The sequence below is a fragment of the Micromonospora sp. URMC 105 genome (assembly GCF_051386295.1).
Taxonomy (GTDB): domain Bacteria; phylum Actinomycetota; class Actinomycetes; order Mycobacteriales; family Micromonosporaceae; genus Micromonospora.
On record NZ_JBPQTL010000042.1, the window covers coordinates 1 to 46,722 of the forward strand.

General features: G+C 71.5%; 45 protein-coding genes. 24 read left to right on the top strand and 21 right to left on the bottom strand.

The features are described 5' to 3' along the window. Positions 1–165 precede the first annotated feature (165 nt). A complete protein-coding gene (locus ACSNN7_RS15655; protein WP_436681522.1) occupies positions 166–1,680 on the bottom strand; it encodes an SLC13 family permease in 1,515 nt (504 codons plus the stop codon). 48 nt (positions 1,681–1,728) lie between these two features. Next, positions 1,729–3,267: a gluconokinase gene (locus ACSNN7_RS15660; RefSeq protein ID WP_436681523.1), complete on the bottom strand. Its 1,539-nt coding sequence runs from the start codon at positions 3,265–3,267 to the stop codon at positions 1,729–1,731. A gap of 322 nt (positions 3,268–3,589) precedes the next feature. Here ACSNN7_RS15660 and ACSNN7_RS15665 point away from each other — a divergent pair, with 322 nt between their 5' ends. Then, positions 3,590–4,723, top strand: coding sequence for a hypothetical protein (locus ACSNN7_RS15665; RefSeq protein WP_436681524.1), 1,134 nt, complete (start codon positions 3,590–3,592; stop codon positions 4,721–4,723). Here the strand turns inward: ACSNN7_RS15665 and ACSNN7_RS15670 are convergent. After that, positions 4,716–5,135, bottom strand: coding sequence for a VOC family protein (locus tag ACSNN7_RS15670; RefSeq protein WP_436681526.1), 420 nt, complete (start codon positions 5,133–5,135; stop codon positions 4,716–4,718). The genes ACSNN7_RS15665 and ACSNN7_RS15670 overlap by 8 nt on opposite strands. 59 nt (positions 5,136–5,194) lie before the next feature. Between ACSNN7_RS15670 and ACSNN7_RS15675 the strand changes: the two genes are divergently transcribed. From ACSNN7_RS15675 to ACSNN7_RS15695, 5 genes are all read left to right on the top strand, one after another. Then, on the top strand, positions 5,195–5,962 hold the full coding sequence (locus tag ACSNN7_RS15675) for a PPOX class F420-dependent oxidoreductase (RefSeq protein WP_436681527.1): 768 nt from the start codon (positions 5,195–5,197) through the stop codon (positions 5,960–5,962). Between the two features lie 39 nt (positions 5,963–6,001). Next, positions 6,002–6,394 (top strand): membrane protein insertion efficiency factor YidD, encoded by a 393-nt coding sequence (gene yidD, locus ACSNN7_RS15680; protein WP_436681528.1) that lies wholly within the window; start codon positions 6,002–6,004, stop codon positions 6,392–6,394. Positions 6,395–6,548: 154 nt separating this feature from the next. Beyond that, positions 6,549–7,589, top strand: a complete 1,041-nt coding sequence (locus tag ACSNN7_RS15685) for an alpha/beta fold hydrolase (RefSeq protein WP_436681529.1) — start codon at positions 6,549–6,551, stop codon at positions 7,587–7,589. Between the two features lie 149 nt (positions 7,590–7,738). Next, positions 7,739–8,899: a phosphotransferase family protein gene (locus tag ACSNN7_RS15690; protein ID WP_436681530.1), complete on the top strand. Its 1,161-nt coding sequence runs from the start codon at positions 7,739–7,741 to the stop codon at positions 8,897–8,899. A 3-nt stretch (positions 8,900–8,902) separates the two neighbouring features. Beyond that, positions 8,903–9,364: a WapI family immunity protein gene (locus ACSNN7_RS15695; protein ID WP_436681531.1), complete on the top strand. Its 462-nt coding sequence runs from the start codon at positions 8,903–8,905 to the stop codon at positions 9,362–9,364. Here ACSNN7_RS15695 and ACSNN7_RS15700 read toward each other — a convergent pair. After that, entirely contained in the window at positions 9,361–9,735 is a 375-nt protein-coding gene (locus tag ACSNN7_RS15700; protein WP_436681532.1) for a VOC family protein, read from the bottom strand. The two genes, ACSNN7_RS15695 and ACSNN7_RS15700, sit on opposite strands and share 4 nt — an antisense overlap. Before the next feature lie 358 nt (positions 9,736–10,093). On the opposite strand from ACSNN7_RS15700, the gene ACSNN7_RS15705 reads away from it, so the two are divergent. Next, positions 10,094–10,978 (top strand): SCO6745 family protein, encoded by an 885-nt coding sequence (locus tag ACSNN7_RS15705; protein ID WP_436681533.1) that lies wholly within the window; start codon positions 10,094–10,096, stop codon positions 10,976–10,978. A gap of 1,251 nt (positions 10,979–12,229) precedes the next feature. On the opposite strand, the gene ACSNN7_RS15710 is transcribed toward ACSNN7_RS15705, so the two are convergent. Beyond that, a complete protein-coding gene (locus tag ACSNN7_RS15710) occupies positions 12,230–15,298 on the bottom strand; it encodes a DUF3427 domain-containing protein (RefSeq protein ID WP_436681534.1) in 3,069 nt (1,022 codons plus the stop codon). A 351-nt stretch (positions 15,299–15,649) separates the two neighbouring features. Here ACSNN7_RS15710 and ACSNN7_RS15715 point away from each other — a divergent pair, with 351 nt between their 5' ends. From ACSNN7_RS15715 to ACSNN7_RS15725, 3 genes are read left to right on the top strand one after another with little or no spacing between them, the layout of a single operon-like run. Further along, complete coding sequence (locus ACSNN7_RS15715) at positions 15,650–16,168, top strand: hypothetical protein (protein ID WP_436681535.1); 519 nt, start codon at positions 15,650–15,652, stop codon at positions 16,166–16,168. Then, on the top strand, positions 16,149–16,601 hold the full coding sequence (locus ACSNN7_RS15720) for a hypothetical protein (protein WP_436681536.1): 453 nt from the start codon (positions 16,149–16,151) through the stop codon (positions 16,599–16,601). Before ACSNN7_RS15715 ends, ACSNN7_RS15720 begins: the two co-directional genes overlap by 20 nt. After that, the gene (locus ACSNN7_RS15725; protein ID WP_436681537.1) at positions 16,598–18,388 is read left to right on the top strand and encodes a hypothetical protein; all 1,791 of its coding nucleotides are present in this window, start codon (positions 16,598–16,600) and stop codon (positions 18,386–18,388) included. The genes ACSNN7_RS15720 and ACSNN7_RS15725 overlap by 4 nt, the downstream gene beginning before the upstream one ends. 375 nt (positions 18,389–18,763) lie before the next feature. Here ACSNN7_RS15725 and ACSNN7_RS15730 read toward each other — a convergent pair whose 3' ends face one another. Both ACSNN7_RS15730 and ACSNN7_RS15735 read right to left on the bottom strand, forming a co-directional pair. Further along, positions 18,764–19,570 (bottom strand): inositol monophosphatase family protein, encoded by an 807-nt coding sequence (locus ACSNN7_RS15730; protein WP_436681539.1) that lies wholly within the window; start codon positions 19,568–19,570, stop codon positions 18,764–18,766. Next, positions 19,567–20,619: a DUF5919 domain-containing protein gene (locus ACSNN7_RS15735; RefSeq protein ID WP_436681540.1), complete on the bottom strand. Its 1,053-nt coding sequence runs from the start codon at positions 20,617–20,619 to the stop codon at positions 19,567–19,569. Before ACSNN7_RS15735 ends, ACSNN7_RS15730 begins: the two co-directional genes overlap by 4 nt. Before the next feature lie 202 nt (positions 20,620–20,821). Between ACSNN7_RS15735 and ACSNN7_RS15740 the strand changes: the two genes are divergently transcribed. From ACSNN7_RS15740 to ACSNN7_RS15760, 5 genes are all read left to right on the top strand, one after another. After that, entirely contained in the window at positions 20,822–21,037 is a 216-nt protein-coding gene (locus tag ACSNN7_RS15740) for a hypothetical protein (protein ID WP_436681541.1), read from the top strand. Beyond that, a complete protein-coding gene (locus ACSNN7_RS15745) occupies positions 21,034–22,275 on the top strand; it encodes an FAD-binding oxidoreductase (RefSeq protein WP_436681543.1) in 1,242 nt (413 codons plus the stop codon). The genes ACSNN7_RS15740 and ACSNN7_RS15745 overlap by 4 nt, the downstream gene beginning before the upstream one ends. Then, on the top strand, positions 22,272–22,526 hold the full coding sequence (locus ACSNN7_RS15750) for a DivIVA domain-containing protein (RefSeq protein WP_436681572.1): 255 nt from the start codon (positions 22,272–22,274) through the stop codon (positions 22,524–22,526). The genes ACSNN7_RS15745 and ACSNN7_RS15750 overlap by 4 nt, the downstream gene beginning before the upstream one ends. 50 nt (positions 22,527–22,576) lie before the next feature. After that, a complete protein-coding gene (locus ACSNN7_RS15755; RefSeq protein WP_436681544.1) occupies positions 22,577–23,902 on the top strand; it encodes an AAA domain-containing protein in 1,326 nt (441 codons plus the stop codon). A gap of 125 nt (positions 23,903–24,027) precedes the next feature. Continuing rightward, complete coding sequence (locus tag ACSNN7_RS15760) at positions 24,028–24,423, top strand: GIY-YIG nuclease family protein (RefSeq protein ID WP_436681545.1); 396 nt, start codon at positions 24,028–24,030, stop codon at positions 24,421–24,423. 78 nt (positions 24,424–24,501) lie between these two features. On the opposite strand, the gene ACSNN7_RS15765 is transcribed toward ACSNN7_RS15760, so the two are convergent. From ACSNN7_RS15765 to ACSNN7_RS15775, 3 genes are all read right to left on the bottom strand, one after another. Further along, positions 24,502–25,164: a hypothetical protein gene (locus ACSNN7_RS15765; RefSeq protein WP_436681546.1), complete on the bottom strand. Its 663-nt coding sequence runs from the start codon at positions 25,162–25,164 to the stop codon at positions 24,502–24,504. Positions 25,165–25,173: 9 nt separating this feature from the next. Then, on the bottom strand, positions 25,174–25,530 hold the full coding sequence (locus tag ACSNN7_RS15770) for an SMI1/KNR4 family protein (RefSeq protein WP_436681547.1): 357 nt from the start codon (positions 25,528–25,530) through the stop codon (positions 25,174–25,176). A 131-nt stretch (positions 25,531–25,661) separates the two neighbouring features. Further along, a complete protein-coding gene (locus tag ACSNN7_RS15775; RefSeq protein WP_436681548.1) occupies positions 25,662–25,982 on the bottom strand; it encodes a GYD domain-containing protein in 321 nt (106 codons plus the stop codon). Positions 25,983–26,168: 186 nt separating this feature from the next. Here ACSNN7_RS15775 and ACSNN7_RS15780 point away from each other — a divergent pair, with 186 nt between their 5' ends. After that, on the top strand, positions 26,169–26,669 hold the full coding sequence (locus ACSNN7_RS15780) for a GNAT family N-acetyltransferase (RefSeq protein ID WP_436681549.1): 501 nt from the start codon (positions 26,169–26,171) through the stop codon (positions 26,667–26,669). A gap of 10 nt (positions 26,670–26,679) precedes the next feature. Here the strand turns inward: ACSNN7_RS15780 and ACSNN7_RS15785 are convergent, their stop codons facing one another. Both ACSNN7_RS15785 and ACSNN7_RS15790 read right to left on the bottom strand, forming a co-directional pair. Next, positions 26,680–27,666: an aldo/keto reductase gene (locus ACSNN7_RS15785; protein ID WP_436681551.1), complete on the bottom strand. Its 987-nt coding sequence runs from the start codon at positions 27,664–27,666 to the stop codon at positions 26,680–26,682. A 78-nt stretch (positions 27,667–27,744) separates the two neighbouring features. Continuing rightward, a complete protein-coding gene (locus ACSNN7_RS15790) occupies positions 27,745–29,277 on the bottom strand; it encodes an NAD(P)/FAD-dependent oxidoreductase (protein ID WP_436681552.1) in 1,533 nt (510 codons plus the stop codon). Between the two features lie 254 nt (positions 29,278–29,531). Between ACSNN7_RS15790 and ACSNN7_RS15795 the strand changes: the two genes are divergently transcribed. After that, positions 29,532–30,785 carry a hypothetical protein gene (locus ACSNN7_RS15795; protein ID WP_436681553.1) on the top strand — a complete coding sequence of 418 codons (1,254 nt, stop codon included), beginning with the start codon at positions 29,532–29,534 and terminating at the stop codon, positions 30,783–30,785. Between the two features lie 48 nt (positions 30,786–30,833). On the opposite strand, the gene ACSNN7_RS15800 is transcribed toward ACSNN7_RS15795, so the two are convergent. From ACSNN7_RS15800 to ACSNN7_RS15810, 3 genes are all read right to left on the bottom strand, one after another. Then, complete coding sequence (locus ACSNN7_RS15800) at positions 30,834–31,685, bottom strand: aldo/keto reductase (protein ID WP_436681554.1); 852 nt, start codon at positions 31,683–31,685, stop codon at positions 30,834–30,836. 244 nt (positions 31,686–31,929) lie between these two features. After that, positions 31,930–32,157 carry a TM2 domain-containing protein gene (locus ACSNN7_RS15805; protein ID WP_436681555.1) on the bottom strand — a complete coding sequence of 76 codons (228 nt, stop codon included), beginning with the start codon at positions 32,155–32,157 and terminating at the stop codon, positions 31,930–31,932. Between the two features lie 131 nt (positions 32,158–32,288). After that, positions 32,289–32,828, bottom strand: a complete 540-nt coding sequence (locus tag ACSNN7_RS15810) for a DUF1697 domain-containing protein (protein ID WP_436681556.1) — start codon at positions 32,826–32,828, stop codon at positions 32,289–32,291. 243 nt (positions 32,829–33,071) lie between these two features. Here ACSNN7_RS15810 and ACSNN7_RS15815 point away from each other — a divergent pair, with 243 nt between their 5' ends. Together ACSNN7_RS15815 and ACSNN7_RS15820 are read left to right on the top strand one after the other, a co-directional pair. Then, a complete protein-coding gene (locus ACSNN7_RS15815) occupies positions 33,072–33,581 on the top strand; it encodes an ArsR/SmtB family transcription factor (protein WP_436681558.1) in 510 nt (169 codons plus the stop codon). Between the two features lie 52 nt (positions 33,582–33,633). Next, positions 33,634–35,106: a serine hydrolase domain-containing protein gene (locus tag ACSNN7_RS15820; RefSeq protein ID WP_436681560.1), complete on the top strand. Its 1,473-nt coding sequence runs from the start codon at positions 33,634–33,636 to the stop codon at positions 35,104–35,106. A gap of 1,035 nt (positions 35,107–36,141) precedes the next feature. Here the strand turns inward: ACSNN7_RS15820 and ACSNN7_RS15825 are convergent. The 5 genes from ACSNN7_RS15825 to ACSNN7_RS15845 form a co-directional block, all read right to left on the bottom strand. Next, positions 36,142–37,635 carry an amino acid permease gene (locus tag ACSNN7_RS15825; RefSeq protein ID WP_436681561.1) on the bottom strand — a complete coding sequence of 498 codons (1,494 nt, stop codon included), beginning with the start codon at positions 37,633–37,635 and terminating at the stop codon, positions 36,142–36,144. Positions 37,636–37,708: 73 nt separating this feature from the next. Then, complete coding sequence (locus tag ACSNN7_RS15830; protein ID WP_436681563.1) at positions 37,709–38,272, bottom strand: SOUL family heme-binding protein; 564 nt, start codon at positions 38,270–38,272, stop codon at positions 37,709–37,711. A 40-nt stretch (positions 38,273–38,312) separates the two neighbouring features. Next, positions 38,313–39,038: a YqeB family protein gene (locus ACSNN7_RS15835; protein ID WP_436681564.1), complete on the bottom strand. Its 726-nt coding sequence runs from the start codon at positions 39,036–39,038 to the stop codon at positions 38,313–38,315. Beyond that, positions 39,035–39,829: an ABC transporter permease gene (locus ACSNN7_RS15840; RefSeq protein WP_436681565.1), complete on the bottom strand. Its 795-nt coding sequence runs from the start codon at positions 39,827–39,829 to the stop codon at positions 39,035–39,037. Before ACSNN7_RS15840 ends, ACSNN7_RS15835 begins: the two co-directional genes overlap by 4 nt. Further along, on the bottom strand, positions 39,826–40,725 hold the full coding sequence (locus ACSNN7_RS15845) for an ABC transporter ATP-binding protein (protein WP_436681566.1): 900 nt from the start codon (positions 40,723–40,725) through the stop codon (positions 39,826–39,828). The genes ACSNN7_RS15840 and ACSNN7_RS15845 overlap by 4 nt, the downstream gene beginning before the upstream one ends. Before the next feature lie 132 nt (positions 40,726–40,857). Here ACSNN7_RS15845 and ACSNN7_RS15850 point away from each other — a divergent pair, with 132 nt between their 5' ends. From ACSNN7_RS15850 to ACSNN7_RS15865, 4 genes are all read left to right on the top strand, one after another. Next, the gene (locus ACSNN7_RS15850; protein WP_436681567.1) at positions 40,858–42,102 is read left to right on the top strand and encodes a sensor histidine kinase; all 1,245 of its coding nucleotides are present in this window, start codon (positions 40,858–40,860) and stop codon (positions 42,100–42,102) included. After that, entirely contained in the window at positions 42,081–42,779 is a 699-nt protein-coding gene (locus tag ACSNN7_RS15855) for a response regulator (protein ID WP_436681573.1), read from the top strand. Before ACSNN7_RS15850 ends, ACSNN7_RS15855 begins: the two co-directional genes overlap by 22 nt. Before the next feature lie 70 nt (positions 42,780–42,849). Continuing rightward, positions 42,850–44,274: an ATP-binding protein gene (locus tag ACSNN7_RS15860; protein ID WP_436681568.1), complete on the top strand. Its 1,425-nt coding sequence runs from the start codon at positions 42,850–42,852 to the stop codon at positions 44,272–44,274. A gap of 88 nt (positions 44,275–44,362) precedes the next feature. Next, on the top strand, positions 44,363–44,863 hold the full coding sequence (locus tag ACSNN7_RS15865; protein WP_436681569.1) for a hypothetical protein: 501 nt from the start codon (positions 44,363–44,365) through the stop codon (positions 44,861–44,863). A gap of 101 nt (positions 44,864–44,964) precedes the next feature. On the opposite strand, the gene ACSNN7_RS15870 is transcribed toward ACSNN7_RS15865, so the two are convergent. Further along, positions 44,965–45,750, bottom strand: a complete 786-nt coding sequence (locus ACSNN7_RS15870) for a D-Ala-D-Ala carboxypeptidase family metallohydrolase (protein WP_436681570.1) — start codon at positions 45,748–45,750, stop codon at positions 44,965–44,967. Between the two features lie 323 nt (positions 45,751–46,073). Between ACSNN7_RS15870 and ACSNN7_RS15875 the strand changes: the two genes are divergently transcribed. Beyond that, positions 46,074–46,722: DUF6642 family protein (locus ACSNN7_RS15875; protein WP_436681571.1), on the top strand; the 649-nt coding region annotated here is incomplete at its 3' end.

A 46,722-nucleotide genomic window follows, 5' to 3' on the forward strand; every position in this document is an offset into this window, starting at 1 on the left:
ATCTCCCAGACGTGACCGTCGGGGTCGGTGAAGAAGCCGGCGTAGCCGCCGTAGAAGGTCTCCGGCCTCTTTCTCGGAAAGAGTGGCCATTCCGCGCCGGATGGGCCCTCATTCTCTGAAAGTGCCGCCGCAGCCCAGCCCGCGGGGCGCAGGGCGGGCGGGGTGCTACAGGACCAGGTCTAGGGCGAGGACGCCGAGGAAGCCGACGATCGAGATGATCGTCTCCATCACCGACCAGCTCTTGATGGTCTGCCCGACGGTCAGGCCGAAGTACTCCTTGACCAGCCAGAAGCCCGCGTCGTTGACGTGCGAGAAGAACAGCGAGCCACAGCCGATGGCCAGCGCCAGCAGCGCCACCTCCGGTCCCTGGAGGGTGCCGGCCAGCGGGGCCACGATGCCGGCGGCGGTGATGGTGGCGACGGTGGCGGAGCCGGTCGCGACCCGGATGCCCACGGCGACCAGCCAACCCAGCAGCAGCGGCGAGAGGTTCGCGCCCTCGGCCGCGTTCGCGACCAGGTTCCCCACGCCGGCGTCGACCAGCACCTGCTTGAAGCCGCCGCCGGCCGCGACGATCAGCAGGATGCCGGCGATCGGCGGCAGCGACCCGCCGAGGAAGCCGGAGACCTGCGAGCGGCTGAAGCCGGTCCGGTAGCCGAGGAAGATCATCGCGAAGATGACGCCGGCCAGCAGGGCGATGATCGGGGTGCCGGCGATGTCCAGCGCCTTGCGTCCCGCGGTGCCCTCGGCCAGGGCCAGCTCACCGATCGCCCGCAGGAGCATCAGCACCACCGGCAGCAGGACCGTGATGACCGCCGCCCACAACGCGGGTGCGCGGCGCGCCCGCACCTGCTCGGTGGCGGCCTCGTCGATCGGCGCGCCTGGGCGGCCGGTGCCGGGGTTGGCCAGGTCGTCCTCGGTCACCAGGTCACCGTCGGCGTCGAGAGGGCCGCGACCGGTTCCCCGCCCGCCGGGGACCGCGAGCGGTTGCCGGGTGGGCAGCAGCGCCTCCGGGGCGGTGGCGGGGACGTAGCGGGCGATGAGGTTGCCGAAGACCGGACCGGCGATGATCACCGTCGGGATGGCGACCAGGAGACCCAGCGCGAGGGTCTGGCCGAGGTTGGCGCCGAGCGCGTCGATCGCGACCAGCGGGCCCGGGTGCGGCGGCACCAGGCCGTGCAGCACCGACAGGCCGGCCAGCGCCGGGATGCCGATCTTCATCAGCGGTACGTCGGTGCGCAGCGAGACCAGCAGCACGATCGGCACCAGCAGCACGACGCCGACCTCGAAGAAGAGCGGCAACCCGATCAGGGCGGCCACCCCGGCCATCGCCCAGGGCAGCGCCGGGCCGGAGACCCGGCCGACCACCCGTTCGACGATGCTGTCCGCGCCGCCGGATTCCGCGAGCAGGCCGCCGATCATGGCGCCGAGCGCGATCAGCAGGCCGACCCCGCCCACCGTGGAACCGACGCCGCCGCTGAACGAGGTGACGATCTTGTCGGCCGACACGCCGGCGACCACGCCGAGCACCGCCGCGCCGAGGATCAGCGACAGGAACGGGTGGACCTTGCCCCAGGCGATGAGGAGCACCACCGCGGCGATACCCAGCAGGGCCGCGACGATCAGTTGGGCGTCACCGGCGTCGGTGAGCGGCTCGGCGGGTGCGGCGAGGAGAGTGACCACGGTTATCACGACCTTCGGACGGCGTCCGGCCCGTGAAGGGACGGGCGATCACATGGGGGCGGCGGTGGGTGACGGCTCCGGCGGCAGGCTGGGAGCCAGCCGTCGCAGCGACGCGAAGGTCGGCACCAGCGCGTCGTACAGCTCGGAGAAGAGCGGGAGCAGCGCGGCGTAGGTCGCGGCGGCGGCCGGGTCGGGGTGCACGGTCTCGTCGATGTCCACCAGGTCGGCGGCCACCTCGATCGACGGGATCAGCCCGAGCGCCTGCATGCCGAGCAGCGCCGCGCCGAAGCTGGAGCCCTCGTGCCCGGCGGGGAAGCGCACCGGCATGCCGAGCGCGTCGGCGAGGATCTGCCGCCACAGCGGACTGCGTGCGAAGCCGCCGCTGGCCCGGATCTCGCGCACCTCGTTGCCCGCCGCGCGTACCGAGGCCAGCACCAGGGCGAGCTGCTGGCACACCCCTTCCAGCGCCGCCCGGACCAGGTGCTCGCGGCGGTGGCCGTGGGTCAGCCCGACGTACGCACCGCGCGGCAGCGCGCTCCAGTGCGGCGCCCGCTCGCTGAGCAGGTACGGCAGCATGATCAGCCCACCGGAGCCGACCGGCGCCCGCTCGGCCAGCGCCAGCAGCTTCTCCTCGGAGTCCTCGCCGAGCTCGGGCGCGAGCGCGTCACCGGTCCACTGGAGCACGATGCCGCCGTTGTTGATGGCACCGCCGACCACCCAGCGGTCCGCGGTCAGCGCGTAGCAGAACACCCCGCCGAGCGGGTCGACGGCCGGCCGCTCGACGGCCACCCGCATCGCCCCGGAGGTGCCGATCGAGCAGGCCACCACGCCCGGCTTGACGGCGCCGAGGCCGAGGTTGGCCAGCGGCCCGTCGCCCGCGCCGACCACCACCGGGGTGTCGGCGGGCAGGCCCGTCGCGGCGGCCGCCCCGGCGGTGAGCCCGGGCAGCACCGTGGTGGTCGATACCAGCTCGGGCAGCTGCTCGTCGACGATGCCGGCGATGCCCAGCGCCTCCGCGTCCCAGGCCAGCTGGTGGATGTCCATCAGCCCGGTGGCCGAGGCCACCGAGTGGTCGGTGACCAGTGCGCCGGTCAGCCGCAGCAGCACGTAGTCCTTGATGCCCACCCAGTGGGTGACCTGCGCGAAGAGCTGCGGCTCCTGCTCGGAGTACCAGACCAGCTTCGGCAGCGGGGCCATCGGGTGCACCGGGGTGCCGGTGCGCCGGTGCAGCGCCAGCCCCGACGGCGCGGCCCGCAGCCGTTCCGCCTGGGCGCTGGACCGCGAATCCGCCCAGATGACCGACGGGGTGAGCGGAACGCCGTCGGCGTCCAGCCCGATCAGGCTGTGCATGGCGGTGCTGAAGGACAGGCCCGCCACCGGCCCGGGCAGCTCACCGGCGACGGTACGGAGACACTCGACGACGGCGTCGAAGATGGTCGGCGGGTCCTGTTCCGCCCAACCCGGGTGCGGCTCGTCCAGCGGATAGCCCACCGCATGATGGGCGAGCTGCTCACCCTCGGTGTCGTAGGCGACCACCTTGGTGCTGGTGGTGCCGATGTCGACGCCCAGCACGACGCTGCCGCTCACCGAGCCCACCTCCGCACCACGGTGCCGGGTGGCCCCGTCGCCGTCCGGCTGCGGCTGACGTTACCGAGGCTTCCGCCGGCCCGCACGGCGCACGCGGTGATCTCGCACCGGCGCCCGGCGCGCTCCGCCGCCCCGGCGGCGTCGGTCTCTTCCGTCGGCCGGGTCGCCAGGTAGGACGTGAATCGACGCGGCCGCCTCCACCTATCGTGCTAATTGGTCCCCCGATCGGGTGATTCGCCCGCTTCGGCGTGTCCGCCTGACTCGCCGACGCCGTTGATCCGGGTGACACCCGGTTGGTGGCTCGCGCGGCGAAGGAGTCGGCGTGGCAGATACTGATTCGACGGGTTCCACCTGGCGCTACACCTGGGCGCGCAAGCAGAACGAACGCCGGCAGCGGACATACCGCGAGGCCGAGCGGGCGTGGCGGCAGCGCGACGACGAGCTGCGGCGGCTGCGTACCCTCGCGGTCGACCTGCAGGGCTCGGTCGCGGCGGGCCACGGCCTGCCCCTGGAACTCGCCCCCGGCGAGGTGGTCTTCTGGGCGCTACCCGCCGCGCAACTGGTCGAGCTCCGGCACACCGCGGTGCTGCCCGCCCCCGACCTGACCGTCGAGCCGCTGCCGGCGCCGCTGCGCCACCGGCTCCCCGACGGGGTCAAGGTCACCGACGCCGGCTTCGCCGTGATCACCAACCGTCGCCTGGTGCTACTCGGCGGACGCGGCCGGCGCGACTGGGTGTACGGGAAGATGACCGGCCTGTCCCACGACCCGGCGGCCCCGGTCTCGCTGATCCAGGTCCTCGACCGGCGGCAGACCTGCGGGCTGCTGGTGCCGCCCACGGCGGCGGCCGAGTTCCGGTTCACCCTCACCCTGGCCTTCGCCGACGCCATCGAGCAGCGCGGGGCGGTGATCGCGCAGCTCGACGAGCTGATCGCCGAACACGAACAGAGCAAACCGTTCCGGCCGGCGATCGCCACCCCCGGGCAGGCCCGGCTGATCGGGCGCCTTCCCGGCGGCCGGCGCACAGTCGCCGTCGCCGCCGCGCTCGCCCTGGTCGTACCCGCGGTGCTCCTCGAATCCGACCCGCCCGCCACCACGGCCGCCGACGTCGCGGTCGCCGCGACGCCGGTACCCGCCCGGGTCGCCGCGCCGCGCGCCGCCGCGCCGCCGTCTGCCGCCGCCCCCAAGGCACGCCGCCCGTCCCCCACGCCCACCCCGACGCCGTCGGCTCAGCGGCGCTGCGGCGCCCCGGCAAACCCCATCGGGTACGACTTCTGCGCCGGCAAACGTGTGCGCCAGCCCGACCACCGGATCTGCGACTGGTTCGACTGCGCGCAGGACTTCTGGTCCGGCCGGGGCTACCTGGTGCAGTGCCGGGACGGCGCGGTCAGCCTCACCGGCGGGCGGCGCGACGCCTGCGCCGGTCACCGGGGTGTGCGGCGCACCGTGTTCAGGTGAAGTCGGGCAGGGTGAGCGTGCCGTCGTCGGCGAGCGGGAACCCCGGGTTCCAGGCGATCTCCCAGACGTGACCGTCGGGGTCGGTGAAGAAGCCGGCGTAGCCGCCGTAGAAGGTCTCCGCCGCCGGGCGGGTGATCCGCGCGCCCGCCCGCGCCGCCGTGGCCAGCACGTCGTCGACCTCGGCGCGGGAACGGACGTTCTGCGCCAGCGTCACGGCGCCCGGGCCGGCGTCCGGCACGCCCGCGTCGGCGGCCAGCTTGTCGCGCCCCCACAGCACCAAGGCCAGGCCGCCGGCCTGGAAGAAGACGGTCTCCTCGACCTCCTGGCCGCGCCAGCCGAGCCGCTCGTAGAACGCCCGGGCGCGTGGCAGGTCGGCGACGCCGAGAGTGACCAGACTGATCCGCTGCTCCATGCCCCGGACCGTACCGCCGGGCACCGTCACGTTCGCCCTTCGCGTCACGTCGAGGCGGCATGAGAAGCATCGTGCGCGCCGCCTGTGTCCTGCTCGGGGTGGCCGCCCTGATCGTCGGCGGGTGGGGGCTGGGCCGACCGGAGGGCTTCGCCGACGCCGTCGACTTTCCCGGCAGCCACCACTTCGTCCACGACGTCGGCGCGTTCCAGCTGGGCATCGGGGTGACCCTGCTGCTCGCCGCGATCTGGGCCGACGCGTCCGCGGTCGCCCTGGCCGGGTACCTGGCCGGGGCGCTCGCGCACACCGGGACCCACGTCGTCGACCGGCACCTCGGCGGCAGCGCCGCCCAGACCTGGCTGATCGGGTTCACCGCCGTGCTGGCCGCGGTGGCGCTGGCGGCGCGCCGTCGCGAACTCGGGGGAGTGCTCGGCGCGGTCGAGACCGCCGCAACACCGGTGTGGGCACCCTTCACCCGGCAGAAGACCGTGCTGCTGACCAGCTTCCGCCGCGACGGCACGCCGGTGAGCATCGCCGTCGACGGCGAGCAGGCGTACGTGCGCAGCTTCGAACGGGCCGGCGAGACCGGGCGCATCCACACCGATCCGCACGTCACCGTCGCCCCGTGCACCGGTCGCGGCCGACCGACCGGCTCCGCCGTCGAGGCCACCGCGCGACGGGTCACCGGCGACGAGGAGCGGCGCGCGGCCCGGTTGCTGGCTCGCAAGTATCCGGTGCTGCACGGGGTGCTGGTGCCGCTCGCGCAGCGGGTCGGGCGGCGGCCCACCGTCCACTTCGCCCTGACGGTGCCGTCCGACCGACCGGCCTGACCAGCATCCGGGTGGCGGGGATGTCGCACCATGTTCGGCGTGATCAACAGACTGTGGGGTCGGCGCACCGCCAAGAACAAGAAGAACAAGAAGCGCGACTGGGGCTACGCCGGCTGCGACAACTGCGAGTGCGACGGCCCGAACTGCTGCGACCTCGGGCTCTTCTCCTTTCTGCTCACCCTCGGTGCCACCACCGCCCAGGTCAGCCGGGCGCCGGTCGTGGACCGGGCCGGCCGGGCGGCGATCCTCGGCTACCGGCGCTGGCTGTCGCACCGCTGGCCCGGCCAGTGCCGGTTCACCCCGACGTGCAGCGCGTACGGCCTCACCGCCGTGGAGCGGTACGGCCTGGCGGTCGGCGGGCGGATGGCGGCGGACCGGCTCCGCCGCTGCAAGCCGGGAGTACCGCGCGGCACCCACGACCCGGTGCGATAACGGCTCACACCGCCTGCGGCTGCTGCGCGGGCTCGGACAGCCCCGGACACGAGCGGCGGCACCTCATGACTCTGACCAGGAACGCGTACTCTGCTGGTCGCTGCCGACGTTCACCACCACCTCGCCGCACGACTTGCCGAGAAGAGGCTCAACTATGGCCAACCCGGTCATCGGCATGGTTGTCCGGCCGTTCATGCAGCGGCGCAATGCGCGAAAGCTGGTCATCACGAGCCCCAACGGCATCCGTGAAGAGAAGTTCGTGACCATCGGCGGGATAGCGCAGTGGGTGACGATCCGCGGACACGATCGGTCCAACCCGGTGCTGGTGATCCTGCACGGCGGGCCCGCATCGCCCTATGTGCCCTTCAATCCGTGGCTCAGCGAGTGGGAGCACCGTTTCACCGTCGTCCAGTGGAATCAACGTGGGGCCGGCAACACGTACGAGAAGAACGGCGAATCGGGTAGCGCTCCACTGTCGTTGCAACGACTCGCCGATGACGGCCTCGAACTCGTGCGGTACGTGCAGGAGCGTCTTGGCAAAGAGCAGGTGGTGTTGCTCGGCAGCTCGGTCGGCAGCCTCACCGGTCTGCTCATGATCCGCGCGCAGCCGGAGTCCTTCGCCGCCTACGTCGGCACCGATCAGAGCAGCCCGGGCGGCATCGAGGCCTCCTACGCACTGACCCTGGCTGCCGCCGAGAGCGTAGGCGACAGGAAAGGCGCCGCCGCACTGCGGGCGATGGGCGCGGACAAGACTGCGTGGAGCCATCAGCAGTATCTGACGTTGAACAAGTTGAGCATCAAGGTGACCAGAGGCGTGCCGAACGCGGTCAACGACCTCATGCTGCCTGCCTTGTTGTACGCGCCGGACTGCACGATGAAGGACATCAGGGCGGTGCAGAAAGGCATGGCCTACTCGGCCCGACAGCTCTACGAGCCGATCCGGGATTTCGACTTCGACGCGGTCGGCTACCGTTTCGACGTGCCCTTCTTCGTGTTCCAGGGCGCAGCGGACATCGTCACCCCGGTCTCGACCGCCAGAGCGTACGTGGAGCGCGTACACGCACCGAAGAAGGCGTTCGTGACCATCCCGGATGCGGGTCACCTGGCCGAGTTCGCCAACCCTCGTCAGTTCCTGCGGGAACTGGTGAACCACGTTCTGCCCTGCACGGAAAGAGGAGCTGGCGCACGGGGATGAACAGGCCCGGCCTGCCGCGCTCCGGCCCTGCGATCGGCGGGCGACCGATGACCGACCTGCTGGCCGCTGCCAGCTTGCCGTGCCGAACGGCACCCCCGGTGCGATAACCAGTCGCCCCGCGTCCCACCCCGGCGCTACGGTCGGCGACCGTGAGCCGCACCGTGACCCTCGTCCTGGTCGACCCCGCCGGTCGGCCGCTCGGGGCGCTGCCGCCGTATGAGGTGCCGACTCCCTGGTGGCAGGAGGTCGACGAGGTCGTCCAGGGCGCGCTCGTCGAGGTAGCGGTGCTGCGGCTGCTGCGCGGACAGAGCGATCAACCGGGGGTCGGCGGCGCGGTGACGTACCTGGCCGAAGTGGCCGAACCACCCGCCCCGCCCCTGCGTCCGGTGGACGCGGACCTGACACCGCACCCGCTGCGCGCCCCCTACGCCGAGCCCGGTGGGCCGGCCGCCACCGTCGCCTGGGCCACGGCCGCCCTCGACGAACTCGGCCGGCCGGCGAAGGAGGTGGCGCAGCGCCGCACCTGGAACCTGTCGGCGATCTGGCGACTCGACGGTCCGCACGGCCCGGTCTGGCTCAAGCAGGTACCCGGCTTCTTCCGGCACGAGGCGACGGTGCTGCGCCGACTCGGCGCGATCACGCCCGGTCTGGTGCCGACCCTGCTCGCCGCCGACGACCACGGGCGGATGCTGCTCGACCACGTACCGGGGGAGGACCGCTACGGGGCCGAGGCCGCCGAACGCGACGCCATCGCCGCCGACCAGCACGCCCTTCAGGTAGGCGCGCTGCCGCTCGCCGACGACCTGGTGGCGGCCGGGGTGCCGGACCTGCGCGGCGTCGCCCTGGCCCGGTGGATCCGCGCCGCGCTCGCCCAGCACGACGCCGAAGCCGTGCTGAGCGGGCTGGAGGCGCGGCTGGCGCGGGCCCGCGAATGCGGTGTGCCGGACACGCTGGTGCACGGCGACCTGCACCCCGGCAACGTCCGCAGCGACGGGAAGCGGCGGGTGATCATCGACTGGGGGGACTCGTTCGTCGGCCACCCGGCCTTCGACATCCTGACGCTGACCAGCGGGCTCCCGCCGGACGCCTCGGACGCCCTGACTGCCGCGTGGTGCGCCCGGTGGCGGGCCGCCGTATCCGGCTGCGACCCGGAACGGGTCGTGGAGCTCCTGCGGCCGGTGGCGGCGGTGCGGTCGGCCGCCGTGTACGCGGCGTTTCTCGCCGGGATCGAGCCGAGCGAGCGGGTGTACCACGAGGCCGACGTGCCGCGCTGGCTGGCGCGGGCCGCGATCCTGCTCGGGCGCGGCTGAGCCGTGGAGATCCGGTCGGACGACGGCGCGCGGCTGCACCTTCGGCCGACCGGCTACCAGGGGCCGCCGCCGGAGACTCCCGACGATGACGACTGGCTGTTCATAACCGCCGACGTCCGTACCGCCGACGGGCGGGCCTGGTCGTGGCGTGACCCGTGCCTGACCACGCAGGAGGCCGTGGACCTGGCGCGGTGGCTGCACCGCCAGGGCGGGGCGGACGTCGGTGACCGCGCCACCTGGCACGTGGTGGAGCCGAACCTGAGCTTCCGGTCGCTGGTCACCGGCGGGGGACGGATCGAGCTGACCGCCGTCTTCTCCTACGAGTCGCTGCCGCCGTGGATCGAGCGGCCGCCGCAGACCCAGGTGCATCCGGTGCCGCTGCGGGTCTCCGTCGCGCAGCTGCTGACCGCCGCCGAGCAGTGGGAGCGTGCGGTGCTCGCGTACCCGAGACGGGATCCCGGCTAGCTCGCCTCGGGTGCGTGGCAGACGGCCTCGACGTTGTTGCCGTCCGGGTCCCGGACGAACGCCCCGAAGTAGGTCGGGTGGTACTCCGGCCAGAGTCGGGGCGCGTGCAGCACCTCGGCGCCGGCGGCGACCGCAGCGTCGTGGAACGCCTGCACGGCGGCGCGGTCGGGGGCGGTGAAGGCGATGTGCGCCTCCCGGGCCTCACCGCCGGTGCCCACCGGCCCGAGCCAGAAGTCGGGGCGGTCGGTGCCGTAGGCGATGACCGGGCCGAACTCCATCAACCGGCGGCCGCCGAGCGGGGCCAGGGCGGCGTCGTAGAAGGCGGCGCTGGCCGCCACGTCGTTGGCCTGGATGGACAGGTGGTCGAGCATGGGTACGGCCTCCTCGGGCGTCGGGTCCGGATCAGGCTAGAAGTCGCCTACGACAATCCCCGCCCGCCGACACGGGCGGGCGGTCGTCGTCCATCGGGAACGAAGGTCCGCCGCGCGGTGACCTGACCTGTCGCAACGTCGCGAGCAGTTGATGGCAGCCGCGGTGGTCCGCCCTTGACTCGTCCGGAGACCGGCGGCCGGCGGTGCGCTACGGTCGGGGCCCCTGTCAGCGGCGTCGGTTGCCCGGCAGCCGACGGCGCGACCCACAGCCGTGTCCGACGCCCCGCCGAAGCAGGCGGCCCCGCGTCGACGACCACGCCGGCGTGGCCATGGCACGGCAGTGACGGAAGGAGTTGCAGTGGCCCGATCCCCCCTCGCCCCCGCGGTCGCCCGCACCGCATGGCGCCGCGCCGAGCCGATCCACGCGATGATCTACTTCGCGCCAGAGGCGCGGCAACGGTACGGCGCGCTCGGCCTGGACGGCCTGACCGGCTACTTCGCGTCCCGGTCGGCCGCGTTCGGAGCGGTACCGGCCGAGCCGGTCGTCGCGACCTTCTTCAACTTCAAGCCTGCGCTGGTGCACGCGGCGCTGCCCGCCGCCTGGGAACGCGCCGCCCCGACGGCCGTGCTCCGCGCCCGCCTGGACGCCGCGGACGCCGCACTGCGCCGGGCCTTCGCCGACCTGGAGGACGGGGCAGGCACCCCGGCCGTCGCCGAGGCGGCCGGCTTGGCGCGCCGAGCCGCCGAGTCGGCCTGCGAGCAACTGCCCGGGCGCCCGCTCTTCGCCGCCCACGCGGCGCTCCCGTGGCCGGACGAGCCGCACCTCGTGCTCTGGCACGCGCAGACGCTGCTGCGCGAGTTCCGCGGCGACGGGCACGTCAGCGCCCTGCTCCTGGCCGGCCTGAACGGGCTCGAGGCGCTCGTGCTGCACGCCGCGACCGGCGACGTACCGGTGCGGTTCCTGCGCCGCAGTCGTGGCTGGACCAGCGACGAGTGGGCCGAGGCGGTGGACGAGCTGCGGTCTCGCGGCCTGCTGGCCGACGGCGACGACCTGGCCCTCACCGAGGCCGGCCGGGAGCTGCGTCAGTCTGTGGAGGATCGGACCGATGCTCTCGCGGAGCCGGCCTACCGGGTGCTCGGCGAGGACGGGTGTGCGCGGCTGGCGGAACTGGCGCGGCCGCTCAGCCGCGCGGTGGTCGATGCCGGGCTGCTGGACCTGAAGGCCACGCCCACCGCGGGATGACCGCGCCCGCCGGCGACGGTCCGCCGGCGGAGAGCCGGTTCCACGCGTCGCCGCGATGGTTCACGTGGTGGGGCCGGAGAGCCGCTCCTCCACCCTCCTTCCACGGTGCTTCCACGCCCGGCCGGGACAGTCGACGTCATCGATGCACACCGTCACCCCGGTCAGGGGTGACCGGTCACGGCGGGAGGCCCGGGGGCGTTTCGATGCGTGCGCGGTGCGGTCTGCCTCTTAATTCGTGAGTGGGCCAGCCGCCTTTCGGCCAGGACTGTTGCCTAATCGACGGTTCTGTCGGCTCGCAGTGTGGTCGAAGAATCTAGCCAACCAATCTCGTTGCTCAGAGACGTGGGCTGGCTGATCTCGGGGGTGGCTGTGGTGGCAAGAAGGGGCATCGGTGATTTCTACGCCGATGCTGAGGGCCGCGACTGGGATAGGCCCGGGTACGACTGGGAGAACGACGACCGCCCCGACCGCACTCCAGACAACTGGCTCGATAGGTCGGTGTCATCGCCCTCAGCGCGGCTGAGAGGAACGACCAGGAGGTCTTCGGGCCAGCCGCAGTCGGTACGCGGCGCCATCACCGGAGGACGTGGCACCGTCAGCCCGCGCCGCCCCAGCGACAGGGAGATCGCAGACGCGGCACATAAGATCCGATCGACGATTCCCAACATCGGCCTCAAGGGCATCGCGAAGCGGCTCCGCGAACACGGCTGGACCCATGTGGATTACCTGGTGGTCGGTACGGCGCTGCAACGCCATCCGACTCCCACGGCACCCGCCCAGATGCCTGCGACGCCGCCACCGAAGTCTCGTCCTCAAGGCCAACCAGCGAACGGTAGAAAGAAGGAAACAGCCCAGAGGGGTGGGGGCGGCGGAACCGGACCACTCAGCAAGTTCGAGCAAGCCGTCCGCACAGCACGTACGCATATGCCGAGCATGGACGTGCCAGGGATAGTCCGTCACCTGCGCAGATACGGATGGCCTACCTGCACGGAAGCAGATGTGCGAGAAGCACTGAAAGCGCCGGCTCCTGCCTCCCCGCGTAAGTCGAGGAACACGCAACCCTCGAAAAGCGGCCGCGCCGCTGGGAGGAGTGCGCGTCCTTCGCTGCGGGCATCCCCACGTCCTCCTGTCGACATCTGCCCCTCGTGCTCGGTACGCATCTCAATTCTCGGCACGTGCCGCTGTTCCTAGCCGCTCGGGTTGACGTCTCGCAGTAGTGGCGAGCGAGCTGGTGGCCGTGCAAGCCGTCACTTAGGCAGCGATCGCTCGGGCAGCGGCGTACATGTCCGCCGGCAGCGGATGCGTCAATTCCCACACAATCCGCATCGGCCGGTCCCCACTGTGCCGGCGGTATGTCATCGGTCCGGCGTACAGGTAGGCCGGCGCTCCCAGGTCTCGGTCCGGAATCCGCGTCTCCCGCACGAAGAGGTGCACCGTCGACCCCAGCGACTCATGGTTGATGTACCGCTGCCCGGTCGCCGAGGCCGCAGACGTGGTGCTCTGCGACTCCCACTGGAACAATGACTCCGTGATGGCCCGGTCGGCGTACATCGTCGTGGGGGAGTAGTGCTGCTCCGACTTGACCAGCGTGACGAAGAAGAGGTCAGCCCGGGCGTCCGGCAGCCACTTCACTCCCTCGCGCAGCGACCCCGGGTTGGCCATGCCGAACGCCGCGCACGCCTCGTTGCGGCTGTACCGGGCGTGCACGTGCAGCGCCCCTACTGGCGCAGTGAGCCGGTGAATCCGGTCTCGCAGCACCTCCGCTAACTGGCGCAATTCAGCGCAGCGCGCCGGCTCCGCCCAGAGCCGGGCCAGCCGCTCGTCTCGCGATGACAGCGCCGCGTTCGGCCCCCACAGGTCGAAGTGCAGCATGTCCCACAGCCGATCCGCCGGCGGCTGCTCACCGGCCGCGACCCGGGCCAGCAGGTCCAGCCGGTCGACGTCGTCGATGTGCAGCATCCGACCGATGGCTCGCCCCAGCTCCTGGTCGTCCGCCCCAGGCGGCGGCGCATCCAGGCCGGCGAGCCGCCGTAGCCCGGTCCACCCACCGAACGACTTGTTCCGGTAGATGTCCTCGACCTCAAGGCCGGTCTCCCGCAGGAACTCGGCCAGGCGGACATCCCCGAGCTGCCGTAGCTCCGAGACCAGGCCCTTCTTGGACGTCGGCATCGCCGACTTCAAATTGTCGAGCACGATGTCCTTGGCGACGCGGTCCAGTTGGACGTGGCACCCGCTCGGCAGCGTCGGAAAGTCCTGCTCGACAGCCTCCTTGATTGCCCTCCGGCTCACCCCGGTCAGCGCCCGCCACCGCAAATCGAAGCGGAAATTGGCGTTCTGCCCGCCGATGAAGTCCAGCACCGTCAGGCACGGCTTGTCGTCGTCCAGGCGCAGGCCACGACCGAGCTGCTGAAGGAAGATCGTCGCGCTTTCGGTGGGGCGCAGCATCAGGATCGTGTCGACCATCGGTAGGTCGACACCCTCGTTGAACAGGTCGACCGTGAACAGCACGCGGAGCTTGCCGGCCTTGAAATCCCGCAGGAGCCCGTCACGCGTCCGGCCCGCGCGGTCCGCCCGTGAGGTCACCGCCGCCGAAGGTACGCCGTGCTTGGTGAACCAGTCCGCCATGAACTCGGCGTGCCCGATGCTTACGCAGAACCCGAGCGCCCGCATCCGATCCACGTCGACCGTGTCCTGTACCGCCTTCAGCACCATCCGTGCTCGCGCGTGGTTGCCGGTGTAGAGGCCGTCCAGCTCCGCCGGGTCGTACCCCTGCCCGCGCTTCCACCGCAGGTGCGACAGGTCCACGTCGTCGTGCACCCCGAAGTACTGGAACGGCGCCAGCAACTGCCGCTCCAGGGCGTCCCACAGGTGCAGCTCCACCGCGGTGCGGCCGTCGAACCACCGGCGCACATCGCCGCCGTCGGCCCGGTCGGGGGTCGCCGTCAGCCCCAGCAGTACGCGCGGCTGCAGCCGCTCCAATAACCGGGCGTACGTCGGCGCCTCCGCGTGGTGGAACTCGTCAACGATCACCATGTCGTACGCGTCGGGGTTGATCTCCCGCCGGTGCAGCGACTGGATCGAGGCGAAGACGTGCGTCCAGTGGGTCGGCTCCTTTCCCCCAACCAGCATCTCGCCGAAGCTGCCGTCGCCCATGACCTGGCGGAACGTCGACATGCTTTGCTTGAGGATCTGCTCCTGGTGCGCGACGAAGAGCAGAGAGTCAACTCGGCCTGCCCGGTGTAGCCGCCGGTAGTCCAGCGCTGCCACCACCGTCTTGCCGGTGCCCGTCGCCATCACCACCAGGTTGCGGTGCCGGCCGTGCACGTGCCGCTCGGCGTCGAGGTCGGCCAGGATTTCCGCCTGATACGGGTATGGCCGCACATCGAGGTTCGCGATCTGCGTCGGTGCATCATCAGCGCGCTCACCACTGAGCGCCTGCCGGAGCCGATCGGCGTCCTTGGCGGCGTCGTAGTCCTCGAACGCCGGGTCGTTCCAGTAGTCCTCGAACGTCGCGGTGAAGGTGTCGATGACGTGTGGCTGCTCGATGTTCGAGACCCGGACGTTCCACTCCACCCCGTCCACCAGCGCCGACTTCGAGAGGTTCGAGGAGCCGACGTACGCGGTGGTCGTGCCGTTGCCCCGGCGGAACAGCCACGCCTTGGCATGCAGCCGAGTCGTCCGGGTCTCGTAGGAAACCTTGATGTCGGCGCCTAGCTCGGCGAGTCGCTCGAGGGCTCGTTGGTCGGTGGCGCCCATATAGGTCGTGGTGATGACACGGAGTCGACCGCCGCGCCGGATCAGGTCGCGGATGGCGGGCTCGACGATGCGCAGGCCGTGCCACTTGATGAAGGCGCAGAGCAAGTCGACATGCTCTGCGGAGGCCATCTCGTGGGTGACCTCGTGGCCGATACGCGGCTGGTGGCGGCCGTTGACCAGCAGGGCGCCGGCGGAGAGCGGGGTGGTGGGGCGTACCGGGAAGGTGGGTGCGGCGGGCGGCGTCGGCGGGGCCGCGATGGCGTGCAGCAGGCGCTGGGCGTCGGTGACTTGGTCGTGGGCGCCGATCGCGCGCGGCTCGCCCCGCGCGATGCCCTCGGCGATGCGGTTGGCCAGCTCAACCTGGCGGGCGAGCTTGTCGTCGCCACCGCCGACGGCGAGCAGGGCGCGGCGGGCGAGGGCCGCGATGTGCCGGGCGAGTACGTCGTGGGCGTCGGCGGGGTCGAGCTTGGCCTGCTGGATTAGGGCGGGGTCGACATTCCGGAGCCGCTCGGCCAGCTCCCGGGTGATTAGGTGTTCGTAGATGCCCTGCTCAAGGTCCGTCACCGGGGCAACGTAACTGCCGTCGCGGTGCGCCGCCGCCCCCGGCCGCGCCGCTTTGGGTTCGCTGTCGGGTCCATGACAGTTTTGGCGTTAGACCATCGTGGAGCCTGCTCGGCCCGTTGCTATCGCCGGCGGCCTAGCGGTCTCGTCCGACGCGGGGCAATCTCTGGCTTGACCTGCGAGGACGGCTGCCCGACAGGCAAGTAGTTGCCTAAGGCGATATCAACTCCAGAGGCTATTGACAGTGCAAAGGGGTCAGGTCTGCCCGGCCGAACAGATGAATCCGCAGGGTCCTGCTGACGAGACTCCGCCGGTAATCTCCTCGACACGCCTTGTGTGGGGAGGTGAGAGGCGGTGCTTGCTGGGCTGGAACTGCCGCCCGCGGTCGAAGCGGAGCGGGCCGTCACTGCGGGGCTTGCCTCACTGCGCTCCGGCGCCCACCGAGGCGTCGTGGGCGACTCGCCGCCCGGGGCAGGCAAGTCGGCCCTGGTGGTGCGGGCTGCCGTCGACCTAGCCGCCGCCGATGAGCCGCTGATCATCACCGCGCAGATCAACAAGCAGGTTGACGAACTGATCGAGCGCCTGGCGCAGAAGGCGCTTGAGCTAAGCATCGGGATTCCATCCGGAACCGGGGCGGCTCTGGGGCTGACATCACGACATCGACACGCCTGTGTCGTGGTGGCCCTGGCAGGAATCACCGAGCTGCTGGACGGTCGCCCGTCGGTCGAACCGGTGCATCTCAATCCTCCTGTCACGTTTCCAGATGGCTGGGAAGCCCATTGCCAATTACTGGGCATGCTCGCTGCTGGGTGGCAGTCGTACATTCCGCGCTACGGGAACTTGGGGGAGTTGAATGGCCACCATCAACACTGAGCTAGTGAAGATTGCGTTGGACCGGGTGGAGGGATCGACCTTCGAGCGGTTTGTGAACGACTTCTATCCCAGTCTCGCTGGCGGGAACTTTTTCCCGCTTGGTGGTGTCAAGGATGGCGGAGCGGATGCGTTTGGCGGCGACACCCTATATGAAAAGGGCGGTTCGTCTGGCACCTTCTATCAAGCAAGTGTGCAAGAGGATTTCCGTGCGAAAATTAGGCACACCATCAAGCGTCTTCGGGAGTTTGGCCGAGAGCCGAAGATGCTTGCTTATGTCACCCTCGGACTATCAGACATATCGATACCGAAGAGGATCGCTTGGGTGAAGAGCTCGGAGTGGCTATCCGAATCCGAGATGGCGCTTACATCGCGAGTCAAATTAATACTGACAAGAACACGCGGGCTTCGTTCGAACAACACCTCCGTTACTTGACCGACTTTCTCAAGAGCGTCGGCTCCAGTACGATCGTTGGCCCCACCGCGAACGTTAAATCTCCAGCCGTTTATGTATTTCTACGTCAAGAGCTCGACCGGCGCAGCGGCGATCCATCGCTTGTCAACTCGGTTATAGACAGTCTAGTTCTATGGGCTTTGGAAGGCACCGATCCGGAGCGTGAGATCTTCATGACGGCGGATGAGGTACAGCAGAAGATTTTGGCCGAGGTTCCGGTTGCGTCCTTGGTGGAGGGCCGGGTTCAGGGTCGTCTTGAATCTCTCGCGAGCAAGAGTCGCCTTCAAGGGCGACAAGTGAAGTGGTACAAGAAGGAGAAGAAATTCTGCCTCCCCTTCGAAACACGGCAAGTTCTCTCTGCCGAGAATCTGGAAGACGAAGCGCTAAAGCTTGAGGTTCTCAACAGCTTCTACAATCGGGCAAGCCGGAGCTACCCACAGTTTCCCGAAGTGGACCTGCGCAAAGTTGCTCATGTAGTATTGCGGTCTTTTCAATTTGCCTTCGAGAGTGAGGGACTTGAGTTTTCTAGGTTTATCTCTCAGGATACTCAAGGTGAGTATCCGACAATGGCCGACTCCGTTCGTCAAGCATTGGCGGAAGCGGGTATATCTGGTGCAGGTTCCATCGAGTTTGGGTCCGCCTGTCTATCAACCATCCGAGGTGTCTTCTATGATTCATCCCCGCAAGAGCGTGCCTACCTCGGTAAGTTGGCACGTACTTATGCTCTACTCTTTACGCTGAACACGGACCCTCGCCTTGTTCAATACTTCCAAGACATGGCTGCCGACTTCAATCTCTTTGTCGGCAGTGACTTGCTTGTCAGGGCATTGAGTGAGAGATATCTGCCAGAGAAAGATCAGATCACGAAGAATGTTCTACTATTTGCCGCCAAGGCCGGCACCAAGTTGGTTCTAACTCAGCCAGTATTCGAGGAGGTTCTCGGTAATCTTAGGGCCAGTGATTACGAGTTTAAGAACCACGTCCAGCCTGTCGAGCACCGAGTTACGCTCGACATAGCGGCTAACGTGCCGAAGATTCTGGTCAGGTCATACTTGTATGCGCGCCTTGATCCGCTTTTGGATCGTTCACCCGCTAGCTGGCGTGATTTTGTTGAACAGTTCTGCGACTACGACACATTGCATCGCGCGGAGGCTGATGCGCAATTACAGCATTATCTGCTGCGGGCTTTCAACATGACTTTCCAAAGCACCAGCAGCCTAAAGTCAGTGGTCGAGAGCGAAGAAGTTGAACAAATTACTGAATCTTTGGTGGCACTTAAGTCTAGTCTCCGTTTGGCGCAGAATGACGCGCTCCTTGCATGTGCCGTATACGGGCAGCGCAGAGCTCGAGGCGAGTCTTCAAAGATTATGGAGTTTGGATTCCAGACTTGGTGGCTCACGACCGAAACCGCAATGCTGAGGCACACGCATGAGCTTGAGCGGTCGAACGGTGGTGCCCGTTACATGATGCGCCCAGACTTCCTATTGAACTTTCTCACCTTCGCCCCTAGCGTGGATCAGGCGCGCAAGACGTTCTCCAACGTCTTCCCAAGCCTGCTAGGTATTCATCTCTCGCGTCGCCTCGATGAGGCTGCCTTCCATAGGCTGATGGAAGACGTCCAAAAGGCGGAGTTGATGGATGAAGCTAGGCGCAGTGCAGCTATGGCAGGTTTGGCTGACAAGTTAAAAAGCGATCTCAACAAGAAGTATGCCGTAGAATTAAAGGAGCAGGCGGCCCGCCTTCCTTCCCCCCGTAAGCCGTCTCATTAGAATCAAGCTTGCGAAAGAACATCCAGAGGGTCATGATCTTGTTTTGGTCGTGTAGGGCGGTCGGGCGATGCCCGACAGATGACCAAGGCTGGTAGGTAGGCCAGTGGCGGTTAGGCGAGGGCAGGGGAAGCGCCCGGCCATCGGGATGGCGCTTGCGGTGCCGGCGGCGCCCTTCCGCTACGAAGGCGACTCGACCTGCCAGCCGACGAATCAGGAGTGCCTGTTTGTTTAGTCCGAGTATCGAGATGGTGCAATCGACGCGCCACGACGGCATTGGCTTATGGGCGTGTCGACGACATCCGGAGCGGTCGGGTTCGGGTTTCGGTGACAACTTGCCTTCGAAAACTCCAGCCGGTGTCTCGGTCGTTGGGCGCATCACTGAATGACCTTGACAGCTGAGGTGGCCTTGCGGTAGGCAGCGAGCACGGCCCCGACGAGCGCAGGAGCTGCCGCGAGCGTCACGGCGGAGTTGACGTCGTGGTCGGCGCCGTCTTGATCGATAACAGCGGCTCCTGCCTCCCGCGCGATGACTCCCCCGGCCGCCATGTCCCACGCATGGTTGGACAACGTCAGCGCTGCGTCGAATCTGCCCTCGGCGAGCCATGCCAGATCGAGTGCCGCGCTCCCAGTCATGCGCACGCGTTGCGCCTCAGCGGCGAGCTGGGCAGTCAGAGCGAGGCGTAACCGGTTCCTTGCCTCGGCGCCCGGGCCCACGGCGTAGTCGCCGATGGCGACCATCGCCTCCCTCAGGTCGCTGGTGCTGCTGACTCTGATCTCCTGTCCGTTCGCGTAGGCGCCGTCGCCCCTGGCGGCCGTGTATCGCGAAGCCAGGAAGGGCAGCTCGATGACTGCGAGCACCCCCTCGTTCCGATAGACGAGCGCGAGCGAGACGGCGCACAAGGGCAGGCCCCGCACGAAGTTCGCTGTGCCGTCGATCGGATCGAGTACCCACTGCATCTCGGCGGAGCCGGTGTGCCCTTCCTCCTCGCCGAGGAATCCGATCTCAGGCGTTTCAGTGCTCAGGAACGCCCGCATATCGCGTTCGATTGCGTAGTCCAGCTCAGAGGCGAAGTCTCGGTCGCCCTTCAGCGTCAACGCGCCTGGGGACCGGTGCCGCATCGCCTCCCCGGCGCGCTTCACGGCCTCGACTGCGATGGGTAGCAGCTCCCGGTATTCGCTCACAGCTGCCGCCCGCGCTGCCACTGCGACTCGAAGACCTGCTCGAACACCGGGTAAAGCCCAGAGGCTTGGGGGTCCCGGCGGATGACGAAGGCGGGGGAGTCCACTCCACGGCTCTCCGTCAGGTAGGGCTGCGCCACACAGAGGTCGTCCACGAGCACGATATTGAAGCGAAGTGTCTCGTCGTACGTCGCCAGCCCCATGCTGTCCCGCAGGTCGGTGGGAAGCCGGTCGCGGACCCGAAGCAGCGTCTCGACGTTGAGCTTGGTCAGCGCCGACAGTTGCCCGGGGGCGAACCCTTCCTCCACCTCCCGAGTCTGGATAGCCGAGCCGGCGGGGTCGAGAAACAGGCAGCGAACGTGAGCGCCGTTCTCCAGGAGGTCGTTCCAGCGCCGGTCGGCGTAGCCCTGGCAGAGCATGTTGAGGGACAGGCCGACCGCCCGAATATCCTGGGCACCGTCGAGGAGCTGGTCAGCCGGAAGGCGCGCGGAGAGCTGAGACCGGCTGGGGTAGACCGCTGTCAGGCCGGCGAGGCCATCGGAGGTTGGCGGGACTGAGCCTTGGCCCAGTGCCTCGAGCGCAAGCATCACATCCCCCGGTGGCGTCTCGCTGGTCTCCCAACGCAGCACCGCCTCGGCGCTGGGTCGCCAGCCGAGGGGCAAGGCCAGCACATCGGCGAAGCTGTCAGGGGACACCCCGGCAGCGGCCCGGACCGCAGCCACCCGCTGACGCGCCACCACCCCCAAGTCCGATCGAGTCCCGCCGGCCGGTGGCGGTGCCTCGCCGACGTGGAGAGCCGCGACGAACCGCTCGCGGACGTCGCTACCCGCCTTGTCTAGCGCCGTGTCGAGTGCGGCCTGCATCTCGGGACGCGGGCGAACGCCATCCTGCCCGGCCTCCCACTTTGACACGGTCCGCTCAGCGACGCCCAGGTGTGCCGAGAAGTCCCGAATGCTCATCCGCAGGGCTTGGCGCAGCGCTCGTGTTTCCCGGCCGGTCCACCGGTGCACGGTCGTCATCGTGCCGCCTTCGATCACGTCGAGATCGGTCATCGGGCAGCCTAGCGCCAGTGGGTGCAGCGTAGTTACCGCGAAGGTGCACTCCGTAGTCATATTGCCTCGCCGGCGGCCTGACCAGGGTGGATGCATGGCCCGGGGCGTGTGCCGGGCTCCGGCCGCGTCGACTCGAACGACGACGACGTCCCCGCCCGCCCCGGCGCCACTCCACGCACCACGACGCCGGAGGCGCCCATCCATGTCCGCGGTACTCGCCGACTTCTCCGTCCTCACCCCGGTCACTGACGAGGACCGGGTCCTCCTCGCCGCACGGGCGGTCCGGGTCCACGGCCCGGAGATTTCGCCACACGGCCTGCTCTGCGGCAGCAAACGCGTCCCGTACCCGTGCCGCCTGGCCCGCTGGGGACGCGCCACGCTCGCCCGCCGCCGGCCTCACCGAGGGGAGATGGCGTGACCGAGCCGGAGGTAAGCGCGGGTGTCGCCCATTGGCTGAACCTGCTGGCGGCGGACACGGAGCTCTCGCCGTACCTGATCGGGGTGGATCGGGACCGGCTGACGGCTCACCTGGCGCGGTCGCTCACCACCGCGCCCGGCGGCGGAGCTCTGCTTGACGGGTGGAGCGGCTTGGGCTGGTCCGAGGCGCAGCACCGGCGGGCAGTCAACTACCTGGCCCGAGTGTTGGAAACGCGTGGTGAGCCGACGGCCGCAACCCCGGCCGCGAGCGCCGACCAGTTCTGGGCGGCGGTGGAGGACCATTGTCCGGGCCTGCTGCCGGAGCGGGAGGCACCCCTGGTCCACGCCGCGCTGGACCGTCTCATGACCAGTGGCGACGACCGGGCTGGGCGGTTGGCGTTGCTGGCGGTGCTCGGCCGCGCGTACCGTCGTTACGGTCTGCGTCCGACGCACGCCGCCACCCTCCAGGAGGCGTTGGGCATCAGCAAAGGGTGGAAGAGGGCGTGGCGGCTGGTCGGGTGGGCCGCCGGGCGGGTGGGCGATGGCCCGGCCTGGTGGCCGGCCGAGGTGCTCGACCACGACCGGGCGGGCGACGGAATCGCCATCCTCACCGTACGGCCGTGGCGGCGGCTGCCGCACTGGCCCGGCCAGGCGGTGCCAGTGTGCACGCCGCGCCGGCCCGGCCGGTGGCGCTGGTACTGCCCGGCGAACGCGCCGCGTCCGGACGGCACCGTCGAGCTGCACGTCCGCGCGGTTCCCGGCGGGTCCGTTTCCACCAGCCTGGTCCAGGAGGTGCGCCCCGGCGAGCTGCTCCACCTCGGCCCGCCCGTCGACACCGGGCTGCGGCTGCGGGACGGTGACCTGCTGTTGGTGGCCGGCGGCACCGGCTTGGCACCGCTGCGTGCCCTGGTCGAGCAGGTGGTCGCCGCTCCGGACGGCCGCCGGCTGACCCTCGTCGTCGGGGCTCGCACCGTCGCTGACCTGTACGACGCGATCGCCCTCGACAAGCTTCAGCGCGCCCACGACTGGCTGGCCGTCGTACCGGCCTTCTCCCACGACCCGCTCGCCGAGCCGGGGGAGCGGGGCGACGCGCTCACGGTTGCCCTGGACCATCTGGGGCAGCAGGAGGTGTACCTGTGCGGGCCGCCGGCGATGCTGGCCGGGTCGCGGCTGCGGCTGCTCGCCGCCGGGGTGCCCGCCGCGCGCATCCATCTGCCGGAGCGGATCCCGTGGCGATGACCGTCTACCGCAGCCGTAACGCCCTCACCGGTCGGCTCACGCCCGAGCGAATCGCGGGCCTGTCGTTGCCGCTGACCGGGCGCGGCCGGCGCGGCTACCGGGTGGACGACGTCGACCTGCTACTGCACCGGCTCGCCTACGAGTTGGGGGAGCGGAACCGCCAGCTCAAGGCCGCCCGGGAGGAGAACCGGCGAATCAAGAACGCGCTGCGCAGCTGGCAGTCCGACCGGGCAGCGCGGCGCGGGGAGTGACGGTGGCCGGAGGTAGGGTCCCGGGGACGCCGTTTCGGAAGGTGACGTCAATGCTCGCCGCTTTGGAGCTGCCGCCCGCCGTCGAGGCGGAACGGGTGATCACGGCCGTGCTGGCCGACCTGCGTTCCGCCACCCACCGCGGCGTCGTCGTCGACTCCCCGCCCGGCGCCGGCAAGTCGACCCTCGTCGTCCGCGCCGCCGTCGACCTGGCGACCACCGGCGAGCCCCTGATCATCATCGCGCAGACCAACGAGCAGGTCGACGACCTCATCGACCGCCTCGCCCGCAAGGCCCCCGAGCTGCGCATCGGCCGCCTCTCCGCCGCCGACTACCAGCCGTCGGACCGGGTGAAGGGCCGCGAGACGGTCAAGGTCGCCGCCAAAGTCGCCGACCTCGGTGGTCCGGCCGTCATCATCGGTACGGCCGCCAAGTGGGCGACGGTCACCGAGGGCTCCTGGCCGTGGGCGATCGTCGACGAGGCGTACCAGATGCGGTCGGACGCCCTGCTGCGCGTGGCCGGGCGGTTCGAGCGGGCGCTGTTCGTGGGTGACCCCGGCCAGCTCGACCCGTTCTCCACCGTCGAGACCGCGCGCTGGACGGGCCTGACCTGGGACCCGATGCAGTCGGCGGTGGCGGTGCTGCTGCGGCACAACCCCGAGCTGCCGCTCCACCGCCTGCCCGTGTCGTGGCGGCTGCCCGCCTCCGCGGCGCCGGTGGTCGCGGCGGCGTTCTACCCGTTCACCGGCTTCCGCGCCGGCACCGGCCCTGACGACCGTGCGCTGGCGTTCACCGAACCTGGAACGGGGGACGCGTTCGACGCGGCGGTGGAGCTGGCCGCGACGACGGGTTGGGCGCTGCACGAACTGCCGGCCCGGCACACCCTGCGCACCGATGCGGAGGCGGCGTCGGCGTGCGCCGCGCTGGCGCTGCGGGTGTTGCGGCGGGGAGCGGTCGCGGTCTCCGAGCACGCACCGGCCGGCACGCCGGTCACCGCCGACCGGATCGCCGTCGGCGCCGCGCACCGCGACCAGGTCGCGGCCATCCGCGCGCACCTCGGCGAGGCCGGAGCGGGCATCACCGTCGACACCGCCAACCGGCTCCAGGGCCGCGAGTACGACGTGACGATCGTGCTGCACCCGCTCTCCGGGCGGCGGGACGCCACCAAGTTCCACCTGGAGTCGGGGCGGCTTTGCGTGCTGACGTCCCGGCACCGCCACGCCTGCATCGTGGTGGCCCGGGCGGGCATCGGCGAGCTGCTGGACGCCCACCCGTCGACCGAGTCGGTGCACCTCGACGTACCGGTGAAGTTCCCGGACGGCTGGAGCGCCCACCAGGCGGTGTTGTCGTTTCTCGCAGAACGACGCACGAGGACCTGAGGCCCACGCGGATCCGCTCCTGCCGCCATCCTCGCCGCGTCGCACTCCGCCTCGACGGAACGCGGTGGAGGCGGGGGACGATTCACGGGCTGCCGAGCAGGCCATTGCCTCGGTAACGTCCGGGGATGACCGAGACCACGCATGAGGACCTGCTGTCGGGCTTCACTGTCTCCCGCCCGTACACGATGGATGTCGTCGCGGACGCGCCGCGCGCCGCAGGCGTGCACGTGGTGGTCGCCGGCGACACGGTCATCTACGTGGGGCAGACCTCGAACCTGAAGGACCGGCTCCGTCAGCACCTGACGGGCAACCGTGCCTCCTCCGTCCTGCACGACCAGGTCGGCCAGTTGCTCGACCGGTCCGGGCCGGTGGCGTCGGCCGCCGACATCGCGGGCTGGCTCGGCCGCTGCATCGTCCGCTGGCGGGTGAGCGACAACCCGGCGGCCGACAAGGAGGCGCTGGTGACGGCCCTGAAGCCGCGCTTCAACCGGCAGGTCCCCCGACCGCGCCCGACGCCGTGAACCGGTCGTCGCGCTGAATCATTCACGACATCAGTTCCACAGCGGCCGGACCGCGCACTGCGGACCGGTCGCCGCCCGTCAGACGAAGCCTTCCTCGATTAGGGTGACTCCGTCCGCAGTGATCTGGTGGCGCTGCCCCGACCCGCCGACCACCCGGGACCAGCTCTCCGTCGTAAGGCGGGCCCGACCATCTTCGACCACGAGGGCGAAGGTGAAGCCGCCGTGCATGCCGGGGACGGAGAAGCCCGAGGCGCCGCCGGGCGTCTCCAGCAGCACCTCCAGCTCGGGCAGCCGCAGCCGGTGCTCGTCGACCAGTTTGCCGGCGCGGGCGCGGATCAGGCCGTGGAACAACTCCTGGATCGGGCGCAGCTCGTGGTCGGGCACGTCGATCAGCCGGGGCGGTTCCAGCGTCTCCTGCAGGTGCTGGTGGCCCCGGCGGTGGGCGATGTCCAGCGGTCGTTCCCCGTCGGTGGTGCGCAGCGCCCGCCATGCGCCCAGCTCGATCAGCCGCGCCGCGATGTCGACGGGCGCGCCGGCGTACGCGGCCTGGTGCAGTGGGGCGTACCAGGAGCGGCCGCCGGGACGGGTGGCGTTGGCCCAGTCCGCGTAGCGCGGGTTGCCGAGCAGGTCGAACACGCCCGCCCAGTCGTACGACCGGGCCCGGTCTGCCAGCTCGTGCCGCGCCTTCACCGCCCACTCCGACAGCGACTCGGCGCGGGTGATCGCGTCCCATCGAGGCATGTCTCGCACCTACCCGGCCTGGGCGGTGGCCTCGTCCAGCCAGCGCCGGTACCAGCCGGCGAAGCCGAGCCGCCTGCCGTCGTCGTCGTGCACGCCCTCCCGCTCCCAGCGGCCGTCGACCCGGCGCAGCGGGAACAGCCCGTACGCCGGCCCCGCCCCGCCGCGGCCGGCGTGGAGCAGGAACGACCGGTACTCCTCGGGTAGCTCGATCCCCAGCTGTGCCTCCAGTTCGGCCAGCTCCGCCGGGCTGAGCGGCGACTCCAGGGTCCACCGGTGAGCCTTCGCGCCGAAGACCTCATCCGCCTTCGGCCTGACGGCCGGCAGAGCGAGGCGTTCCCGTACGTCCGACCAGTCGGTGCCCGTCACAGCCGGCACCCTACCGACCGCCGGGCAAGGGCGGCGCCCCCTCGTCCTCCACGGCCTGGTTCGCCTACCTCATCCGGTGCCACTCGGTCCGCGGCCGGGCCGGGTGTGGCGACTCCGTTCGGATCAGGGGATCACGCGCCCGGCGGCTGGTAGTCGGCCTTCACCCGGGTCGCCTCGTCGACCTCCGCGGCGGTCAGCACCGGAGTCACCCGCACGTGCAACCCACCCGCCGCCCGAATCGCGATGGCCAGTGCGGCCGCCGTCTTGTGATCCGGCAGCTCGCACAACACGTAGGTGTCGTCGTCGTCGAACGAGAAGTGCATCGACTCCATCCGGCCGCCGCTGGCCTCGATCGTGCTTCGGACGGCCTCCGCGCGCTTGGTGCCGCCGTCGTTGACCAGCCCCTCGAGCCCCTCGACGGTGTAGGTCGACTTCAACAGGAATCTGGGCATGTCGGACCACCTCCGGCTCGGGCAGACAGGTTCACGCCGCCGCTGGCGCTGGACCGACGCGCTGAAGAGCCGGCCAGGCCGGGGTGCGCGTACCCGCCAGGTGGGCGGCTAGTCATCCGTCGTCCGGCCCTGGCGCGTCGGTGGGAACTGCTTGAATGGGCGCGCACGAGCGGACGGGGGAGACGGATGACCGAGGTGCGCATCGCGCGGTGGGACGAGGGCGACCTGGACCTGCTGCAACGCCTCAACTCGCCGGAGGTCCGGCACCACACCGGCGGTCCGGAGACCGACGAGCAGGTGCTCGCCCGGCACGAGCGCTACCTGCGCGGGCCCGGCCCCCGCAGCGGCTGGATGTTCACGGTGGCGCTGCCCGACGGGGTGAAGGTGGGCAGCGTCGGCTACTGGGAGCGGGTCTGGCACGACGAGCCGGTCTACGAGATGGGCTGGGCGATCCTCCCCGAGCACCAGGGGCGGGGCCTGGCCACCGCGGCGGTCCGCGCCGTGGTGACCGAGGCCCGCGCCGAGCGCCACCACCGGTACGCCCACGCCTATCCGTCGGTGGACCACCCGGCCTCGAACGCGGTCTGCCGCAAGGCCGGGTTCACCCTGCTCGGCGAGACCGAGTTCGAGTACCCGCCGGGCCACCTGATGCGCTCCAACGACTGGCGGCTCGACCTGCGGGCCTGACGGAGACCGGTCAGCGCGCGGTGTCCAGCCGTTCCCGCTGCGCGGCGGTCAGCTCCAGCTCCACCGCTTCGAGGCTCTCGTCGAGCTGAGCCACCGAGGAGGCGCCGACCAGCGGAATCGACGGCGTCTCGCCGCCCATCAGCCAGGCCAGCACCACCTGGTTGGCCGTCGCGCCCGTCTCGGCGGCCACCTCGCGCAGCGCGGCCAGCCGGCCGGGCGCGCTGGGCAGGTCGTACGCCGGGCCCAGCGGCTTGTCCGACCGGGTGTAGCCGCCCTTCACCAGCGGCGAGTACGCGACCAGCGTCAGCGCCGGCTCCGCCCGCAGGTAGCTGGCCAGGTCTCCGCCGACCGAGCCGGGGTCGCCGTCCGGGTCCAGCTCGCTGGGCAGGTCGGTACGGCGCTGCAGGTAGGTGTGGTGGTACTGGAGCACCTCGTACCCGGGCAGGCCGGCGGCGGCGGCCAGCGCGCGGGCCCGCTCCACCCGCCACGCCCGGTGGTTGCTCGCCCCCAGCAGGCCCACGGTGCCCTCGGCGACCAGCTCGCCGAAGGCCGTCACCGTCTCCTCCAGCGGCACGGTGCGGTCCTCGATGTGCGCGTACAGCAGGTCCAGCTTCGCCATGCCGAGGCGTTCGCGGCTGCGCTCCGCCGACTCCCGGATCACCTTCGCCGACAGCCCTTCGGCGTTGTCGGTGTAGCTGGTGCCGGGGGCGAGGGGACGCGCCCCCAGCTTGGTGGCGACGACGATCTCGTCGCCGACGCCTCGGCTGCGCCGCCACCGGCCGAGCAGTTCCTCGCTCTCCCCGCCCTGCCCACCGTTCATCCAGAACGCGTAGTTGTCGGAGGTGTCGACGAAGGTGCCGCCGGCCTCGACGTACCGGTCGAGGATGGCGTACGAGGTGGCCTCGTCGGTGGCGGTGCCGAAGAGCATCGCACCGAGGCTGAGCACGCTCACCTCGCGCCGGGTCGACGGGCTGGTGCCGATCGTGCGGTACCGCATGGGGTCTCCCATCTGACGACGTGGAGCCCTCACCCTGAACCTTCGAGCGCGCTCGAAGTCAAGGCGCCGGTACGCCGCTCAGTTGACCCCGGTGGGCCGGCGCTCCGCCGGCTGCGCGGTGGTCGTCGCGGCGACGTTGCGGGCCGGCACGGTCGGCGCGTCCCGCCCGGTGCCCTTCCGGCCGTCGCCCTTGTTGCTGCTCTGCTCGTGGTAGTCCTGCTCGACGTTGACCGTCCAGACGTCGTGGCCGGAGCCGTGGGCGATGTTCTCGGCGGTCAGCATCGCGGTCAGCATCGAGTGGTCCTGGTTGTTGTAGCGGTGCATCCCGTTACGCCCGACGGGGTGCACGTTCGGCAGCTCCCGGGCCAGCCAGTCCCGGATGGTGTCGACGTTGTGCTGGTAGCGCTCGTCGTACACCGGGTAGGCCTTCGGCATCCGCACCACGTACCCGCTCTCCACCGCGCCGGGCCGGACCAGGCCGAGCTGCTCCAGCTCGGCGGTGGCCCGCGCGACGAGCTCGGCGTCGGAGGTCCGCCAGGTCTCGTCGTCCTCGAAGACGAAGTACTCCAGCCCCAGGCAGGTACGCCCGTCCTTGACCAGGTACGGCGACCAGGAGCCGAAGTTCTGGATCCGGCCCACGTTCACGGCCGGGTCGTGCACGTAGATCCAGTTGTCCGGGAAGGAGAATTCCTCCGGCACCACCAGCGCCACGGTCAGGAAGTCGCGGTAGCGCAGGTCGGCGGCGCAGGCGAGCACCTCGGGCGGGGCGGCCGGGCGCACCGCGGCCACCAGTTCCGAGATCGGCATGGACGAGATGACGTGGTCGGCGGGGACCCGGCGCTCGCCGCCCGGCCCGTCGACGGTGACCGCCACGGCCCGCCCGCCCTCCCGGTGCACCGCCCGCACCCAGGTGCCGAGGCTGACCTCGCCGCCGCGCTTGCGCACCTCCTCCGTGCAGCGCTCCCACATCATGCCGGGGCCGAACTTCGGGTACTGGAACTCCTCGATCAGGCTGGTTACGTCCTTGCGGTTGCGGCGCGGCAGCACCGCGTTGAGCACCGCCCGGGCCAGCGACAGGTTCTTGATCCGCTGGGCGGCCCAGTCGGCCTGCAACTGGTCGGCCGGCATCCCCCAGACCTTCTCCGTGTAGGTCTTGAAGAAGATCGAGTAGAGCCGCCAGCCGAAGCGCGCCGACACCCAGCCCTCGAAGTGCGACTGGTCCTTCGGGGGACGCAGCCGGGCCCGCGCGTACGAGCCCATGCAGCGGGCCGCCTCCCGTACGCCGAGGTTGCGCAGGGCGTTGCCGGCGTTGAGCGGGTAGTCGTAGAGCGCCCCCCGGTAGAAGATCCGGCTCATCCGGGGCCGGAGCAGGAACTCCTCGTCGGGCAGGATCTCGTGCCAGAAGTCCTCGACCCGGCTCACCTTGGTGAAGAACCGGTGCCCGCCGATGTCGAAGCGCCAGCCGTCCCGCTCGACGGTGCGGCTGATCCCGCCGACCACCTCGTCGGCCTCGAAGACCCGCACGGCCTCACCGTGCCTGAGCAGCTCGTACGCGGCGGTCAGCCCCGCCGGGCCCGCGCCGATGACCACCGTGCCGTGACGCTCGTTCATCCTCACGCCGCTCCCTGCCCTCGGTTCCCGTCGGACAGGCGCGGTTACCCGTTCCCTGCGCTGTCTCACGTCCGCTGGCCGCAAGCTCCGATCATGCCGGGTTCGGCGGGCCGTGGGAACCGTAGACGGCCCCCGGCAGGACCCCGGCCCGACCGGCAGGTGTCATCGGCCGCAGGCCGGGGATGACCGGCCGGCAGGTCCCGCGACCGCCGTGGGTGGGCGCGGGTCGGATCGGACCGGTGAGGAAGCGCCACATGAGCGACGGGCCGCGGGACGCCCCAGCGGACGCCCGCGCGCCCACGACCGGCCTCCGAGCACGCGGGGACCGCCTGCTCGGTCACGCGGGTGACCTCCTGGCTCGGGTGCCGCAGCGCTGGCGGTACGTGCTCGCCCTGTTCCTCGCCGCGAAGATCGTCCTCAGCCTGGTCGGGGTGATCGCCCTGACCGCCTGGGAGGGGGCGCCCGCCGCACCCCCGCTGGACGAGCTCAACACGCGTCTCGACCAGGCGGCGATCTCACCGCACCGGTGGATCTCCATGTGGTTCGCCTGGGACGCGCTGATCTACGACCACATAAGCGGGCAGTCGTTCACCGGCGAGTGGAAGGGGGGCTTCGGCTTCCCACTGCTCTACCCGCTGCTGGGCCGGATGGTGGCGGTACCGCTGGGTGGCAACACGGCCATGGCGCTGCTGCTGATCAGCAACGTCGCGTACCTGCTGCTGCTCTACTACGCCCTGCGGCTGGGCGAGACACTGCTCGGCGACGACGCCGCGGCGCGCCGGTTCACCCGCTATCTGGTGCTGCTGCCGACCGCGTTCCTGTTCCAGGCGGCGCTGACCGAGTCGCTGTTCCTGTGCCTGGCGCTCGCCACCTTCCACTACGCCGAGCGGGGGCGGTGGCTGACGGTGGGCGTGCTGGGCTACTTCCTCGGGCTCAGCCGCTCGGTGGGGTTCCTGGTGGCCGTCCCGCTCGCCCTGGTCCTGCTCCGCAAGCACCGCTACCGGCTCGACCGGCGCAGCCTCTGGACGTACGTCCGGACCGGCTGGCCGCTGCTGCTCATCCCGGCCGGCTGGCTCACCTTCATGGCGTTCTGCCGGTGGAAGGGCGGGGACTGGTTCGCCTACAAGCACGCCCAGGAGAAGGGCTGGGCCATCCGGGTGCAGAATCCGCTGCCGGTGATCTGGAACGGGCTCACCGGCGACACCCGGGACGCCGTACGGGTCTGGTTCGCCGTCGCCGTGCTGGTGATCGTGATCGCCGGCATCCGCCGGATCGGGCTGCCCTACGTCGTCTACGCCGTGCTGATGGTGCTGGCGCCGCTGTCGATGGGGCCGCCGGTGTACAAGAGCCTGCTGCGCTACCTGCTCGCTGTGTTCCCGGTCGGCCTGGTGCTGGCCCGCTGGGCCCGCAGCGCCACGGCCGACGCCTGGTTGAGCGCCGCGCTGGGCCTGGTGCAGGGCGCGCTCTTCGTGGTCTGGCTCGCCTACTGGACGCACTTCATCATCTGAGGCGGAGAAGGACCCCGAACCGGGGTCCTTCTCCGGTGCCTACGCCGGTCAGCTCGGGACGTAGTCGAACTCGTTCGGGTTCGGGCCCTGCCGGCCGGCCTCGCCCTGGTCGAGCCCGCTGATCCGCTCCATCGCCGTGTCGTCCAGCTCGAAGTCGAAGATCCGGAAGTTCTCCTCGATCCGCTGCGGCGTGATCGACTTCGGGAAGACGATGTCGCCGCGCTGCACGTGCCAGCGCAGCACCACCTGGGCGGGGGTGCGCCCGACCTGCTCGGCGACGTCGACCACAGTCGGGTCGTCGAGGACCTTGCCCTGCGCGATCGGCGACCACGCCTGGGTCAGGATGTTGTGCTGCCGGTCGTAGGAGCGGACCTCTTCGTTGCCGAAGTACGGGTGCACCTCGATCTGGTTGACCGCGGGCACCACCTCCGCCTCTGCGGCGAGCCGCTCCAGGTGCGCCACCTGGAAGTTCGACACGCCGATCGACGTGGCCCGGCCCTCGCGCCGGAACTCCTCCAGCACCTTCCAGGTGGAGACGAAGTCGCCGTCGTAGAGGGTGGGCAGCGGCCAGTGGATCAGGAACAGGTCGATGCGCTCCATCTTCAGCGCGGACAGCGTCGACTCGAACGCCGCGCGGGCGTCGTCCGGCCGGTGGAAGCCGTTGTTGAGCTTGCTGGTCACGAAGACCTCGTCGCGGTCCAGGCCGGAGGTGCGGACAGCCTCGCCGACCTCGGCCTCGTTGCCATACATCTCGGCGGTGTCGATGTGCCGGTAGCCGATCTCCAGCGCCCGGCGCACGGCCTCGACGGTGTCCTTCGGCTCGATCTGGAAGACCCCGAAGCCGAGCTGCGGGATGGTGTTGCCGTCGTTGAGGGGGATGTCGGGAATCGTGTTCGCCATCCGGCTGTCTCTCCCATCGTCAGGGGCACCCGGACCGGGCGCCGGAAGCGCTTCCACGGCGTCCGCCGCAGGGGTGTCTCCCGCCACTCCTACCCGGTCGGGCCGTTCCCTCACTCCGCCCGACCGGGTGATCTGCGACAACCACACCAGCGATCCGGCCCGCGCCGTGGCGGAGCCTGCCGACGACGGATGCGCGGCGGGGCCGGGATCACCAGGATCCCGGCCCCGCCGGCGCACGCCCGGGTCACTTGGCGAGCGGCTGGCCCTGCTTGTCCTTGAAGGAGCCGACCAGGATCATGATGAAGTCGACGAGGACCCAAATGCCCAGGCCACCGAAGGTGACCAGCTGGAGGACGCCGGTGCCGACCTTGCCGACGTAGAAGCGGTGCACGCCGAGGAAACCGACGAAGAAGCAGAGCAGCAGGGCGACGACCCAGGACTTCTGGGTGCCGACGGTAACGGGAGCGGTCACTGCGGTCCTTTCTCAGGTGAATCAGCCGCGGGAGCGTATCGAGGCGCGCTGACCTGAGGCAAGATCGTAAATCCGTCGATCAGCCGCACGGACGAGCAGGTTCCGGCCGTTGCGCGGCCGGGACCCTCCGATCAGGAGGCGGTCAGCTCCCGCAGGGCCCGCACCGACTTCCAGTTGCGGGTCGTGGCCACCACCCCGAGCTGCTTCTCCAGGTACGCGTTGGTGAACCTCGACCGGCCGTACCCGCCGTCCGGGTAATGCAGATGGACCTCGCGACCGGTCACCGTGAACTCGACGTTCTCGCCGCCGGGCACGCTCAGCGCCGCGGCCTTCGCCTTCGTCGGCGCCGTGGCCAGGAACGCCACCAGCAGCTTCGCCGGGTCGTCCTGCCGCCCGGCGTACGGGCAGGCGTCCGCCACCGCCGCCAGTTCCGCGCCGCTGCGCACCAGCACCGGCACGGTCAACCCCAGCTCGTCGGCGAGGGCCTGCTGGATGCCCCGGGCCAGCCGGTCGGCGTCGGTGGCGGTGCTGCCGAACACCACGTTGCCGGACTGCAGGTAGGTCTGCACATCGGAGTGTCCGAGGTCGGCGACGAGGCGGCGCAGGTCGGCCATCGCCAGCCGGGTGCTGCCGACGTTGACGCCGCGCAACAGCCCCGCGTACCGGATCATGCCGGCTCCCCGGCGGGCCGTCGCCGGTCGCCCTCCGGGCCATCCGGGTACGCGGACAGCGTCTCCCCGGCGGCCGGGATTTGCAGGTCCGCCATGGAGCCTCCTCACCTGTCGACGTCAGGCATCGCCCAGCCTAGGCGGCGGGCTGCCCGGGGCGCGCGTTGCCTTCCCGGAGTCGGCGGATGGCGGCATGACCCAGCCGGAGGCGTTACACGTAAGTACGTAACTTCGTAGTATCGATGCGTGGCGGACATCGAAGAACGGCTCAGCGCGCTGGAGGCGCAGGTCGCCGCGCTCACCGCCGAGCGGCCTCCGGCGCCGCCGGCCGCCCCGCCCGAGGCGGGCGACACCTTCTGGGCCCTCGACGGCCTCAAGGCGCGCCTGCCCGAGGAGAGCGACGGCGCGGTGCTCTACACCGGGGTGGTGCGCCTGCCCGACCGGCAGACCTACCACTGGCAGTACGGCCAGGTCGTGCCCGAGGTGCTCGACAGCGACTGGAGCGAGCTGGCCGCCGCGCTGACCGCGCTGGCCCACCCGGTGCGGCTGCGCCTGCTGCGCGAGGTCCTCGGCGGCCGGCACGGCACCGCCGAGCTGGCCGCGATCGAAGGGCTGGGCACGACCGGCCAGCTCCACCACCACCTGCGCCAGCTCACCGCCGCCGGCTGGCTCCGCAGCTCCGGCCGTGGCCGGTACGCGGTGCCCGGCGAACGGGTGGTGCCGCTGCTGGTCATCCTCACCGCCGCCCGCACGTGACCGTCGCCGACCGTCCACCCGGGACGGCGGTCCCTCCGACGGAAGGAGCACCATGCGCAAGCCGACTGTTCTCGCCCTCGTCGTGGGGCTGCTCGCCGCCGTCGTCGGGGTCGCGCTGATGCCGCGCGCACCCCGGCTCTGCGAGCGCAGCATCGGCGACGCCGACCTCGCCGCCGCCGTCCGTGCTGCCGTCGACGACCCGCAGGGCCTCCGTGGCCTCGCCGTCGCCACCGTCGAGGGCGGCCGGGTGCGTACCGCGGGGCTCGGTGACCGTGATCCCGCCGGGTCGCCGGTCGAGCCCGGCACCCCCTTCGAGATCGGCTCGATCACCAAGGCCCTGACCGGCATGCTCCTCGCCGACCAGGCCGCCGCCGGGGTGGTGCGCCCCGACGACCCGGTCTCCGCCGCGCTGCCCCGGGTGACCGGTCCGACCCGGGAGGTCACCCTCGCCGAGCTGGCCAGCCACCGCTCCGGCCTGCCCCGGCTGGCGATGGACCCGGTCACCGACCTGATTCCGGCGTACTGGGCCAACCTCACCGCCGGTGACCCGTACGCCGGCTGGGACGTCGGGCGGGTCGTCGAGGCGGCCGGCGACGAGGAGCCCGGCGACGGGCGCGGGGCGGTGCACTACTCGAACTTCGGGTTCGCCCTGCTCGGGCAGGCCCTCGCCGCGAGGGCCGGGGTCGACTACCCGCAACTGCTCGACCGCCGGGTGCTGCGCCCGCTCGGCATGACCCACACCGTGTTCCCCGCCGGCCCGGGATCGCTGCCGCCGGCCCACGCCGAGGGCGCCAGGGCCGGCGGCCGCCCGGCGCAGCCGTGGGTGAGCAGCGGGTACGCCCCGGCCGGCGGCGCCTGGTCCACCGTGGAGGACCTGGCCCGGCTGCTCGGCGCGATGCTCGCCGGCACCGCCCCCGGCGCCGACGCCGCCACCCCCCGCTTCACCGAGGACGACCGCAACCGGATCGGCTACGGCTGGTTCACCACCCGATACGGCGACCGCGAGGTCGTCTGGCACAACGGCGGCACCGGCGGCTTCCGGTCCTATCTGGGCTACGAACGGGCCACCGGCCGGGGCGTGGTGGTGCTCGGCAACACCGACCGGGGGGTCGAGCGGATCGGCCTGCGGCTGCTGGGCGTCCCGGCGGACGAGGCCACCGAGGCGGGCGGTCCGGCAGGGCTGCTGCGCTGGCTCGGCCCGGGCCTCGCCCTGGTGCTCACGTTCCTCGGCGGGCTCAGCCTGCTGGCGACCGTCCGGCGGGGGCCGGACCGGCTCACCCTGGCCGCCTCCGTCGCCTGGGCGCTGCTCTACCTCGGGCTCGCGCACCGGCTGGGGGACTGGTCGACGCTCCCCGGCGCGGTGTGGCTGCTGGGGGCCGCGGTGGCGGCGTCCGGCGTCGTGCTGGCCGCGTACCGCTGGCCGGACCTGCCGCTGGTCGCGGGCGCGCCCCGGTGGCGGCGGATGACCTCGGTGGGGGTCTCCGCGGCCGGCGCGGCGCTGGCGGTGGCGGTGATCCTGGCCTGAGGCGGGACGGCGGTCACGATCGCGGAGGGCTACCGTTGCCCGGATGCGCGCCCTACGCCCCGCCGCCGGCCTGCTCCTCGCGGCCGCCGCCGTGGTGCTCTGGGCGGTCGGCACGACCGTCCTGCAACCGCTGACCGAGCCGATCGGGCCGTGGTCGGAGCGGTTGGCGGGCACCAACACCTACTGGGCGCGGGACGTCCGTTTCCTGGCCGTCGCCCTGGTCGTCCTCGGGCTGGTACTGGCCGGCGGGGGCGACCGCAGGTGGACCCGGCCCGCGCTGGTGCTCGGCGCCGCCGCGGTGCCGGCCGACCTCGTGCTGGACCGGGCCGACGTCACCGGCGCCGCGGCGACCGTGCTGCTGGTGATCGGCGGGTGGGCGGTCACCGGGGCGCTTGCCGCGTTCCTGGTCCGCCGGCACGGGTGGCCCGGCCGGCCCGTCCACTGGCAGCACCGCCGCGCCCTCGGCATGGCGGCGGCCGTCGCCGCGACGCTCGTCGTGGTGGCCGGCGGGTTGGAGTCGCCGACCGAGCGGGAGCCGGAACTCGTCCCGGCCTGCCTGGCCGCCGCGCTGCTGGCGCTCGCCACGTCGCTCGGCTGCGCTCTCGCCGCCGCCCCCGCGCCCGGCGGGAACCGCCGGCGCTGGGCGCTCGGCCTCGCCCTGGCCGGTGTGGTGGGCCTGGCCGCCGGCCGGCTGCTGCCGTCCGGTCACCGGCTGGGGCTGCTCCTCGCCCTCGGCGTGGTCCTGCTGACCGGTACGACGGTGCTGTCCTGGGACCGCCCGGGCGGGCGTCCGGCGTGGCGGCGGCACGCGATGGCCGCCGCGGCGGCGCTCCTCGGCCTGCCGGCGGTGGGCCTGCTGGCGCTGATGGCGCAGGCCGCCCTGCCCGTCGGCGCCGTGCTGACCGCCGGGGCGGGCAACATCGCGGTCGGCACCACCGGCACCGACCTGCTCTTCTCGCCGGCCGGCGTGCTCACCGGCCTGCTGCTGGGGCTGCTGCTGGCCTGGCCCAACGCCCTCGGGCACCCGGCCGGGGGTCAGCCCCGGCCGGACGGACCGCCCGCGCCACCCGGGCCTCCCGCGCCACCCGGGCCACCCGGGCCACCTGGGCCGGACGGGCCGGACGGGCCGCGTCGGGCCAGCGCCGAGCGGCGGTAGCCGTACACGGCGTAGACCACCGCGCCGATCAGGAACCAGACCCCGAACCGCAGCCAGGTCGTCGGGGACAGGAAGGTGATCAGCCAGACCGAGAAGAGCGCGCCCAGCGCCGGCACCACCGGCATGCCCGGCAGCCGGAACGTGCGCGGCGCGTCCGGGCGGCGGTAGCGCAGCACGATCACCGCGATGCAGACCACCACGAAGGCCAGCAGGATGCCGATGTTGGTCAGCTCCGCCGCCTCCCGGATCGGCAGGAAGCCCGCGATCAGCGCCGAGCCCACCCCGACGATCCAGGTGACCCGGATCGGCACCCGGCGCACCGGGTGCACCTTGGCGAACCAGGCCGGCAGCAGCCCGTCCCGGCTCATCGAGAACCACACCCGGGTCACCCCGAGCATGAAGGTGAACATCACGGTCAGGATGCCGATGATGGCCCCGACCGCGATCACGCTGGCCAGGCCGGAGAGGCCCACCGAGGCGAACGCCGAGGAGAAGCCGCTCTCCGGGTCGATGTCCCGGTAGTTCTGCATGCCGGTGAGCACCAGCGTGGCCAGCACGTACAGCACCATCGAGATGGCCAGCGAGTAGATGATCGCCTTGGGCATGTGCCGGCGGGCGTCCCGGGACTCCTCGGCGGCGGTGCTCATCGCGTCGTACCCGAAGACGGCGAAGAAGACGGTGGCGGCGCCGGTGAACGCCCCGCTGAGGCCGAACGGGAAGAACGGCGAGTAGTTGGCCGTCTTGACGTGGAAGAAGCCGACCACGATGACCAGCACCACCACGGCGACCTTCAGGCCGACCACGAACGTCTCGAAGCGGGCCGCCGTCTTGATGCCCAGCGTGAGCAGGTACGCGATCAGCAGGCAGAGCACCACGGCGAACAGGTCGACGACGTGGCCGTCGCCGGTGCCCGGCGCGCCGAGCATCCAGGCCGGCAGTTGCACGCCCAGCTCGCCGACGAGGAAGCCGAAGTAGCCGGAGATGCCGATCGCCACCACCGCCACGATCGCGGTGTACTCCAGCAGCAGGTCCCAGCCGATGAACCAGCCCACCGCCTCGCCGAGCACCACGTAGCCGTAGGTGTAGGCCGAGCCGGCCTTCGGGATCATGCCGGCGAACTCGGCGTACGACAGCGCGGCCGCCGCGCTGGCCAGGCCGGCGATCAGGAACGACACCAGCACGGCCGGGCCGGCGGTCTCGTTGGCGACCGCCCCGGCCAGGGCGAAGATGCCGGCGCCGATGATGCCGCCGACCCCGATCGCGGTGAGCTGCCACAGCCCCAGCGATCGGGACAGCTGGTGTTCGGCCTCTTCGCTGATCTCCTCGACCGGCTTGCGGCGGAAGATCCCGGTGCCGTTGCCTGCGGAGGTCATCGTCGTCCCCTTCACCGTCAGTGTCGAGTCCCGTCGGGGGACGTACGCCCCAACGACGCGACCCGGGCCCCGGTCACTCGGCGACCGGGAGTACGACTTCGTTGCGGCGCAGGAACCACGGCTTCCACGGCGGGTCGAAGCGGGCGTACCGGATCGCGCCGGTGGGGCTCAGGCCCGCCGCGGTCACCGCCCGGCCCAGCGCCGTGCCCCGTTGGTCGAACGCCTTCTCACTCCACCGCCCGGAGAAGCGGACGGCGGCGGCGAGCTGCGCGGGGACCTCCCGAACGGTGATCCGGGGGTCCTCCGGTTCGGGCGCGGTGGCGGCGGTGAGCGTGGCCGGCAGCACGAAGCGCACCATCCAGCAGCCGAGCTCCTCGCCCTCCTCCTGCACCACCGGCGCGGTCCGCGCGATCTGCTCGGAGCCGGCCGACTCCTGCACCACCGGGGCGGTCATGCCGACCTTCCGCCGGGACCGGTTGGCCCCGTCGATGTACGCCGCCAGCGGCCGGAACCCCGCGTTGCCCGCCTCGAGGAACGAGCCGTCGACGCGCAGTTCGGCGACCAGGTGGGCCGGGTACCGGCGCAGCTCGAAGCCGGGGTGCCGGGCCACCACCCGGTACGGCTGCTGCTCGGTCATGGGCCACGCTCCCGGCCGTCAGGGCTCCTCGTCAGCCACGCTACCGGCCGTCACCGCTTTCCTCCGGGTGAAGCGGAAGCCGGACCAGCCGCCAGTACTGCCGTCCCTCCTCGTCGCGCACCACCACCCCGAGCCGGGCCAGTTCCCGGCGCAGGTCGCGGGCGTCGTCCCCGCGCCGGGCGTCGACGGCCCGCTGCCGGGCGCGCAGCAGCGCGTCCGCGCCGGCCGGCAACCCCGGCAGCCCCTCCACCCACCGCCGGTACGCGTCGCGGTGCGGGTCGGTCTCCGTCCACGGCCAGCCGTGCGTGGTGAACGCCGTGCGCAGCCGCTCCCGGCTCAGGTCCGACTTCTCCCGGGCCAGCTCCGCGTCGTCGGAGTCGAGCAGCACCAGCGCCTTGCCGTCGACGAAGACGCAGGCGACCGAGGCCCGGGCGATGTCCCGGCCGTGCCCGTCGCGGTACAGCCGCACCCCGATCCGGTCGACCGTCACGCTGAGCCGTTCCCGGGTGCCGAGGTACGCGACGACCAACCCGGCCAGCGCCGGCAGCGCCGTACCGCCGGCCAGGGCCTGCTGCTCGGGCAGCCCGGCGAGCAGCTCGAACCAGCCCTGGAACGGCACCCACGGCAGGTCGGCGAGCCAGCCGGACACGGCGGTCAGCGCCGCGCCCAGCCCCGCGCCGAGCAGTGGGAACCCGCCCCACATCAGCACCAGCTCCCCGACGCCGCCGTCGACGACGGAGGCCCGCTCCTCGGCTCGCACGCTCACGCCACCTCGCTCCGCAGCGTGCGGACCAGGCCGACGGCGAGCGGTGCGACCATCCAGACCAGCAGGGACACCGCGAGCCGTCCCCACTGCCCGGCGGTCACCTCGGGGCCGAACAGCGGCTCCATGGTCACCGAGGTGTCCAGCCAGCGGGCCGGTCCGCGCAGCGCCGCGACCATCATGGCGAGGATGCTCCACACGGTGGGCAGCAGCAGATAGGTCACGATCGCCAGCGGGGTGTTGAGCAGCAGCAGGCCGAAGGCGACGCCCATCAGCGCGCTGGTGACCTGGAGTACGGCCGCGTGCCCCAGCTGGGACCAGTCGAAGATCCAGCTGCCCGCCCCGCCGGTGGCCCGGGCGGCCAGCGTGCCGACGGTGGCCACCGCCAGGCTGACCGCCACCGACGCCAGCGCGGCCAGCACCACCGCGGCGAGCTTCGCGACCACCACCCGTTCCCGGCGCGGCACCAGCGCGAAGGTGGTCAGCGCGGTGCGCTGCGACCACTCGGCGGTGATCGACAGGATGCCCAGCACCGGCAGCAGCAGCCCGACGGGCAGCAGAGACGCGCTGAAGAACGCGGTGAACGTCTGCGCGGCCTCGTCGAGGACGAAGAGCTGCACGGTGACGATGGCGGCGGCGATCAGCCCGATGGTGACCAGCAGCCAGCGGCCGGCGCGGGTGTCGGCGAGCTTGCGCAGCTCCACCTCGGTCAGCCGGACCAGCGACGGTCCGGGCGGCGCCGGACGGGCGGGGCCGGCGGGTGCGGTGGTGCTGGGTGCGGTGGTGGCGGTCATTTCACGGCTTCCTTCGTCGACGTGCCGGCGGTGAGGGTGAGGAAGAGTTGTTCCAGGCCGCCGCTGCCGGCGGGCCGCAGCTCGGTCAGGACGAGGCCGGCGTCCGCGGCGGCCTGCCCCACCGCCTCGGCCTCGGCCCGCACCAGGAGCCCGCCGTCGGCGCCCGCGTCGGAGGGCAGGCCGGCCCGGTCCAGGGTCAGTCGCAGCGCCCGCGGGTCCCGGGCGCGGACCAGGGTGCCGGTCCCGGCCAGCAGGTCGTCCTTGCCGCCCTGCGCGACCACCCGGCCGGCGCCGATCACCACCAGGCGGTCGGCGACCGCCTCCACCTCGCGCAGCAGGTGCGAGGAGAGCAGCACGGTGCCGCCCCGGTCGGCGAAGTCGCGCAGCAGGCCGCGCATCCAGAAGATCCCTTCCGGGTCGAGGCCGTTGGCCGGCTCGTCCAGGATCAGCACCCGGGGGTCACCCAGCAGCGCCAGCGCCAGGCCGAGCCGCTGCCGCATCCCCAGCGAGTACGCCCCGACCCGCCGCTTCGCCGCCACCGCGTTCAGCCCGACGAGGTCGAGCTTGGCGGCGACCTGCCGCCGGTCGACGCCCATGGTCCGGGCGGCCAGGGTGAGCGCCTCCCGGCCGGTGCGCCCCGCGTGCTGGGCGGAGGCGTCGAGCAGGACGCCGATCTCCCGCCCGGGGTTGGCCAGCTGGCGGTAGGGGCGTCCGGCGACGGTGGCCCCGCCGGACGTCGGCGGGGTCAGCCCGCAGATCATCCGCATGGTGGTGGACTTGCCGGCGCCGTTCGGGCCGAGGAAGCCGGTGACCGTCCCCGGCTCGCAGTGGAACGACACGTCGTCCACGACGGCGTGCGGACCGTACCGCTTGGTGAGGTGTTCGACCGTGATCATGCCGTCGAGCCTGTCGGGGCCACCCGGCGTCGCGCTGCGGCCGGTGGTCGAGAGCCCGGTACACCTGTGGCCACGGCGGTCGTCGACTTTGGTAGCTGTCGCCGACGCCGGACGGCTACCTAGCATTGGCGGGTGAGCAGTGCCGCCGTACCCGAACTTCCCTGGCTGTTGCCGGGGGCCCTGTCTCCCGCGACCCCGGTGGCCCGCCGCACGACGCGCGACTGGCTGGTCGACGGGCTCGCCTTCCTGCTCGCGCTGGCCTGGGCGCTGCTGGCCTTCGCGGACTCGGTCGGGCCGGCCCCGGAGTTCGCGCTCAACGCCGGGCCGTCCTGGCTCAACGAGGTCGACCTGGTGGTGGGCCTGCTCACCACGGCGGCCCTCTGGCTACGCCGGCGCTGGCCGGTGGCGCTGGCCGTGGCCAGCCTGCCGCTGGCGATCTTCGCCGTCACCGCGTCGGCGGCCCTGCTGATCATCCTGTTCACGGTCGCCGTGCACCGGCCGTTCCCGGTGGCGGCCACGCTGGTCGGCGCGCACCTGCTGGTGACGCCCGTCTACATCAACGTCCGGCCCGACCCGGCTCTGCCGTTCTGGGCGGCGCTGATCTGGACGACGTCGTTCCTCGGCGGGGTGCTGGCCTGGGGGATGTTCGTCCGGGCCCGCCGCCAGCTGGTGACCTCGTTGCGGGAGCGGGCGCACCGGGCCGAGGCCGAGCAGCAACTGCGCGTGGCCCAGGCCCGGCAGCTGGAACGCACCCGCATCGCCCGGGAGATGCACGACGTGCTGGCCCACCGGATCTCCCTGCTCAGCCTGCACGCCGGGGCGCTGGAGTTCCGGCCGGACGCGCCGCCGGAGGAGGTGGCCCGGGCGGCCGGGGTGATCCGGGCCAGCGCGCACGCCGCGCTGCAGGACCTGCGCGAGGTGATCGGGGTGCTGCGGGCGGAGACCGGCGAGGCGGAGCCGGAGACGCCGGAACGCCCTCAGCCGACCCTCGCCGACGTGCCGGCGCTGATCGCCGAGTGCCGGGCGGCCGGCGTTCGGGTGAGCACCGAGGACCTGGTCACCGACGCGGCGTCGGTGCCCGCCGCGGTCGGGCGCAGTGCGTACCGGATCGTGCAGGAGGGGCTGACCAATGCCCGCAAACACGCCCCGGGTGCGGTGGTCCGGGTCGGCCTGGCCGGCCGGCCCGGTGAGGGCCTCACCGTCGAGATCCGCAACCCGTGGCCGGTGGGGGAGCCCGCCGCGCCGTCCATCCCGGGGGCGGGCACGGGGCTGGTGGGCATCGCCGAGCGGGTCGGGCTCGCCGGTGGCCGGCTGGAACACGGGCGGGACCCGGCGGGCGACTTCCGGCTCGCCGCCTGGCTGCCGTGGCCGGCGTGACCGGCGGGGAGGCGGCACCGGTCCGGGTGCTGATCGTCGACGACGACGCGCTGGTCCGGGCCGGGCTGTCGATGATCCTGGGCGGGGTGCCGGACGTACGGGTGGTCGGCGAGGCCGCCGACGGCGCCGAGGTGCCGGCGGCGGTCGAGGCGTACGCGCCCGACGTGGTGCTGATGGACATCCGGATGCCCCGGGTGGACGGGCTGGCGGCGACCGAGGCGCTGCGGGCGCTGCCCCGGCCGCCGGAGGTGCTGGTGCTGACCACCTTCGATGCCGACGATCAGGTGCTGCGGGCGCTGCGCGCCGGGGCGGGGGGCTTCCTGCTCAAGGACACCCCGCCCGCCGAGATCGTCCAGGCGGTGCGCCGGGTGGCGGCCGGTGAGGCGACGCTCTCCCCGACGGTCACCCGCAAGCTGATCACCCACGTGACCGCCGCCGGGGCGGCCGGTCCCGATCCGCGTGCGCAGCGGGCCCGGCGGCTGCTCGACGGGCTCACCGAGCGGGAGCGGGAGGTGGCCGTCGCCCTGGGCCGGGGCCGGACGAACGCCGAGATATCCGCCGAGCTGTTCATGAGCGTGGCGACGGTCAAGGCGTACGTGTCGCGGCTGCTGACCAAGCTGGGGCTGAACAACCGGGTGCAGGTGGCGCTGCTGGTGCACGACGCGGGCCTGGTTTGACCACCATCCTTGGTCAACGGATACAATCATTTCTGGTTGTATCACCGATGAGAGTATCGGGGCTGAGTGCATGGACGGTTTCGTTGGACGTACGCGCGAGTTGACCGTGCTCGACGGGATGCTCGGCAAGGTTCGTCGAGGGGGTCGGGCGGGCCGGCCGGGCCGCGCGCTGCTGATGCGCGGGCGGCGCCGGGTGGGCAAGTCGCGGCTGGTGGAGGAGTTCATCGAGCGCGCCGAGGTGCCGCACCTGTTCTTCACCGCCTCCGCCCAGCCCACTGTCGCCGCGGACCTCGCCCTGTTCGTGGCGGCCGCCGCCGACTCCTCACTGCCCGGTGCCCACCTCTTCACGGCCCAGCGGCCGACCACCTGGGACGCCGCGCTCACCTTGCTCGCCGCCGCGCTGCCGACCGACCGCCCGAGTGTTGTCGTCCTCGACGAGATGCCCTACCTGATCGCCACGGATCCCGGGTTCGAGGGCACCCTGCAGAAGGTCTTCGACCGGGAGCTCTCCCATCGTCCCGTGCTGCTTGTCTGCGTCGGCTCCGACCTGGCGATGATGGAGGCCCTGAACGACTACGGACGACCGTTTCACCAGCGGGCGACCGAGATGGTGATTCCACCGCTGAGCCCGGCCGACGTCCGCGACATGCTCGACCTCGCTCCGGCCGAGGCCTTCGACGCGTACCTGGTCTCCGGTGGGCTGCCGCTGATCCTCGACGAATGGCCCGGTGGTGCCTCGTTGAGCGACTACCTCGCCGACGCGGTCACCGATCCGACGTCGGCGCTGCTGGTCAGCGCGGAGCGGGCGCTGGCCGCCGAGTTTCCGACGCAGTCGCAGGCCGGCCTGGTGCTGCGGGCCATCGGCTCGGGTGAGCGGACCTTCTCCCTCATCGCCCGGGCCGCGGGTGATTTGCCCCAGGCGTCGCTCAACCGGGCGCTGCGCCTGCTGACCGACAAACGCATCGTCGACGTGTCGGTGCCGCTCTCCACCCGGCCCTCCCGGGAGACGCGCTACACCGTCGCCGACCCGTACCTCCGCTTCTGGCTGTCGTTCCTCGGTCCCCACCTGCCGGAGATCGAGCGCGGCCGGGGCGACCTGACCCTGGAGCGGATCAGGACGTCGTGGACGTCGTGGCGGGGGCGCGCGATCGAGCCGGTGATCCGGGAGTCGCTGCGCCGACTTTCCGCCGAACGCCTGCCCGAGGGCACTGCGGCGGTCGGCGGCTACTGGACCCGTACCAATGACCCGGAGATCGATCTGGTCGGTGCCGATCGGGGGCCGGTGGCTCGCCGGATCACCTTCGTCGGCTCCGTCAAATGGCTGGAGAACCGGCCCTTCGACGCCCACGACCTGGGGCGGCTCCTCGCGCACCGGACCCGGATGCCCGGTGCCGACGAACACGTCGAGCCGCTCGTGGTGTCCCGCGGCGGCACGGCGGTGCCGGGCGTACGGGCCCTGTCGGCGGAGGACCTCCTCACCGCCTGGCGGGATTGAACTTTCGTCCGGTTCGGGCCGTACCACTGGCCGAGGATGCGCTGCGGCGATTCAGCCGCAATCGCTGCCGAGCTGCGGGAGGCCTACCGTGCGAGTTGGTGAGCAGTCGACGGATCCCATCGATCAGATCCTGGGCGAGGTGCCGGTACCGGCACCGCTGACACCGGAGGACGTCCGGCTCGCGGTCCGGGCGGTGGTGGTGCACGCCGCCGAGGAGTGGCCCAACGGACCGCTGTGCCGCAATGACGGCGCGTCGTACCCGTGCCGCCTGCACCGCTGGGGCCGGCGGGTGCTGGAGACGCACGGGCTCAACGAGCGCCAGATCGAGGCCCTGATCCGGCACGGGAACCCGTTCGTGCACGTACCGTTCCCGTTCCCGTTCACCAGTTCCGCCAGCGCTCGAACCGACCGGCCGGCCCCCGTGCATCCGGGCCGCATGCCGACCGACCGGCCGGTTGCCGGCCATCCGACGCGCGGCCAGACCGGCCGGGTCGCCGCACCGGGGGTTCGGCCCGTCGCCCGGCCCGGCGCGCCCGGCCGGCCGGTGGCACCCCCCGCCACCGCGCCGCGCTGGCCCCGGGCGAGCTGAGCGGAGGTACGACCGCCGGCGTCGCCCGGACGCCACGACGCCGGCCGGTCCGGGGGGTTCCCCACCCCGGGCCGGCCGGCGAACGGCTGTCCGGCCTCGGCTCAGCCGCCGCTGCGCACCCCGCAGTCCGGGGCGGACCAGCTGGTCCGGTTCGTCGTCCGGTCGCTGTTGTTCTCCCGCCGCGAGTCCACGTGCACGTGGCTGTCGTGGTTGGGGTACCCGGGGCCGAGGATCCCGCTGAACCCGTGGTTGCGGGCGGCCCGGGCGAGCTCGCACAGCGACCTGGTCCGGGCGGTCAGGTCGGCGGCGTTGGCATAGAGGTGCTGGCTGTCCGCCGCGCCGCCGACCCGGTCGTTGCAGGTGGTGCTGCGGAAGCCGCTGGTGACGTTGATCGGCTGATCGCCCAGCCCCCGGCGTAGCGCCTCCAGCTTCCACATGGTCCGCAGCGCGTTGGCCTTCGTCTGGTTCGCCGACAGCGGGCCTCCGCTCCATCCGCCGCGACCGCAGCCGTCGTCCAGCTCCGCGAAGCTGAAGTGCGCCGGGGTGCAGTCGTTGTCCTGCAACTGGTAGAGCTTGCTGAAGGTCTGCGGCCCGGCGATGCCGTCACTACGCAGCCCGTACGCCGTCTGGAACCGCTTGACCGCGGCGGTGGTCTCCGGTCCGTAGCGGCCGTCGACGCGGACGATCCCGCCGGCGCCGGCCCAACCGGCGACGCGGATCTGCAACTGCCGCACGTCGTCGCCGGAGCGCCCCTGCTGGAGGGTTCGCTGCCAGGTGTAACAGCCGTCGGCGTGAGCCGCTGGGGCCGCGACCACCGCGGCGATCGCGGCACCCGGCAGTGCCAGGGCGAACGCGACGGCAGCTCGCTTCAAGGTGTTCACGCGCACAGAGTCCTCCCGGTAGGAGAGCGAATGAGGTGAGGATCGGGACATCAGTCGGAACGTCCCGCGCTGTTCACCTTGGCAGCTGAGATGCCGGTTTGCGGTGCTTAACGAGAATTGTCCTCACGATGAGCGTTCCTGGGGATTGCCTGTGAATTGCGAAGAATGGCGAAACGTTCAGTCCGGCGCACGCGGCGCGGGGGCACGACGGACATCCCGGCCGGTGAGGAAGGTGACAGAGAGGCCCAGGGCGCCACACTCCGGGTGATGTCGCTGCCCGGCCGAGGCCCGGTAACGTCAGGCGCGGCGGTGTGACGGGGGAGGTGGACGTGGCACGCGGTGGCGTCTTCTGCGTCGAGGGGCAGTGGCACCGGGACCTCAACGAGCGCGGCTCCGTGCTGCCCACCCTGGAACTGCTGGAACGGCTCGGCCGGATCCGCTTCATCCACAAGGACGCCGCCACCCGCGACGAGCTCTTCTACTTCCTCGACCGCTGGCTGCTCAAGCAGTACGCCGACTACCGGGTGGGCTTCTTCGCCATGCACGGCGAGCCGAGCCGGCTCTGCCTCACCGACTGGGACTCCGTCGAGCTGACCGACGTGGCGCAGCGGATGGCCGGGCGGTGCGAGGGGCGGCGGCTCTACTTCGGCAGCTGTTCGGTGCTGCGCGCCTCCGACGCCGCGCTGCGCGAGTTCCTCGACGTCACCGGAGCGGCCCTGATCTGCGGCTTCACCCGGGACGTCGACTGGGTCGAGTCGGCCGCCTTCGAGACCGTGCTGCTCGACGTGCTCGCCAACGGCCAGCGGCACAATGCCGCCGAGCTGCGGATGGGCTCGGCCCACTGGGCGCCGCTCGCGTCGTACCTCGGTTTCCGGGTGATCTACGCCAACGGCCGCGCCTGGCGGCCGGCCGTCGGACCGGGTGGTCATCAGCAGGACCTTGTGCCGGGGGCGGATGAACTCGATCAGGGCGTCCCGG

Excerpts from the sequence above, each read along its gene's own strand:
- ACSNN7_RS15790 (WP_436681552.1), bottom strand. The coding sequence starts at position 29,277 with ATGAACGAGCGTCACGGCACGGTGGTCATCGGCGCGGGCCCGGCGGGG.
- ACSNN7_RS15675 (WP_436681527.1), top strand. The coding sequence starts at position 5,195 with ATGAGAAGCATCGTGCGCGCCGCCTGTGTCCTGCTCGGGGTGGCCGCC.
- ACSNN7_RS15800 (WP_436681554.1), bottom strand. The coding sequence starts at position 31,685 with ATGGCGAACACGATTCCCGACATCCCCCTCAACGACGGCAACACCATC.
- ACSNN7_RS15670 (WP_436681526.1), bottom strand. The coding sequence starts at position 5,135 with ATGGAGCAGCGGATCAGTCTGGTCACTCTCGGCGTCGCCGACCTGCCA.
- ACSNN7_RS15740 (WP_436681541.1), top strand. The coding sequence starts at position 20,822 with ATGTCCGCGGTACTCGCCGACTTCTCCGTCCTCACCCCGGTCACTGAC.
- ACSNN7_RS15755 (WP_436681544.1), top strand. The coding sequence starts at position 22,577 with ATGCTCGCCGCTTTGGAGCTGCCGCCCGCCGTCGAGGCGGAACGGGTG.
- ACSNN7_RS15840 (WP_436681565.1), bottom strand. The coding sequence starts at position 39,829 with ATGACCGCCACCACCGCACCCAGCACCACCGCACCCGCCGGCCCCGCC.
- ACSNN7_RS15830 (WP_436681563.1), bottom strand. The coding sequence starts at position 38,272 with ATGACCGAGCAGCAGCCGTACCGGGTGGTGGCCCGGCACCCCGGCTTC.
- ACSNN7_RS15785 (WP_436681551.1), bottom strand. The coding sequence starts at position 27,666 with ATGCGGTACCGCACGATCGGCACCAGCCCGTCGACCCGGCGCGAGGTG.
- ACSNN7_RS15760 (WP_436681545.1), top strand. The coding sequence starts at position 24,028 with ATGACCGAGACCACGCATGAGGACCTGCTGTCGGGCTTCACTGTCTCC.
- ACSNN7_RS15780 (WP_436681549.1), top strand. The coding sequence starts at position 26,169 with ATGACCGAGGTGCGCATCGCGCGGTGGGACGAGGGCGACCTGGACCTG.
- ACSNN7_RS15860 (WP_436681568.1), top strand. The coding sequence starts at position 42,850 with ATGGACGGTTTCGTTGGACGTACGCGCGAGTTGACCGTGCTCGACGGG.
- ACSNN7_RS15765 (WP_436681546.1), bottom strand. The coding sequence starts at position 25,164 with ATGCCTCGATGGGACGCGATCACCCGCGCCGAGTCGCTGTCGGAGTGG.
- ACSNN7_RS15820 (WP_436681560.1), top strand. The coding sequence starts at position 33,634 with ATGCGCAAGCCGACTGTTCTCGCCCTCGTCGTGGGGCTGCTCGCCGCC.
- ACSNN7_RS15810 (WP_436681556.1), bottom strand. The coding sequence starts at position 32,828 with ATGATCCGGTACGCGGGGCTGTTGCGCGGCGTCAACGTCGGCAGCACC.
- ACSNN7_RS15750 (WP_436681572.1), top strand. The coding sequence starts at position 22,272 with ATGACCGTCTACCGCAGCCGTAACGCCCTCACCGGTCGGCTCACGCCC.
- ACSNN7_RS15685 (WP_436681529.1), top strand. The coding sequence starts at position 6,549 with ATGGCCAACCCGGTCATCGGCATGGTTGTCCGGCCGTTCATGCAGCGG.
- ACSNN7_RS15700 (WP_436681532.1), bottom strand. The coding sequence starts at position 9,735 with ATGCTCGACCACCTGTCCATCCAGGCCAACGACGTGGCGGCCAGCGCC.
- ACSNN7_RS15795 (WP_436681553.1), top strand. The coding sequence starts at position 29,532 with ATGAGCGACGGGCCGCGGGACGCCCCAGCGGACGCCCGCGCGCCCACG.
- ACSNN7_RS15775 (WP_436681548.1), bottom strand. The coding sequence starts at position 25,982 with ATGCCCAGATTCCTGTTGAAGTCGACCTACACCGTCGAGGGGCTCGAG.
- ACSNN7_RS15825 (WP_436681561.1), bottom strand. The coding sequence starts at position 37,635 with ATGACCTCCGCAGGCAACGGCACCGGGATCTTCCGCCGCAAGCCGGTC.
- ACSNN7_RS15735 (WP_436681540.1), bottom strand. The coding sequence starts at position 20,619 with ATGACCGATCTCGACGTGATCGAAGGCGGCACGATGACGACCGTGCAC.
- ACSNN7_RS15845 (WP_436681566.1), bottom strand. The coding sequence starts at position 40,725 with ATGATCACGGTCGAACACCTCACCAAGCGGTACGGTCCGCACGCCGTC.
- ACSNN7_RS15720 (WP_436681536.1), top strand. The coding sequence starts at position 16,149 with ATGGCCACCATCAACACTGAGCTAGTGAAGATTGCGTTGGACCGGGTG.